The 56,479-nt window shown below is 70.7% G+C and carries 53 protein-coding genes and 1 pseudogene (1 of these 54 cut by a window edge); 8 read left to right on the forward strand and 46 right to left on the reverse strand.

Features of this window, described 5'->3' with window-relative positions; genetic code table 11:
* The 15 genes from AC3ENQ_RS00005 to AC3ENQ_RS00075 all read right to left on the reverse strand — a co-directional run.
* Positions 1-369: methionyl-tRNA formyltransferase (locus tag AC3ENQ_RS00005; protein WP_431800508.1), on the reverse strand; the 369-nt coding region annotated here is incomplete at its 3' end.
* Between the two features lie 82 nt (positions 370-451).
* Positions 452-2,497: a primosomal protein N' family DNA-binding protein gene (locus AC3ENQ_RS00010; protein WP_431800511.1), complete on the reverse strand. Its 2,046-nt coding sequence runs from the start codon at positions 2,495-2,497 to the stop codon at positions 452-454.
* A gap of 21 nt (positions 2,498-2,518) precedes the next feature.
* Positions 2,519-3,712: a methionine adenosyltransferase gene (gene metK / locus AC3ENQ_RS00015; RefSeq protein WP_431800512.1), complete on the reverse strand. Its 1,194-nt coding sequence runs from the start codon at positions 3,710-3,712 to the stop codon at positions 2,519-2,521.
* Positions 3,713-3,906: 194 nt separating this feature from the next.
* Positions 3,907-4,161, reverse strand: a complete 255-nt coding sequence (gene rpoZ / locus AC3ENQ_RS00020; RefSeq protein WP_431800514.1) for a DNA-directed RNA polymerase subunit omega — start codon at positions 4,159-4,161, stop codon at positions 3,907-3,909.
* A 129-nt stretch (positions 4,162-4,290) separates the two neighbouring features.
* Positions 4,291-5,106: an aspartyl protease family protein gene (locus AC3ENQ_RS00025; RefSeq protein ID WP_431800516.1), complete on the reverse strand. Its 816-nt coding sequence runs from the start codon at positions 5,104-5,106 to the stop codon at positions 4,291-4,293.
* Between the two features lie 167 nt (positions 5,107-5,273).
* Entirely contained in the window at positions 5,274-6,170 is an 897-nt protein-coding gene (gene gmk / locus AC3ENQ_RS00030) for a guanylate kinase (protein WP_431800518.1), read from the reverse strand.
* A gap of 4 nt (positions 6,171-6,174) precedes the next feature.
* A complete protein-coding gene (pyrF, locus tag AC3ENQ_RS00035) occupies positions 6,175-7,029 on the reverse strand; it encodes an orotidine-5'-phosphate decarboxylase (RefSeq protein ID WP_431800519.1) in 855 nt (284 codons plus the stop codon).
* On the reverse strand, positions 7,026-10,349 hold the full coding sequence (gene carB / locus AC3ENQ_RS00040) for a carbamoyl-phosphate synthase large subunit (RefSeq protein WP_431800521.1): 3,324 nt from the start codon (positions 10,347-10,349) through the stop codon (positions 7,026-7,028). The genes pyrF and carB overlap by 4 nt, the downstream gene beginning before the upstream one ends.
* A complete protein-coding gene (carA, locus tag AC3ENQ_RS00045) occupies positions 10,349-11,569 on the reverse strand; it encodes a glutamine-hydrolyzing carbamoyl-phosphate synthase small subunit (protein ID WP_431800523.1) in 1,221 nt (406 codons plus the stop codon). The genes carB and carA overlap by 1 nt, the downstream gene beginning before the upstream one ends.
* Entirely contained in the window at positions 11,566-12,141 is a 576-nt protein-coding gene (locus tag AC3ENQ_RS00050; protein ID WP_431800525.1) for a PH-like domain-containing protein, read from the reverse strand. Before AC3ENQ_RS00050 ends, carA begins: the two co-directional genes overlap by 4 nt.
* Positions 12,138-13,457, reverse strand: a complete 1,320-nt coding sequence (locus AC3ENQ_RS00055) for a dihydroorotase (protein WP_431800527.1) — start codon at positions 13,455-13,457, stop codon at positions 12,138-12,140. The genes AC3ENQ_RS00050 and AC3ENQ_RS00055 overlap by 4 nt, the downstream gene beginning before the upstream one ends.
* On the reverse strand, positions 13,454-14,422 hold the full coding sequence (locus tag AC3ENQ_RS00060) for an aspartate carbamoyltransferase catalytic subunit (protein ID WP_431800529.1): 969 nt from the start codon (positions 14,420-14,422) through the stop codon (positions 13,454-13,456). The genes AC3ENQ_RS00055 and AC3ENQ_RS00060 overlap by 4 nt, the downstream gene beginning before the upstream one ends.
* Entirely contained in the window at positions 14,419-14,961 is a 543-nt protein-coding gene (gene pyrR, locus AC3ENQ_RS00065) for a bifunctional pyr operon transcriptional regulator/uracil phosphoribosyltransferase PyrR (RefSeq protein WP_431800531.1), read from the reverse strand. The genes AC3ENQ_RS00060 and pyrR overlap by 4 nt, the downstream gene beginning before the upstream one ends.
* A gap of 402 nt (positions 14,962-15,363) precedes the next feature.
* Complete coding sequence (locus AC3ENQ_RS00070; RefSeq protein WP_431800533.1) at positions 15,364-16,929, reverse strand: Rieske 2Fe-2S domain-containing protein; 1,566 nt, start codon at positions 16,927-16,929, stop codon at positions 15,364-15,366.
* An 85-nt stretch (positions 16,930-17,014) separates the two neighbouring features.
* Positions 17,015-19,951 (reverse strand): DEAD/DEAH box helicase, encoded by a 2,937-nt coding sequence (locus AC3ENQ_RS00075; RefSeq protein WP_431800535.1) that lies wholly within the window; start codon positions 19,949-19,951, stop codon positions 17,015-17,017.
* Positions 19,952-20,023: 72 nt separating this feature from the next.
* On the opposite strand from AC3ENQ_RS00075, the gene AC3ENQ_RS00080 reads away from it, so the two are divergent.
* Entirely contained in the window at positions 20,024-21,091 is a 1,068-nt protein-coding gene (locus tag AC3ENQ_RS00080) for a DUF2207 family protein (RefSeq protein WP_431800537.1), read from the forward strand.
* An 82-nt stretch (positions 21,092-21,173) separates the two neighbouring features.
* Here AC3ENQ_RS00080 and nusB read toward each other — a convergent pair whose 3' ends face one another.
* The 19 genes and pseudogenes from nusB to AC3ENQ_RS00175 all read right to left on the reverse strand — a co-directional run.
* A complete protein-coding gene (gene nusB, locus AC3ENQ_RS00085) occupies positions 21,174-21,584 on the reverse strand; it encodes a transcription antitermination factor NusB (protein WP_431800539.1) in 411 nt (136 codons plus the stop codon).
* 3 nt (positions 21,585-21,587) lie between these two features.
* Complete coding sequence (efp, locus tag AC3ENQ_RS00090) at positions 21,588-22,148, reverse strand: elongation factor P (RefSeq protein ID WP_431800541.1); 561 nt, start codon at positions 22,146-22,148, stop codon at positions 21,588-21,590.
* A gap of 109 nt (positions 22,149-22,257) precedes the next feature.
* On the reverse strand, positions 22,258-23,109 hold the full coding sequence (locus tag AC3ENQ_RS00095; RefSeq protein ID WP_431800543.1) for a 3-hydroxyacyl-CoA dehydrogenase: 852 nt from the start codon (positions 23,107-23,109) through the stop codon (positions 22,258-22,260).
* Positions 23,102-23,743, reverse strand: coding sequence for a TetR/AcrR family transcriptional regulator (locus AC3ENQ_RS00100; RefSeq protein WP_431800545.1), 642 nt, complete (start codon positions 23,741-23,743; stop codon positions 23,102-23,104). Before AC3ENQ_RS00100 ends, AC3ENQ_RS00095 begins: the two co-directional genes overlap by 8 nt.
* A gap of 113 nt (positions 23,744-23,856) precedes the next feature.
* A complete protein-coding gene (locus tag AC3ENQ_RS00105) occupies positions 23,857-24,384 on the reverse strand; it encodes a hypothetical protein (RefSeq protein WP_431800546.1) in 528 nt (175 codons plus the stop codon).
* Between the two features lie 67 nt (positions 24,385-24,451).
* Entirely contained in the window at positions 24,452-24,910 is a 459-nt protein-coding gene (gene aroQ, locus AC3ENQ_RS00110; protein ID WP_431800548.1) for a type II 3-dehydroquinate dehydratase, read from the reverse strand.
* Positions 24,911-24,971: 61 nt separating this feature from the next.
* On the reverse strand, positions 24,972-25,565 hold the full coding sequence (locus AC3ENQ_RS00115; RefSeq protein ID WP_431800551.1) for a GNAT family N-acetyltransferase: 594 nt from the start codon (positions 25,563-25,565) through the stop codon (positions 24,972-24,974).
* Complete coding sequence (gene aroB / locus AC3ENQ_RS00120) at positions 25,562-26,644, reverse strand: 3-dehydroquinate synthase (protein WP_431800553.1); 1,083 nt, start codon at positions 26,642-26,644, stop codon at positions 25,562-25,564. The genes AC3ENQ_RS00115 and aroB overlap by 4 nt, the downstream gene beginning before the upstream one ends.
* Positions 26,641-27,192 (reverse strand): shikimate kinase, encoded by a 552-nt coding sequence (locus tag AC3ENQ_RS00125; protein ID WP_431800554.1) that lies wholly within the window; start codon positions 27,190-27,192, stop codon positions 26,641-26,643. The genes aroB and AC3ENQ_RS00125 overlap by 4 nt, the downstream gene beginning before the upstream one ends.
* Entirely contained in the window at positions 27,189-28,400 is a 1,212-nt protein-coding gene (gene aroC, locus AC3ENQ_RS00130) for a chorismate synthase (protein WP_431800556.1), read from the reverse strand. Before aroC ends, AC3ENQ_RS00125 begins: the two co-directional genes overlap by 4 nt.
* 4 nt (positions 28,401-28,404) lie before the next feature.
* Positions 28,405-29,286: a shikimate dehydrogenase family protein gene (locus AC3ENQ_RS00135; RefSeq protein WP_431800558.1), complete on the reverse strand. Its 882-nt coding sequence runs from the start codon at positions 29,284-29,286 to the stop codon at positions 28,405-28,407.
* Positions 29,276-30,712, reverse strand: a complete 1,437-nt coding sequence (gene mltG, locus AC3ENQ_RS00140) for an endolytic transglycosylase MltG (protein ID WP_431800560.1) — start codon at positions 30,710-30,712, stop codon at positions 29,276-29,278. Before mltG ends, AC3ENQ_RS00135 begins: the two co-directional genes overlap by 11 nt.
* Entirely contained in the window at positions 30,712-31,185 is a 474-nt protein-coding gene (gene ruvX / locus AC3ENQ_RS00145; protein ID WP_431800561.1) for a Holliday junction resolvase RuvX, read from the reverse strand. Before ruvX ends, mltG begins: the two co-directional genes overlap by 1 nt.
* The gene (alaS, locus tag AC3ENQ_RS00150; protein WP_431800563.1) at positions 31,182-33,845 is read right to left on the reverse strand and encodes an alanine--tRNA ligase; all 2,664 of its coding nucleotides are present in this window, start codon (positions 33,843-33,845) and stop codon (positions 31,182-31,184) included. The genes ruvX and alaS overlap by 4 nt, the downstream gene beginning before the upstream one ends.
* A gap of 59 nt (positions 33,846-33,904) precedes the next feature.
* The gene (locus AC3ENQ_RS00155) at positions 33,905-34,189 is read right to left on the reverse strand and encodes an ATPase (protein ID WP_431800565.1); all 285 of its coding nucleotides are present in this window, start codon (positions 34,187-34,189) and stop codon (positions 33,905-33,907) included.
* Positions 34,190-34,264: 75 nt separating this feature from the next.
* Positions 34,265-34,894, reverse strand: a complete 630-nt coding sequence (rpsD, locus tag AC3ENQ_RS00160) for a 30S ribosomal protein S4 (protein WP_431800567.1) — start codon at positions 34,892-34,894, stop codon at positions 34,265-34,267.
* Between the two features lie 167 nt (positions 34,895-35,061).
* Complete coding sequence (locus AC3ENQ_RS00165; RefSeq protein WP_431800569.1) at positions 35,062-35,799, reverse strand: DUF1361 domain-containing protein; 738 nt, start codon at positions 35,797-35,799, stop codon at positions 35,062-35,064.
* Positions 35,800-35,801: 2 nt separating this feature from the next.
* Positions 35,802-36,185: an NUDIX domain-containing protein gene (locus tag AC3ENQ_RS00170; RefSeq protein ID WP_431800571.1), complete on the reverse strand. Its 384-nt coding sequence runs from the start codon at positions 36,183-36,185 to the stop codon at positions 35,802-35,804.
* Between the two features lie 185 nt (positions 36,186-36,370).
* Positions 36,371-37,462: pseudogene (locus AC3ENQ_RS00175) on the reverse strand (tetratricopeptide repeat protein); the annotation flags it as partial.
* Here AC3ENQ_RS00175 and AC3ENQ_RS00180 point away from each other — a divergent pair.
* On the forward strand, positions 37,461-37,997 hold the full coding sequence (locus AC3ENQ_RS00180; protein WP_431800573.1) for a hypothetical protein: 537 nt from the start codon (positions 37,461-37,463) through the stop codon (positions 37,995-37,997). The pseudogene AC3ENQ_RS00175 and the gene AC3ENQ_RS00180 overlap by 2 nt on opposite strands.
* A 134-nt stretch (positions 37,998-38,131) precedes the next feature.
* Positions 38,132-38,782 carry a hypothetical protein gene (locus tag AC3ENQ_RS00185; protein ID WP_431800575.1) on the forward strand — a complete coding sequence of 217 codons (651 nt, stop codon included), beginning with the start codon at positions 38,132-38,134 and terminating at the stop codon, positions 38,780-38,782.
* Between the two features lie 76 nt (positions 38,783-38,858).
* On the opposite strand, the gene AC3ENQ_RS00190 is transcribed toward AC3ENQ_RS00185, so the two are convergent.
* A complete protein-coding gene (locus AC3ENQ_RS00190) occupies positions 38,859-40,121 on the reverse strand; it encodes a replication-associated recombination protein A (RefSeq protein ID WP_431801695.1) in 1,263 nt (420 codons plus the stop codon).
* A gap of 155 nt (positions 40,122-40,276) precedes the next feature.
* Between AC3ENQ_RS00190 and AC3ENQ_RS00195 the strand changes: the two genes are divergently transcribed.
* The 3 genes from AC3ENQ_RS00195 to AC3ENQ_RS00205 all read left to right on the forward strand — a co-directional run bounded on the left by AC3ENQ_RS00195 (position 40,277) and on the right by AC3ENQ_RS00205 (position 43,068).
* On the forward strand, positions 40,277-40,591 hold the full coding sequence (locus AC3ENQ_RS00195; RefSeq protein WP_431800576.1) for a dioxygenase: 315 nt from the start codon (positions 40,277-40,279) through the stop codon (positions 40,589-40,591).
* Between the two features lie 139 nt (positions 40,592-40,730).
* Entirely contained in the window at positions 40,731-42,398 is a 1,668-nt protein-coding gene (locus AC3ENQ_RS00200) for a DUF349 domain-containing protein (RefSeq protein ID WP_431800578.1), read from the forward strand.
* Between the two features lie 112 nt (positions 42,399-42,510).
* Positions 42,511-43,068 carry a type IV toxin-antitoxin system AbiEi family antitoxin gene (locus AC3ENQ_RS00205; protein ID WP_431800580.1) on the forward strand — a complete coding sequence of 186 codons (558 nt, stop codon included), beginning with the start codon at positions 42,511-42,513 and terminating at the stop codon, positions 43,066-43,068.
* 26 nt (positions 43,069-43,094) lie between these two features.
* Here the strand turns inward: AC3ENQ_RS00205 and AC3ENQ_RS00210 are convergent, their stop codons facing one another.
* The 10 genes from AC3ENQ_RS00210 to pdxS all read right to left on the reverse strand — a co-directional run bounded on the left by AC3ENQ_RS00210 (position 43,095) and on the right by pdxS (position 53,645).
* The gene (locus tag AC3ENQ_RS00210) at positions 43,095-45,380 is read right to left on the reverse strand and encodes a RelA/SpoT family protein (RefSeq protein ID WP_431800582.1); all 2,286 of its coding nucleotides are present in this window, start codon (positions 45,378-45,380) and stop codon (positions 43,095-43,097) included.
* Positions 45,381-45,439: 59 nt separating this feature from the next.
* A complete protein-coding gene (gene secF / locus AC3ENQ_RS00215; protein ID WP_431800584.1) occupies positions 45,440-46,444 on the reverse strand; it encodes a protein translocase subunit SecF in 1,005 nt (334 codons plus the stop codon).
* Entirely contained in the window at positions 46,444-48,231 is a 1,788-nt protein-coding gene (secD, locus tag AC3ENQ_RS00220) for a protein translocase subunit SecD (RefSeq protein WP_431800585.1), read from the reverse strand. The genes secF and secD overlap by 1 nt, the downstream gene beginning before the upstream one ends.
* Before the next feature lie 45 nt (positions 48,232-48,276).
* Positions 48,277-48,750: a preprotein translocase subunit YajC gene (locus AC3ENQ_RS00225; RefSeq protein ID WP_431800587.1), complete on the reverse strand. Its 474-nt coding sequence runs from the start codon at positions 48,748-48,750 to the stop codon at positions 48,277-48,279.
* A gap of 72 nt (positions 48,751-48,822) precedes the next feature.
* Positions 48,823-49,869: a Holliday junction branch migration DNA helicase RuvB gene (gene ruvB, locus AC3ENQ_RS00230; protein ID WP_431800589.1), complete on the reverse strand. Its 1,047-nt coding sequence runs from the start codon at positions 49,867-49,869 to the stop codon at positions 48,823-48,825.
* Entirely contained in the window at positions 49,862-50,491 is a 630-nt protein-coding gene (ruvA, locus tag AC3ENQ_RS00235; protein WP_431800591.1) for a Holliday junction branch migration protein RuvA, read from the reverse strand. The genes ruvB and ruvA overlap by 8 nt, the downstream gene beginning before the upstream one ends.
* Before the next feature lie 73 nt (positions 50,492-50,564).
* Positions 50,565-51,131 (reverse strand): crossover junction endodeoxyribonuclease RuvC, encoded by a 567-nt coding sequence (gene ruvC / locus AC3ENQ_RS00240; RefSeq protein WP_431800593.1) that lies wholly within the window; start codon positions 51,129-51,131, stop codon positions 50,565-50,567.
* Positions 51,132-51,217: 86 nt separating this feature from the next.
* Positions 51,218-51,976 (reverse strand): YebC/PmpR family DNA-binding transcriptional regulator, encoded by a 759-nt coding sequence (locus tag AC3ENQ_RS00245; RefSeq protein ID WP_431800595.1) that lies wholly within the window; start codon positions 51,974-51,976, stop codon positions 51,218-51,220.
* A 48-nt stretch (positions 51,977-52,024) separates the two neighbouring features.
* A complete protein-coding gene (gene pdxT, locus AC3ENQ_RS00250) occupies positions 52,025-52,618 on the reverse strand; it encodes a pyridoxal 5'-phosphate synthase glutaminase subunit PdxT (RefSeq protein ID WP_431800597.1) in 594 nt (197 codons plus the stop codon).
* 136 nt (positions 52,619-52,754) lie between these two features.
* Positions 52,755-53,645 (reverse strand): pyridoxal 5'-phosphate synthase lyase subunit PdxS, encoded by an 891-nt coding sequence (gene pdxS, locus AC3ENQ_RS00255; protein ID WP_431800599.1) that lies wholly within the window; start codon positions 53,643-53,645, stop codon positions 52,755-52,757.
* Positions 53,646-53,762: 117 nt separating this feature from the next.
* On the opposite strand from pdxS, the gene AC3ENQ_RS00260 reads away from it, so the two are divergent.
* Both AC3ENQ_RS00260 and pdxY read left to right on the forward strand, forming a co-directional pair.
* A complete protein-coding gene (locus AC3ENQ_RS00260; RefSeq protein ID WP_431800600.1) occupies positions 53,763-55,139 on the forward strand; it encodes an aminotransferase class I/II-fold pyridoxal phosphate-dependent enzyme in 1,377 nt (458 codons plus the stop codon).
* Between the two features lie 5 nt (positions 55,140-55,144).
* A complete protein-coding gene (pdxY, locus tag AC3ENQ_RS00265) occupies positions 55,145-56,011 on the forward strand; it encodes a pyridoxal kinase PdxY (protein WP_431800602.1) in 867 nt (288 codons plus the stop codon).
* A gap of 1 nt (position 56,012) precedes the next feature.
* Here pdxY and AC3ENQ_RS00270 read toward each other — a convergent pair whose 3' ends face one another.
* Positions 56,013-56,479, reverse strand: partial view of a hypothetical protein gene (locus tag AC3ENQ_RS00270; protein ID WP_431800604.1) — the 3' portion only. Its footprint extends 133 nt past the window's final position; only the last 467 of its 600 coding nucleotides appear in the window; the start codon falls outside the window, past its right edge; the stop codon is at positions 56,013-56,015.

Genomic DNA, 56,479 nt, shown 5'->3' on the forward strand with positions numbered 1-56,479 from the left:
CCCCCCCCCCCCCCCCCCCCCCCCGCCGCGCCAGCGCGGGAGCAGCGAGAAGTGCAGGTTGATCCAGCCGCGGCCCGGGAGAGACAGGAGCGGCTCCCGGACCAGGCCGCCATAGGCGACGATCACGCCGAGATCGGGCGCGAGGGCACCGATCGCGGCGGTGGCGTCGGCATCCAGCCGGTCGGCCTTGATGACGGGTAGCGCGAGTTCCTCCGCTGCCCGCGCGACCGGCGAGGGGGTGAGGACGCGCTTGCGTCCGAGCGGGGCGTCCGTGCGCGTCACGACGCCGACGATGGTGTGGCCGGAGGCGGCGAGGGCGTGGAGGGAAGGCACGGCGGGTTCGGGTGTTCCCGCGAAGACGATGCGCATGTGGCTCCTCGGTGGCGGTGCAGTGGCGGTGCAGTGGCGGTCCGGCGGCGGTGCAGAGATGCCGCTGGCGTGGGGTGGTCGGTCAGAGGTCGAGCTCGGGCACGTCGAACCGCACCCTGAGTGTAGTTCGCGGGGCGAAGCGGTCACCGGTCGTGCGGGTGCGGCGGCCGCGCAGCGCATCGGCGACGACCGAGGCGCGCAGGCTCTCGGCAACCGGTCTGCCGAGTCCGTAGTCGAAGCGGACGAGGGCGCGGACGCCCCCACCCTCCTGGGGTACCGGTCCGATGATCGCCTGTGCGGCGGGGTTCTGACCGTCGAGGCCCGGCACATCGGCGCGCAGTGTCGTCAGGGCCGTCGCGACGCTCGAAGCGGTGCCTTCGACGGCGGCGACGCGCACCGCCGGCGGCATGTGGAGCGGCACGCGGTCGGCGAGCTCGGCACGGGCGTAGGCGGGCTGCGTCCACGTCGCGAGCGCGCGCGCGACGGGACCGGCGACCCCGACGAGGTGCACGGGTGCACCGGGAGCGGCGAGGGCGGCGGCGTTCGACCACCAGCGGAGGCATGCCTCGCCGATCCGCAGCTGCTCGGCCATGAGCATCTTGTCGCCGTCGAGCAGGATGACCGCCCGATAACCGCCTTCCGCGTGGGGCTCGGCGCCGCGGGTCGCGACGACGAGGGCCGGGCGGGCGTCGACGGTCACGACGGGGTGATCGCCGTCGGCGAGGATGACACGGGTGTTCGGGAAGGCGCGGCCGAGCTCGTCGGCGGTGCGTTCGCTGCCCGACGAGGCCATGCGGAGGGTCGTCGCCTCACAGTGCGGGCAACGCCACGCCGAGATGGTCCGTCCGCACCACGCGCACTCCGGCGCGGCGCCCTTGCGCTTCGCGCGGAGCGGCCCCGTGCAGTGCGGGCAGCGCGCGGGCGTGCGGCACTGGGCGCAGACGAGCACCGGCGCGTAGCCGGGCCGCGCGACCTGCACGAGGACGGGCCCGTGCTCGAGCGCTGTGCGCGCCGCCGCGAACGCCGCCGAGGGCACGCGCTGACCGCGCGCCTCCCCCTCGCGCGTCGCCGACAGGATGACGTTCGGGCTCTCGCGTCGTCGGGCCGGGACCTCGCGCACCCAGCCGAGCTGGACGAGACGCTCGACGTCGGTCGTGCGGGTGTGGCCCGCGAAGACGAGCGAGGAACCCTCGAGCTCCTGCCGGACGAGCGCCGCGTCGCGCGCGTGCACGCCGGGAGTGAGCGGCTCGGCCAGCAGCGGATCGCCGTCGTCCCAGATGATGACCGCCCCGACGTCGGCCGCGGGTGCGTAGACCGTCGACCGGTTGCCGACCACGATCGCCGGCGCGCCGCCGAGGAGCCGCAGGTAGCTCGCGTACCGCTCCGGGCCGGACCGGCGCGCATCGTCGCGGACGACCGAGCCGTCGGGGGCGTGCGCGTCGAGGACGGCGAGCACCTGCTCCTGGTCGCGCTGATCCGGGACGATGACGAGGGTGCTCCGGCCGCGCGCGAGGGTGTCGATCGCGAGCGCGGCGACGAGCTCCGCCCAGGCGCCCGCCGCCCGTACGGCCGCGGGGCGGGGCGGCGCGTCGAGCGCGATGCGGGCTCCCTCGTCGACGGCGCCGCGCAGGTCGGGGTAGACGTCGAGGATGCCGTGCGCCCATCCGGTGGCGTCGTCCGACGGCGCGATCGGCCCAGCGGATCCCTCCGCGCCGTCGATCTCACCGGCGCCCTCGCCCGTGCTCTCGGCGTTCTCCCGGGCCGCGAGCCACGCCTTCTCGGCGCGCACCATGCGCTTGGGGATCGCGAGACGCAAGACGTCGCTCGCCGACCCCGCCGCGCGGTCGGCGACGCGCCGCGCCAGCGTGTACAGCGCCGGCGTGAGGACCGGTACCGGCGAGACGACGGCATCCAGCTCGGACAGCGGCTTCGCCGTGCGGACCGCGTCGGCGGCGTCGACGACCTCGACGAGATAGCCGTCGACGACGCGTCCCGCGGTGCGCAGCGGAACTTTGACCCGCACGCCCGGGACGGCGTCGTCCTCGAGCGACGCCGGAACGGCGTAGTCGAAGAGACGGTCGAGCTGCGGCAGCGGCGAGTCGATGAGGACGCGCGCGACGAGGGGCATGGTGAGACGGGTCGAACGGCGTCAGATCCCGGCGGCGGCGCGGAGGTCGTCGACGCGGTCGGTGCGCTCCCACGTGAAATCGGGCAGCTCGCGGCCGAAGTGCCCGTACGCGGCGGTCTGGGCGTAGATGGGGCGCAGGAGATCGAGGTGCTCGATGATCGCCTTGGGCCGCAGGTCGAACACGTCGCGGATCGCAGCGGTGATGACCTCATCGGCGACGTGCCCCGTGCCGAACGACTCGACGTAGAGGCCCACCGGCTTCGCCTTGCCGATGGCGTAGGCCACCTGCACCTCGAGCCGGTCGGCGAGGCCGGCAGCGACGGCGTTCTTCGCCACCCAGCGCATCGCGTACGCCGCAGAGCGGTCGACCTTGGACGGGTCCTTGCCGCTGAAGGCACCACCGCCGTGCCGGGATGCCCCGCCGTACGTATCGATGATGATCTTGCGTCCGGTGAGGCCCGCGTCGCCCTTGGGCCCGCCGATGACGAACGGCCCGGCGGGGTTGATGTAGTACTTCACGTCGGGAAGGGCGAGCCCGGTGCGTTCGAGGACCGGGTCGATGACTTCGGCCTTGACCGCCGCGCGGAGCGCCTTCTGCGAGATCTCCGGGTGGTGCTGCGTGGACAGGACGACCGATTCGATCGTCGTCGGCACGGCGCCGTCGTATCCGAGGGTGACCTGGGTCTTGCCGTCGGGGCGGAGGAACGGGAGCTCGCCCGAGCGGCGGACCTCGGCGAGCCGCTCGGCGATGCGGTGGGCCGTCCAGATCGCCATCGGCATGAGCTCGGGTGTCTCGTTGGTCGCGTAGCCGAACATGATGCCCTGGTCCCCCGCCCCCTGGAGGTCACGGGGATCTTCCGACCCGTCCTCACGGCGCTCGAAGGCCTTGTCGACGCCGGCGGCGATGTCGGAGGACTGCGCACCGATCGACACGCTGACGCCGCATGAGTCGCCGTCGAAGCCGGTGTCGGACGAAGTGTAGCCGATGCGGTTCACGACGTCGCGGACGATTGCGGGGATCTCGACGTATGCGCTCGTCGACACCTCGCCGGCGACGTGGACGAGTCCCGTCGTCACGAGGGTCTCGACCGCCACGCGGCCGTCGGGGTCGTCGGTGAGGATCGCGTCGAGGATCGCGTCGGAGATCTGGTCGCAGATCTTGTCGGGGTGTCCTTCGGTGACGGATTCGGAGGTGAACAGACGCAGGGTGCTCATGGTCTCGTGGTCTCTCCAAGAGGCGGCACGGTGTCGGAGCCGGGAGGCCGGTGACGGTGCCAAGGTTCGGTTGTCGGGGGTAGGTGGGGATGCTCTCGGCATCCCCTCACACCATCATGCCCGTGGCCCCCGACATCGCGGGGAACACGGGCATGGCGACGCCGTACGGCGTCATACGCGCGGTGGTGCGGCGCTCACTCGGCTTCGCGCAGGCGCAGCTTGTCCTCGTGGATCTCGTGGAGTGCGATCGTGAGCGGCTTGTCCTCGACGCTCGAGTCGACGAGCGGCCCGACGTTGTCGAAGAGGTTCCCCTCGTGCAGGTCGGAGTAGTAGTCGTTGATCTGACGCGCGCGCTTGGACGCGTAGATGACGAGCTGGTACTTCGAGTCGACCTTCTCGAGCAGTGCGTCGATGGGCGGGTCGATGATGCCCTTGTCGCGGTTGACCATGCGGGACCTCCTAGGTCTGCGGGATGTGCGGAGTCTGCGGACGAGCGGCCGGAAGCCGGTGGAAAGCGTGCGGGCGCGGCCCCGCGTCGCGGCATTCGATCATTCTGGCCGCGGCATCCGATCATTCTATCAGCGCGGGAGGAAGGACCAGGTCCCCTGCTGGAGGTCGATCCGCCAGTCCGCCTGCGCGAGCAGCGGGTAGCCGATGATGAGGTCGAATGCCGGCTCCCCCGGCGGCTGGATCCCGGCGATCGGCGCGAGGGCGGCGAGGCTCGGCGCGAAGCGCCGCTCGCCGACGACGCACGCGGCCATCGTCACCATCGCGGTGTCGGCGGTGATCCCGTGTGCGTCGTGTCCGCGGGAGTTCCGCAGTGGCGTGAAGAGCGTGGGATGCCGGGACGCGAACGCCGCGTCGACCACCGTGACCCCGGCGCCGCTGTCCCACACGGCGAGCGCGGTGACGGCGTCCCAGGTGACGTCGACATGCGGATGCCCGGCGCTCGAGAGGACGAGCGGGCGCTCGTCGGCGTCGGCGTCCTCGGCGTCGGCGTCGATCGTCAGTGTGCGCGTGGGGAAGCGGACGTCCCACCGATGCCCCGCGATGACCTCCTGTCCGAGGATGTCCGGCGGGCCGGGATCGGCGGCGGACGCGACCTCCATAACGACGTCGTCCGCGTGAAGTGCGGATGGGCCGGTGCCGATGCGCAGGAACGGGACACGCGTACGCCGCTGCGGCCGAGCGGCTCCGAGAGCCCCGCGTCCCGGCGTTGCCGACGGGGTCTGGTCGAAGGAGGCGGCGGCATCCATCGCAATGCGCCCACGGGCGGCCCCGGTGTCGAAGAGGAAGCGACGGGGAGTTCCGGTGACATCGACGTCGATGAACACGGAGGCGGCGCCCACCTCGTCCGGGTTCCCCTCGATGTGGAGGGGGACTGTGACGGTCACGGACTCAGCGTAGGCCCCGGCCATGCCCGGGCGAACCGAACTGCAAGGTTCTGTGCCCGACACGCCGTCGCGGGGGTGGGGTACACGGCGTGTCGGCGCGGGGGCCGTGTCGTTGGAAACGGTCCGGGAGGCCGGATGCCGGGAGGCCGGGCGCCGGGGGCGGCCGGTCAGCCGGCGAGGGCGGCGACCGCGGCGGCGGCGCGGGGCACGGTGTCGTTCACGACGAGGTAGTCGAACTCGCCCTGCGAGGCGAGCTCGCCCTTCGCGGTGCGCAGGCGCCGGGCGCGCTCTTCCTCGTCCTCGGTGCCGCGCCCGACGAGCCGGTGGACGAGTTCGTCCCAGCTGGGCGGCAGGAGGAAGACGAGGGTCGCGTCGGGGGCGGCGGCGCGCACCTGACGCGCACCCTGCAGGTCGATCTCGAGGAGCACGGTGCGACCCTCGGCGAGGGCCTTCTCGATCGGAGCCTTCGGGGTGCCGTACCGGTACTTGTTGTGCACCGTCGCCCATTCGAGCAGCTCGCCGTCGGCGATGAGGCGATCGAACTCGACGTCGTCGACGAAGTAGTAGTGCTCGCCGTCGACTTCGCCCGGCCGCGGCGGCCGCGTCGTCGCCGAGACCGACAGGAGGATCTCGGGGTGGTGCTCCTTGATGTGCGCGGCGACGGTTCCCTTGCCGACCGCGGTGGGGCCCGCGAGGACGATCAGACGGCTGCGACCGGCGCGCGGAGTGTGCGGCGGGAACCGCCCGTCGAGGAAGCGCGACAGCTCCTTGCGCTGACGCGGGCCGAGGCCGCCCAGGCGCTTGACCGGCGAGATCTCGAGCTCGGCGAGGATCCGGTCGCGCTTGCCCTCCCCGATCGCGGGGAGCGCCGTCAGGTACTCCGTGATCCGCATGGCGCCCGCGGGCGACTCAGGGTGGTCCCAGGCACGCTGCAGCAGCTCCTGCGGGGTGATGACGCGCATCGCGACATCCTGTTTCAGTGCCGCGCGCTCTCGGCGCGCGGCGACGGCCCGGCGGGATGCCGCTGCGCGATCGACCTCGGGTGGGCGGCGCGTCTCAGTCATCACCTCAACGATACCGGGCGACACGCTCCTCGATGCGCGCGGCGAGGCGTTCGGGCCCCGCGGAGAGGATGCTGCGGCTCTCGCTCGCGACCACCTGCGACGCGACGTAGCCGAAGAGGCGCTTCAGGTCCTCGGGCTCCGCACCTTGGGCGCCGAAGCCCGGCGCGAGGATCGGCATGCCCGCGAGGACGACGTCGGTGAGCCCGACCGCGCGCCGATCGGCGGTCGCGCCGACGACGAGGCCGAGCGGACCGAGTGATCCGGGTGCACCGATGTTCCGCGCCGCGACGTCGTGCGCGACGCCTTCGGCGACGGACTCGCCGTCGACGTCGGTGCGGGACTGGACGGTCGCCGCCTCGGGGTTGCTCGTCGCGGCGAGGACGAACGCTCCCTTGTCGTGGGCGAGGGCCGTGCGCAGCGCCGCGTCGAGCGCGTCGGTGCCGAGGTAGGGGCTGAGGGTCACGGCGTCGCTCTCAAGGGGCGCGTCGGGGCGCAGCCACGCGGCCGCGTAGCCCTCCATCGTCGAGCCGATGTCGCCCCGCTTCGCGTCGGCGATGACGAGGAGCCCCGCGGCGCGCGCCGTGGCGATGACCTCTTCCAGCGCCGCGAAGCCCGCCGCGCCGTGCGCCTCGAAGAACGCGACCTGCGGCTTGATCACGCCCACGCGCCCCGCGGCGGCCTCGACGGTGCGCAGACCGAAGTCGCGCACGCCGGATGCCGAGGCGTCGAGCCCCCAGGCGCGCAGGAGCGCCTCGTGCGGGTCGATGCCGACGCACAGCGGACCGTACGTGTCGAGCGCGACGCGCAGCCGCTGCCCGAAGGTGGGGGCCGCCGTCGGCGGGATCTCGGGCCCGGTCATCGGACTTCCACCGTCTCGCGCGCTTCGGCCGACGCGCGGTTGTCGGCGCGGTCCTTCGCGTATTCCTGCAGGCTCCGCACCTGGAAGCCTTCGCGCAGCACGGGAAGCGACGACACCGCCGCGCCGAGCACCGCCATGGTCGTGAAGAGCGCCTTGTCGGCAGCGACGGCCGCCGCGCGGATCTCGTAGCCGTCGGCGCGCGCGATGCCGCCCGAGGGCGTGTTCACGACGATGTCGATCTCGCCGGCATTGATGAGGTCGACGACGTTCTGCTCGCCGCTCTCCTGCGTTGCGGAGTACTTGTTCACGACGTCGACGCGGATGCCGTTGCGCGCGAGGATCTCCGCGGTGCCCTCGGTCGCGGTGAGGCGGAAGCCGAGCTCCTGCAGGCGGTGCGCCGGGAGGATCACGGCGCGCTTGTCGTCGTCGGCGACCGAGAGGAAGACCGTCCCGGAGGTGGGAAGCCCGCCGTAGGCGGCGGCCTGGCTCTTCGCGAACGCGGTCGGGAAGTCGCGGTCGATGCCCATGACTTCGCCCGTCGAGCGCATCTCGGGGCCGAGCACCGAGTCGACGGTGTGGCCGTCGGCGGTGCGGAACCGCTTGAAGGGCAGCACGGCCTCCTTCACCGAGACGGGAGCGTCGAGCGGCACGCGCGAGCCGTCCTGCGCGGGGAGGAGCCCCTCGGCCTTGAGCTCGGCGACGGTGGCGCCGGCCATGATCCGCGACGCCGCCTTCGCGAGCGGGATGCCGAGGGCCTTCGACACGAACGGGACCGTCCGCGACGCCCGGGGGTTCGCCTCGATCACGTAGAGGACACCCGCCGAGACGGCGAACTGCACGTTCAGGAGGCCCCGCACGCCCACGCCTTCGGCGATCGCGAGGGTCGCCGCGCGGACGCGGTCGATCTCGGTGCGGCCAAGGGAGATGGGAGGGAGGGTGCAGGACGAGTCGCCGGAGTGGATGCCGGCCTCTTCGAGGTGCTCCATGACACCGCCGATGTACAGCTCGTGACCGTCGTAGAGTGCGTCGACGTCGAGCTCCACCGCGTCGTCGAGGAAGCGGTCGACCAGGAGCGGCTTCCCCTCCTCGATGACGACCTCGCCGGCGGTGCGGACGAAGTAGTCGCGGAGGCTCTCGGTGTCGTAGACGATCTCCATGCCGCGTCCGCCGAGCACGAAGCTCGGACGCACGAGCACGGGGTAGCCGATCTCCTCGGCGATCGCGACGGCGCCCGCCTCGTCGGTGGCCGTGCCGTGACGCGGGGCGATGAGCCCCGCGCGGTCGAGGAGCTGCGAGAAGAGCTCGCGCTCCTCCGCGATATCGATCGCGGCGGGCGACGTGCCGAGGATCGTGTACCCCGCCTCCTCGATGCCCTTCGCGAGCCCGAGCGGGGTCTGTCCACCGAGCTGGCACACCACGCCGAGGATCTCCCCCGACGCGCTCTCGGCGTGCAGCACCTCGAGCACGTCCTCGAGGGTGAGCGGCTCGAAGTAGAGCCGGTCGCTCGTGTCGTAGTCGGTCGAGACCGTCTCGGGGTTGCAGTTGACCATGATGGTCTCGTAGCCGGCATCCGACAGCGCGAACGACGCGTGCACGCACGAGTAGTCGAACTCCACGCCCTGCCCGATGCGGTTCGGGCCCGAGCCGATGATGACGACCTTCGTGCGCTCCGACGGCGTCACCTCGGTCTCGCGGTCGTAGCTGGAGTAGTGGTACGGCGTCAGCGCGGGGAACTCCCCCGCGCACGTGTCGACGGTCTTGTAGACGGGCCGAAGGCCGTACGACCAGCGGATGCCGCGGATCTCGGCCTCGGAGACGCCGCGGAGCTCGGCGAGCTGCGCGTCGCTGAAGCCGTGCTCCTTGGCGATGCGGAGCACGTCGGCATCCAGCTCGGCGGCGGTCCGCACGAACTCGGCGACCTCGTTGATGAGGGCCATCTGGTCGAGGAACCACGGGTCGATCTTCGTCGCCTCGAAGGCCTCCTCGACCGTGGCGCCCTTGCGCATGGCCTGCTGCAGCACGACGATCCGGCCGTCGGTCGGGCGCTCGGCGATCGTGAGGAGCTCCTCCTTCGAGCGCGGCTCGGGCCCCCAGTGGAAGCTCGACCCCTTCTTCTCGAGCGAGCGGAGCGCCTTCTGGAGCGCCGTCGTGTAGTTGCGTCCGATGGCCATCGCCTCGCCGACCGACTTCATGGTCGTCGTCAGCGTCGTGTCGGCGTTGGGGAACTTCTCGAAGTTGAACCGCGGCACCTTCACGACGACGTAGTCCAGCGTCGGCTCGAAGCTCGCCGGCGTCGCCTGCGTGATGTCGTTCGGCACCTCGTCGAGGCGGTAGCCGATCGCGAGCTTCGCGGCGAGCTTCGCGATCGGGAACCCGGTCGCCTTCGAGGCGAGGGCCGACGAGCGCGAGACGCGTGGGTTCATCTCGATGACGATGATCCGGCCGTTGTCGGGGTTGACCGCGAACTGGATGTTGCAGCCGCCCGTGTCGACGCCGACGGCGCGGATGATGTCGATGCCGATGTCGCGCAGCTTCTGGTACTCGCGGTCGGTGAGGGTGAGGGCGGGCGCGACCGTAATCGAGTCGCCCGTGTGCACGCCGACCGGGTCGACGTTCTCGATCGAGCAGACGACCACCGTGTTGTCGGAGGTGTCGCGCATGAGCTCGAGCTCGTACTCCTTCCAGCCGAGGATCGACTCCTCCAGGAGCACCTCGGTGGTGGGCGAGTCGCGCAGGCCCGCGCCGCCGATGCGGCGGAGGTCCTCTTCGTCGTAGGCGAAGCCCGACCCGAGGCCGCCCATCGTGAAGGAGGGGCGGACGACGAGCGGGTAGCCGAGCTCGGCGGCGCCGGCGAGGAGGTCGTCCATCGTGTGCGCGATCACCGAGCGGGCGACGTCGGCCCCGGCATCCAGGACGAGCTGCTTGAAGATCTGCCGGTCCTCGCCCTTGCGGATCGCGTCGACCTTCGCGCCGATGAGCTCGACGTCGTACTTCTCGAGGATGCCGCGGTCGTGCAGCGCCATCGCGGCGTTCAGCGCCGTCTGGCCGCCGAGGGTCGGGAGGATCGCGTCGGGCTTCTCCTTCGCGATGATCGTCTCGATGACCTCGGGGGTGATCGGCTCGATGTAGGTCGCGTCGGCGAAGTCGGGGTCGGTCATGATCGTCGCCGGGTTGGAGTTGACGAGGATGACGCGGACGCCCTCCTCCCGCAGCACGCGGCAGGCCTGCGTGCCCGAGTAGTCGAACTCGCACGCCTGGCCGATGACGATCGGCCCCGACCCGATGACGAGGACGCTCTGGATGTCGTCGCGCTTGGGCATCAGTTGCCACCCTTTCGGTGATCGAGTGCGCGCGCAGCGCGGGTATCGAGATCCGCACGGACCAGGTCCGCGAACCGGTCGAAGAGGTAGTTCGCGTCATGGGGACCGGCGGCCGCCTCGGGGTGGTACTGCACGCTGAAGGCGGGCAGGTCGAGGGCGCGCAGTCCCTCCACGACGTTGTCGTTGAGCCCGATGTGCGAGACCTCGACGCGGCCGTAGCCGTTCGGCGACTCGACGGTTCCCTCGAGCGGCGCGTCGACGGCGAAGCCGTGGTTGTGCGCCGTGATCTCGACGCGCCCGGTCTGCTTGTCGAGCACGGGCTGGTTGATGCCGCGGTGCCCGAACGGCAGCTTGTAGGTGCCGAATCCGAGCGCGCGGCCGAGCAGCTGGTTGCCGAAGCAGATCCCGAAGAAGGGCAGGCGGTCATCCAGCACGGAGCGCAGCAACGCGACGTGGTCGCCGGATGCCGCGGGGTCGCCCGGACCGTTGGAGTAGAACACCGCGACGGGGTCGATCGCGCGGATGTCGTCGATCGTCGCCGACTGGGGCAGCACGTGCACGTCGAAGCCGCGGGCGGCGAGGTTGAGGATCGTCGCCTGCTTGACGCCGAGGTCGAGGACGGCGAGGTTGCCGATCCGCTCGGTGCCCTCGGCGGCCGGAGTCACCTGCTCGGTGGCGACCGAGACCTCGGCGGAGAGGTTCTGGCCGGTCATCTCGGGGGCTGCGCGGACGAGGCGCAGCTGCTCCTCGGCATCCAGCGCCGCGGCCTCACCCGAGAAGACGCCGCCGCGCATCGAGCCCGCCGAGCGGAGAATCCGCGTGAGCGCGCGCGTGTCGACACCGGAGATGCCGACGATGCCGCCCTGAACGAGCGCGTCGTCGAGCGATTCGTCGGCGCGCCAGTTCGACACGACGCGCGAGGGGTCGCGGACGATGTAGCCCGACACCCAGATGCGGCGGGACTCGGGGTCTTCGTCGTTCATGCCGGTGTTGCCGATGTGCGGCGCCGTCTGCAGGACGATCTGCCCGGCGTAGGACGGGTCGGTGAGGGTCTCCTGGTAGCCGGTCATGCCGGTTGCGAACACGACTTCGCCGATCGTCGTGCCGTGCGCGCCGTAGGCGCGACCGGGGTGGCGCGAGCCGTCTTCGAGGACGAGCACGGCGGGGTCGGTGTGGAGGGAGAACCGCGGCGGCGAAGCGGCGGAGGTCGGAGTGGTCATGAGTCGGCTCCCGTCGGGGTGCTGGAGGAGGGAGAGGAGGATGCCGGAAGCGTCGCGGCGATCTGGTTAGCGAGGGTGCGAGCCGAGCCGTCCTGCGGGCGCAGGTAGCTGTCCACGGCGACCTGCGCCGCGGACGCGTCGCCCGATGCGTCGGCGGATGCCTCGCCCGATGTGTCGGCGCGCCAGGTGAGACGCACGAGCCCGCCGGGCTCGACGACGCGGTCGATCGCGACGTTCGCGAGGGCGACGTCGTCGATGCGCTCGCGCGGCACGAAGAGGTCGGGCGCGCCCGGGAGGTCGAGCGCGACGCCCGCGTCGGTCACGGTCACCGCAACGCGCGAGCGGAACCCGAGGTGACGGATCGCGAGGCGTTCGAGTGGCTCGCCGTGACGGGTCGTCGCGACGTAGAACCCGTCGGCGGACCCTGTCGTCGTCGCCCCCGCGGGGATGGCGCCGACGGGGGCGGTGAGTCCCGCGTCGCGCCGCGTGCGCCGGCGCCACGCGACGACGCCGAGTGCGAGCAGCAGCACGGCGGCGCCGACCATGACGAGCAGGGCTCCCTCGCGGGTCATCGGATCGCTCCCGCCGTCGGCATCCGTTCGGCCAACACGGCATCGGCGACCGTGGCGGCGCCCCGGAAGAACGTCCAGCGGATCTCGCCCGGAAGCTCGCGACCCAGGTAGGGCGAGTTGACGCTCCGCCCGCGCAGGTCATCCATGCCGAAGCGGCGGACCGGTGCCGGGTCGTACAGCGTCAGCGAGGCGGGGGCGCCGACGACGAGCGGCGTGCCCGCGTCGTCGAGGCGGCCGATCCGCGCGGGGTTCGCCGACATGACGCGAGCGACGTCCTCCCAGTCGAGCAGCCCGGTCTCGACCATCGCCTGGTGGACGACCCGGAGGGCCGACTCGAGGCCGACCATGCCGTTCGCCGCTGCTGGCCACTCGCAGGACTTCGCCTCGGTGGGGTGCGGGGCGTGGTCGGTCGCGACGGTGTCGATCGTGCCGTCCGCGAGACCCGCACGGACCGCCTGGACGTCCTCGTCGCGCCGGAGCGGCGGGTTGACCTTGAAGCGGGCGTCGTAGCCGCGGACGAGCTCTTCGGTGAGGAGCAGGTGGTGCGGCGTGACCTCGGCGGTGACGTTCACACCGCGCTTCTTGGCCCAGCGGATGATGTCGACCGACCCGGCCGTGGAGAGATGGCAGACGTGCAGGCGCGAGCCGACGTGCTCGGCGAGGAGCACGTCGCGCGCGATGATCGACTCCTCGGCGACCGCCGGCCACCCGGCGAGGCCGAGCTCGGCCGAGACCGCGCCCTCGTTCATCTGGGCGCCCTCGGTCAGGCGCGGGTCCTGCGCGTGCTGCGCGACGACGCCGTCGAACGCCTTCACGTACTCGAGCGCGCGGCGCATGATGAGCGGATCGAAGACGCAGAAGCCGTCGTCGCTGAAGACGCGCACGCGCGCCCGGCTCGATGCCATCGCTCCGAGTTCGGCGAGCCGCTCCCCCTTCTGGCCGACGGTGACCGCGCCGATCGGCTGCACGCGCACGTACCCGGCGGCCTCGCCGAGGGCGAGTTCCTGCTCGACGACGCCGGCCGTGTCGGCCACGGGCGAGGTGTTCGGCATTGTGAAGACGGTCGTGAACCCGCCGGCCGCGGCGGCGCGCGATCCCGTGAGGATCGTCTCGGATGCCTCGTAGCCGGGCTCGCGGAAGTGCACGTGCAGGTCGACGAGGCCCGGGAGGGCGATCAGGCCGTCGGCATCCACCACCGTCGCGCCGGCGCGGCTGAGCCCCGTGCCGACCTCGGCGATGACGCCGTCCTCGATCACGAGGTCCGCAGCGTCGCCGCCGACCTGTGCCGCTCCGCGGATCAGGTACGTCTCGGTCATCGGGCGTCCTCCTGTGCTGTCGTCCCCCGCTCGCCCGCCAGAAGCAGGTACAGCGCGGCCATGCGCACCGACACGCCGTTCGCGACCTGGTCGAGCACGGTCGATCGGGGGGAATCGGCGGCGGCGGAGGAGATCTCCAACCCCCGGTTCATGGGTCCGGGGTGCATGACGATGCTACCTTCCGGCAGGGCGTGAAGGCGCGTCGCGTCGAGGCCCCAGCGCCGCGAATACTCCCGCTCCGTGGGGAAATACGCGGCGTTCATGCGCTCGAGCTGGATGCGGAGCATCATGATCGCGTCGGGGCCGGCGGCGATCGCCTCGTCGAGGTCGTACGCGACGGTCACCGGCCACGCCGAGACGTCCTGCGGGATCAGGGTCGGCGGAGCGACGATCGTGACCTCAGCGCCGAGCGTCGTCAGCAGCCACACGTTCGAGCGTGCGACGCGCGAGTGCAGGATGTCACCGACGATCGCGACGCGCAGGCCCGCGAGGTCACGTCCGCGGCTGCCGTCGCCGAAGAAGCGCTTGCGGATCGTGAAGGCGTCCAGGAGCGCCTGCGTCGGGTGTTCGTGCGTGCCGTCGCCGGCGTTGATGACGCCGGCGGAGATCCAGCCGCTCTCGGCGAGGGTCTGCGGGGCGCCGGACGCCCCGTGGCGGATGACGACGGCATCCGCGCCCATCGCCTGAAGGGTCTGCGCGGTGTCCTGCAGCGACTCCCCCTTGCTGACCGACGACCCCTTGGCGGAGAAGTTGATGACGTCGGCGGACAGGCGCTTCGCGGCGGCCTCGAACGAGATGCGGGTGCGGGTGGAGTCCTCGAAGAAGAGGTTGACCACCGTCTTGCCGCGGAGGGTCGGCAGCTTCTTGACCTCGCGCGACTGGGTGTCGCGCATGTCTTCGGCGACGTCGAGGATCTGGAGCGCATCGGCGCGGGAGAGTGACTTCGTGTCGAGCAGGTTCCTCATGAGGCGATCGTCACCTCGTCGACACCGTCGTTCTCGACCAGGTGCACGTTGACGCGCTCGGTGCGCGCGCTGGGCAGGTTCTTCCCGACGAAGTCGGGGCGGATGGGGAGCTCGCGGTGGCCGCGGTCGATGAGGATCGCGAGGCGCACCGCGGCGGGCCGGCCGATGTCGTTCACGGCATCCAGCGCCGCGCGGATCGAGCGGCCCGAGAAGAGCACGTCGTCGACGAGGACGACGGTCTTGCCGTCGATGCCGCCCGCGGGGATCGACGTCGGGTGCGGGGTGCGGGTGGGGTTCCGGTGCAGGTCGTCGCGGTACATCGTCACGTCGAGTGCGCCGACGGGGACGTCCGCTCCGGAGATGTCGCGCAGCTGCGCGGCGACGCGTTCGGCGAGGGTGACGCCGCGGGTCGGGATGCCGAGGATCACGAGATCGTCGGGGCCCTTGTTGGACTCGAGGATCTCGTGGGAGATCCGAGTCAAAGCACGCGTGATGTCGGCCGACTGCAGCACGGTCCGAGAAGACTCGGTCGTGGTCATCCGCCGCTCCCTTCTCCGCCTCACGGGACGGTGTTAAAGGTTGCTGGGTTTCCGGCATCCACCCTACCGCGTTTCGCCTCCCCGCCGATCCCCCCCCCCGCGTCCCTCGACCGTCGAACCTCTCGCCGATCCCCCCCGTCGATCCGCGCCGACCCCCGCCGATCCCCCGCCGAATCCTCCGAGACCGCGCGTTCTCGACGAGACCGCGACTCTTGTGCGGGGGTCTCGTCGAGAACGGGCGGTCTCGCGGGAGGAGACGCCGAGGTCGGCCGGCGCAGGCCGAGGCCGGGCGATGCGAGCCGGGGGGCCCGGCGATCCGAGGCCGGGCGATGCGAGGCCGGGCGATGCGAGGCCGGGTGATCCGAGGCCGGGCGACCCGGGCCGGGGCCGGGCGGGGCGCGGTCAGGATGCCGAGGCGGACGCGGTCTCGATGATGCGCGACGCGCGGATCGGGTGACCGGGGGTCGTCAGGCACTGTCCCGACGCGAGATCCCACTTCCAGTCGTGGAGGGCGCAGGTCAGGACGCCGTCCTCGATCTTGCCGGTCTTCGTGAGATCCGCGCGCAGGTGCGGGCAGCGGCGCTGCACGGTCCAGTCGCCGATCTCGGCATCCTCGGTCTGATCCGTCTGTTCGGCGTACCAGTTCTCGACGTACTCGATGCGGTCGCGGGAGAGGCACTTCAGGAACGTCGTCAGGAACTCGTTGAACTTGCCCGAGCGGCCCACGTCGAACTGCATCGACAGGAAGATCGAGTTCGACCAGTCGATCTCGTGGTCGCGGAGGTTCGTCGAGACGAGGTCGGCGGGGATCGTGTACCAGTACAGGCACTCCTCCCCCGCATACTCGCGGACCTTCGCCTTCGGGAAGTCGACGACCATGTCGAGCTCGCCGATCCGGAAGCGCACGTTGCCACCGACGCCCATGCGGATGGTCCGGGCGCGGCGGAGCAGCGGCTCCCACCACTCCTTGATCGCCGCGAGCATCTCGGCGGGGGGGACGATCTCCGCGCGCGTCGCGATCTCCGCCGTGATCTCGTCCTGACGGGCGTCGCGCTGGGATGCCAGGTAGTCCCACTTCTCGTCGAAGACCCGGTCGATCTCCTCGGCGGTGTAGAGCGTCTGCGTCACCGAGATGTCGCCGTGGTCGAGGTCGACCTGCGTGCCGGGGACGAACTCGTACCCCTTCTGGTCGGGCCGCTCCTCGCGCATGTGGGCGAGGAACTGGCGCTGGTCGGTGAAGATCGAGTCGTTCTCGAGCCCGTACCCGTTGTAGCGGAAGAGGTCGTGGCGGAGGAACATCGGCGGCCCGGCCATCGGGAAGACGTGCTCGGCGTCCACCTTCTCGATGTAGTACATGGCGCGTTTGTTCTGCGCGTCGCGCTTGAGCTGGGCGAAGTTCTGCTTCGCCTCCTGGGGCAGGTCGTAGACCATGGGCCACCAGATCGCGCCCGAGACCTGGGTGAAGTAGGCATCCGGCTTCGAGAACGACAGCAGCTTCTCGAGATCGAGGGGATGTGAGTCGTTCTGATTGAGGATGGATGCCGTGCCGTCGTCGACCGAGAGCGACGAGTCGCCGATGGGGCCGTCGCTCGGAGCGCGCAACGGCGTCACCATGATCTTCAGGCCGCCCTCGTACTCGAGGACCTCGCCCGACTGCGTGTAGACGAGGTTGTCGTACCCGAGGGCGCGGAGGTCGACCTCGAGGTCGTCGGTCGGGTACGCCGGGAGCAGCACGCGGATGTCCTTCGGTACGTACCGCTCGAGGAGAGCCGGGTCGAAGTGGTCGCGGTGGCGGTGCGAGATGTAGAGGAAGTCGGCCCGCCCGAACCGCTCCCAATCGAGCCCCCGGTTGTCGGGGAACGGGAACCACGAGCCGAAGAAGCTCGGCCCGATGACCGGGTCGCAGAGGATCGATCCCCCGGTCGTCTCGATGAACATGCCGGCGTGGCCGAGACCTGTGATGCGCATGCGGATCCTTCCCGTTCTCGGGCGTCGAGTCTACGCGGGGCAGGTCTGTGCCCCCGCCCGACCGGCCGGGAAAAGGCCGAGCGCCTCAGGCGGAGAGGAGGCCGAGGATGTCGTCCGCGGTGAGACTCCGTGCGAGGAGGTCGTCGTCGCCCATCACCGAGGCGAACAGCCTCGCCTTGCGGCGCTGCAGAGCGAGGACCTTCTCTTCGATCGTCCCCGTCGCGATGAGACGGTAGACGTTCACGGGACGGGTCTGCCCGATGCGGTGTGTGCGGTCGATCGCCTGCGCCTCGGCGGCGGGGTTCCACCACGGGTCGAGCAGGAACACGTAGTCGGCCTCGGTGAGGGTCAGCCCGAAGCCGCCCGCCTTGAGGCTGATGAGGAAGACGGGAGCGTCCCCGGCACGGAAGGCCGACACGACCTCCTCGCGGCGGCGAGTGGATCCGTCGAGCCGCTCTGCGGCGATCCCGTGGGCGGCCAGGTCGGCGTGCACGAGGTCGAGGTAGGACGTGAACTGGCTGAACACGAGCGCGCGGTGACCCTCCGCGATGAGTTCGCGCAGGCGCTCGCGGAGCGCGGCGAGCTTCGCCGAGGGGATGCCGGGGGCACCGGCCGGCACGGCATCCACCAGCGCCGGGGCGAGCGCGAGACGGCGAAGGAGTGTCAGCGAGCGGAAGACCGCGAACCGCTGCCGGTCGAGATCGGGCAGGAGCCCGAGGATCTTCTGCCGCTCGCGCTGCAGCACCCGGTCGTAGATCGCGCGGTGGGCGGGAGAGAGATCGACGAACACCTCCTGCTCCTGGCGCTCGGGGAGCTCGGGCGTCACCAGCTCTTTCGTGCGCCGCAGCACGAAGGGGCGCAGGCGCGAGCGCAGGCGGGCGATCCGCCGTTCACGGGAGGGAGCGCCCTCCTCGTTCTCGGGGACCTTCCCTCGCTCGATCGGCTTGACGTACTCCTCGCGGAACCTCCGCGCGGACGGGAAGAGACCGGGGCACGTCAGCGAGAGGATCGCCCAGAGCTCCGTGAGGGAGTTCTCGAGCGGCGTGCCGGTGACCGCGAGCATCATGTCGGCGCGCAGGCCCGAAAGAGCGCGGTGCAGGCGCGTGCGCGGGTTCTTCGCGAATTGCGCTTCGTCGAGCACGACGATCGCCCAATCGGCGGCGGCGTACCAGTCCTCGTCGAGGCGCAGCACGGCGTAGGAGGTGATGACGACATCGGCATCCCGCGCGCCGTCCCCGCCCAGGGACGCGTCGCGCCGTGTCGCCCGGGTCGTGTCGTGGACGGCGAGCCGGAGACTCGGGGCGAACCGTTCGGCCTCGGTGCGCCAGGTGTGCACGACCGACGTCGGGGCGACCACGAGGAACGGGCGGCGCTCGCCGCCCTCGCGGGCGTGCGCGAGGAGCGCGAGCACCTGCAGCGTCTTGCCGAGCCCCATGTCGTCGGCGAGGATGCCGCCGAGCCGGTGCCGCCACCACAGGGCGAGGCGGTCGAGCCCTTCCCGCTGGTACGAGCGCAGGTCGGCGTGGATCGTCGCCGGGACGGAGACCGTCGTCGGTGTCGCGTCTGCGCGCAGCTCCGCGGTGGCCTCGCGCCACGCGCGCGCCGGCAGCGCCTCGTCGGCGAGGTCTTCGAAGTCCTCCCAGAACGGCAGCTGGTAGCGGCTGATCGTGGGGGCGTTGTCCCACTCGGCGATCTCCGCAGCGTCGGCCAGCAGGTCCTTCAGCCGGTCGAGCGCGGGATGGGCGAGCGAGAAGTAGCTGCCGTCGACCATCAGGAGCTTCTTCTGCCGCAGGGCCAGCGCGGTGAACAACGGCCGGAACGGGATCGCCCGCCCGTCGATCTGGACGATCACGCCGAGGTCGAACCAGTCGGGGTCGTCGGTCTCGACGGTGCGGAGCGTGATGCGCGGGTCGCCGCGGAGTTCGCGGTACTCGCGGCGGCGGCCGCGCGTCTCGAGTCGGACACCGTCGACCTCTTCGAGTGCGGCGAGGATCGCGCCCGCGAACTCCGCCGCGTCGAGTCCTTCCAGCCGCGCTTCCGCGGCGAACGGGACGTCGGGCGCGCGCCGCCACGCCTCGGCCACGGCGACCCGGAGCGACGCCTCGGCGCCGTCACCCGCCGAGATCACGGGCCACGGTTCGCGGACGGTCCCCTCGCGCAGCCATTCGAGCTGGTAATCGAGCGTGTCGCCGCCGCCGAAGACCACGCTCACGATCAGCGTCGTCGGCTCGGCCTCGGGGAGGATGACGGCAGGATCCAGCACGACGTCGTTCTCTCGCTGCAGGCGCGGGAGCGCCTCGCGGACGAAGTCGCGCAGCTCGCCCGCCGGCACGACGACCGGTTCACCGGCGCGGAGCAGCGCGAGAAGCTCCGCGCTGAGGGGTGCGGGGGTGAGAGAGATCCGGATGCCGTCGGCATCCGCCTCGACGGTGTACAAGCCGCCGCGGCCGATCGGGCGGACCTCTGCCGGCACCAGGCTCACCCCTCCGCGGACGATGTCGGCGCGCAGAGCGGCTCCGCCCGCGAGATCGTCGACGCGCAGCGCTGCGGATGCCGGCGCGGTGAGGGCGACGGACTGGCCGGACGAGGCGCCGACGAGCGGGATGCCGAGAGCCGCGGCGCTTTCGAGGTGCGGAAAGAGGAGCGCAGAGGTGACGTCGTCGAGGGTGAGCCACCCTGACTCGTCACGGAGTCCCGCGAGCACGCGGACATCGTGCGCGATGCCGTAGAGCTCCGTGAACCATCCTCGCTGGGTGTGATCGAATCCGCTCGCGCCACGGCGCAGGGTCTCCCACGACACGCCTGACCGCACCCACCCGTCCCCCCGCTCGTTCCGGGCGAGAGGGCGCAGGCCCACGGTGATGTCGAGCCTTCCGTCGTCGAGGTCGGCGGTGGTCGCGGTGCGCACCCGACGAGGGCCCCAGTGCGCCGCCGCGCTCGACTCACGGGCACGCAGTTCGGCGCCGAGGGCGAGCGGCCTGCCCGCCTCGCCTACGCCGACGAGCGCGCGCCATGATTCCATGCCATCCATCCTGCCCGCCGTCTCCGACGTCATCGGACGGGGCCGGTGCGCCGGTGCTCATAGACTCCGAGGGTGCCCTTCCTCGTCCTCCTCGCGGTCGTCGTCGTCGCGTCGATCGCGCTTCTCGCGTGCGCCGTGGTGGCGCGCAGCCGCGCGACACGTCTGCCTCGCTCGCTCGTCGTCGAGTACACGCCCCGGCAGTCGAAGCGTGCGCCCGATGTCGTCGACGACGCGATCCTGCTCGGGCGGGAGCGACGCGCGGTCGCGGCGGGGCTCCTCCAGCTGGCGACCGCCGGCGCCGTGCGCCTCGTCGCGGAGGAGAGCGAGCGGGGGCGGACGGCGATCGGCGTGGAACTCGCCGACGGGGGCAGAATCGGTCGCCGTGACACCGCGCTGCTCGCGGCGCTGTTCGGCCCGGACCACCCCCGCGACCGTGTGCGACGCTTCTCCCGTGACCGTCGGCAGGTGGGGCGAGAGGTGCGGGCGTTCGTCGATGAGCGCGCGGAAGCACTGGTCGAGCGCGGGCTGCTGCGGGCGCCGCGCTTCCGTGCGCGCTACGCGATCCGGGTCTGGTCCTGGATTCTCCTCCCGATCGCGGTGCTCTTCGCCGTCGTGCTGCTCCTGGCCCAGGTGTGGGAACTCGGCGCAGCGGCGGTCGTCGCGACCGTCGCTCTGATCGCGACCCTCGTCGTCGTCCCGCGCGGGGAGCGCCGGGTGCCGACCGACGCAGCCCTCCCCCGTCTCACGCACCTCGAGGGTCTCCGCCAGTACATGACGCTCGCCGAGGCCGACCGCATCCGGTTCCTCCAGTCACCGCGAGGAGCGGAGCTGCGGCCCGTGCACCCGGACGGCGCGGCGGCGTTCGCGTTGAACGAGCGCCTGCTGCCCTATGCCGTGGTCTTCGGGATCGAGGCGGCGTGGCTCGCGCACCTGAAGATCTCCTACGCCGAGCTCGACGGCACGAGCCTCGCGGCCCTCGGAGATGTCGCGGCCGGTGCGACCGACCTCCTGCAGGTCGCCGACGTGCTCGGGGGCCTCGTCGACATCGGGTTCGCCGTCGGCGACCTCGTGGCGTCGTCCGGGGAGGTGCTCGAGGTCGTCGGCGGCGTCTTCGAGACGATCGGAGACCTGACGCCCTGAGATCCCCCGTGCACCGGTTACCCGTGCACCGGTTCCCCGTGCACCGGCAGGGGTCCCCCGCACCGGCAGGCCGTCGGCGGCCTCAGGCGGCGCGGCCGATGCGCGCGAGCACGCCGTGCACGAAGGCGCCGGAGTCGTCGGTGGAGAACTCCTTCGCGAGCTCGACCGCCTCGTCGATCGCGACAGCGGCGGGCACCTCGTCGTTGAACAGCAGCTCCCAGACGCCGATCCGCAGGATGGCGCGGTCGACGGCAGGCATCCGCTCGAGCTTCCAGTCGCGCGCGTGCGTGACGATCTGCTCGTCGATCGCGTCGCCGTTGTCGATGACGCCGTCGACGATGTCGCGGGCGTACAGCCAGGATGCCTCGCGGGCGGGCTCGCTGGCGGCTCGCTTCGCCTCGGCGGCGAGGGTCACCGCGAGGTCGTCTCCTCGGACGTCGGACTGGTACAGGATGTCGAGGGCGCGCTTGCGCGCCTTGGAGCGTGCGCTCACGCCTTACTTCTCGCGGCCGAGGTAGTCGCCCGTACGGGTGTCGACCTTGACCTTCGTGCCGGTCTCGAGGAAGAGCGGCACCTGGATCTCGTACCCGGTCTCCACGGTCGCCGGCTTCGTGCCGGCCGACGAGCGGTCGCCCTGCAGGCCCGGCTCCGTGTAGGTGATCTCGAGGATGACCGAGGCGGGCAGCTCGATGTAGAGCGGGTTGCCGTTGTTGAGTGCGATCTGCACCTGCTGGTTCTCGAGCAGGAAGTTGGCGGCATCCCCCACGATGGCGGCAGGGACGTTCAGCTGGTCGTAGTCGGCGACGTCCATGAAGACGAAGCTGTCGCCGTCGTTGTAGAGGTAGGTGAAGTCGCGGCGGTCGACGTTCTCCAGTTCGATTTTCGCGCCAGCGTTGAACGTCTTGTCGACGACCTTGCCGCTCAGGACGTTCTTGAGCTTCGTGCGGACGAACGCGCCGCCCTTGCCGGGCTTGACGTGCTGGAACTCCACGACGCTCCAGAGCTGTCCGTCGATGTTGAGGACGACGCCGTTCTTGATGTCTGCGGTGGATGCCATGAGTGTGGAGTTTCCGTTTCGTTGGAGAAGCGGCCGAGTGGCCGACACCCGATTCTACGGGATGCCGTCCACCCGGCCGCTGTGCGGGAGTCTTCCGGATGCCGGAGGCTCAGGCGTACTTGTAGAAGCCTTCGCCGGTCGCGACGCCCATCTTGCCCTTGTCGATGTAGTTCTCCTTCAGCCATGCGGCGATCTTCGGGTCGCCCGAGGGGCCGTGCGTCAGGATGTTGTACGGGGTCGTGAGCCCGATCATGTCGAGGATCTGGAACGGGCCCATCGGGGCGCCGGTCGCGATCCGCCAGGTCCAGTCGATGTCCTCGACTTCGGCGTAGCCGCCGCCGGCGAGTCCCATGGCCGCGTTCAGGAGCGGCACGAGGAGGGTGTTGAGCACGTAGCCCGCCTTCTCCTTGTGGATCGGGATCGGCACCATGCCGATGTCGCCCGCGAAGCGCACGATCTGGTCGAACACAGCCGGATCGGTCTCGGGCGTGCCCATGACCTCGCCCGTGTTGAACTTCCACACGCGGTTCGCGAAGTGGAGGGCGAGGAAGCGGTCGGGGCGTCCTGTCGAGGCCGCGAGGTCGCTCGGGAGCAGCGTCGACGAGTTCGTCGCGAAGATGGTCTCGGCCGGGGCGAGGGTTGCGAGCTTCTCGTAGGTCTCCTGCTTCACCGTCAGGATCTCGGGGATCGCCTCGATGATGAGGTCGGCCTGTGCCGCTTCGGCGAGGTCGGTCGTCAGGGTCAGGCGCGAAAGCGTCTCGTCGGCCTTGCCGCGGGCGGCACCGGGGACCTCGGCCTTGTAGGTCGCGACGAGTCGCTGGAAACGGTCCTTCGCGGCGTCGAGGGCCTTGTCGTCGATGTCGTAGGCGATCACGTCGAAACCGCTGTACGCGGTCTGGAACGCGATCTGCGAGCCGAGTACGCCCGTGCCGAGAACGGCGACGGTCTTGATGTCACTCATGGTTGTCTCTTTCCGGCGGGGTGCCGCCTTCGTGGGTGCGGGAGGGTGTCCCCGCGGGGTGGCCGCCGGTCGTCTGTGCGCCGGCGACGATCTGGGCGATCTGGGCGTGCAGCAGCGCGCGTGCGGCCATCGCCGACGCGTCGAGCCCGAGGCTGGGCTGCACGAGGTGGAAGTGGGTGGCGGCGAAGATCGATCGCGAGGCGAGCTGCGCTCCGCCGTCGACACCGGCCGGGTCGATCAGCCGGGCGATGCGCTCTTCGAGATCGGTGATGATCGCGATCCCTTCGCGGCGGTAGCGGCCGTCGCGGTCGCCGAACATCAGCTCCCGCTGGTAGACCGCTGTGTCGCGGGGGCGGAGCGCGGCGGCATCCAGCACCGGATCCAGCTGCGCCGCGATCTGCTCGACGGGCCCGCTGACGGATGCCGCCGCAGCGCTCCCCCGCTCGATCGCGTCCGCCAGGAGCGTGTTGAAGACGGCGATCAGGAGCTCCGCTTTGGAGTCCGCGTACCGGAAGACGGTTCCGGCAGCGACGTCGGCGCGTTCGGCGATCTGCTGCGTGGTCACCGCCGCGTAGCCATTGCGCATGAACAGGTCGGAGGCAGCGCTCAGGATCCGGCGGTTCTTCTCCGCCATGCCCCGCTCTCTGCGCGGAGCCCGCTCCGATGCTATCTGCGATGCGCTCACGTAATGAGTCTACTCAATATTGAGCGCACTCATTCCCGTGTTCGCCATCAGAGGACGAACTCTCATCCGGTGGTCGCGGCGGAGAGGTCGTCCTGTCGATACCAGGTCTGCACGGACGGCGGCGCCTGCGTCGCGAACAGGCGATCGTAGCCCTGGTTGTTCAGGTCGAGTGTGCTTTCCTCCTCGGTCGTGACCGGGGTGGTGGGCGTCATGCCGGCGGGGCAGTAGAACACCACGAATCCGCCGTCGCCGTCGCTGACCGATGCCGACAGGCAGGGAGCGCCCTCGTCGTCGTCGCGGGGCTCCACCGTCGCGCCGGCGTCGGTCATCCCGTCGGTGATCGTCATGCAGGTCGCCGCGTCGGTCGCCTCGCACCACGTGCCGTCGAGGTCGGCGAGAGTCGGCGCGGTGGGCGTCGGCGATGCCGGCGTCGGCGTCGCGGTGGGTGCTGCGCTCCTCGCGGGCGCAGGCGCGTCCGTCGTCGGAGGCGGGGACGCCGCCTCCCCCGCGCCGCTCGCGCACGCGCTCAGTCCGAGCGTGAGCGCCGTGATCGCTGTCACGGCACCGAGAACAATCCGTTGCTGTCGCATGGGGTGACGCTACGAGCGAGCGTGCGCGCGCAGCCACCCCCTTGCGGCGGCGCAGAGATGTGCGAAATCATCCGTCCGCCGCGCCCGAGATCACGGCGACGAGGAGCTCGACGGCGTGGGCGTACCCGCCGACGCCCTCGCCCGTCACGTGCACCGCCGCGACGTCGTGCACGTAGGAGTGGCGGCGGAACTCCTCGCGTGCGGACACATCGGAGATGTGGACCTCTGCGACGGGAAGTGCGACGGCGGACAGCGCATCGCGGAGGACGACCGAGGTATGGGTGAGGCCTCCCGGATTGATGACGATTCCCGCGCACGTCGTCCGCGCGTCGTGGATCGCGTCGATCAGCACGCCTTCGTGGTTGCTCTGGACGGCGGTCACCTCGAGGCCATGGCGCGCTGCGGCATCCCTCGTTATCCGCTCGACATCGGCGAGCGTGGCCGTGCCGTAGATCTCCGGCTCACGGGTACCGAGAAGGTTGAGGTTCGGCCCGTTGACGAGGAGGAGGCGGTGCGGCAGGCTCATGCGCCGACCTTACCGCGCAGTGCGGCGTGCTCTCATCCGTCCCGACGCGCCGTCACCCGCGTCACCGCAGCGCGCGGCGCAGCTCGCGCTCGTCACCGATCGGACCCGTCATCTCGACTCCGGTGCGGGCGAATCCGGCGCGGACGTAGGCGGCTTCGGCACGCGCATTGTCGACGTGGACGTCGAGGGTCAGCGCGTCGTCGCCGAGGCCCCGCGCCCACTCCGCGCAGGCGTCCAACAGTGCGTCGATCGCCCCGCCGCCGCGCGCCGACGGGGCGACGTACACGCCCACGACATCGGAACGCGATGCGTCGAGCACGCGGTCCAGGTGGTCGATGTCACCGGCGAGGCGCCGGAGGACCGTCGCGGTCCCGATCCACTCGCGATCGGCATCCCCCGTGGCATCTTCCGGGGTATCTTCCGGGGCGGCCTCCGCCACGAACTGCGCGACGGCATCTCCCGACGCGGCCGTCGTCGTCCGATCCATCCAGAAACCGTCCGGCTGACGCTCGGCGCTCTCCGCGCTGCCGAGGAAGGCGATGTCGGCTACGGGGTCACGCAGCGCTTCGATGCGCAGCACCCGAACGCGCGCCCACTCGTCGACACGGATGCGTCGAACGATCCACCGGGCCGCATCCCGCCCTGCATCCGTCACGCGCCGACTTCCTGGTACGCGGCGAACAGCAAAGACTCGTCGGGCGCCTGCAGCACCGTGGGCTTGGCGATGTCGTCGAGGACGATGAAGCGGAGCATGCCGCCGCGCGACTTCTTGTCGCGCTGCATCGTCGCGAGCAGTTGCGGGAACGCGCCCGCGCGGTAGGTGGTCGGCAGGCCCAGCAGTTCCAGGATGCCGCGATGGCGCTCGACCGCGGCGTCCGACAGCCGCCCCGCCAAGCGCGACAGCTCGGCGGCGAACATCATGCCGACCGAGATCGCGGCGCCGTGGCGCCACTGGTAGCGCTCGGCGTGCTCGATCGCGTGGCCGAGGGTGTGCCCGTAGTTGAGGATCTCGCGGAGGCCCGCTTCGCGGAGGTCCTCGCCGACGACGCGCGCCTTCATCCCGATCGCGAGCTCGATGGTGCGGCGGAAGGCGGGGGTCGCAGGGTCGACAGCCGCCTCGGGGTCGGCCTCGATGAGGTCGAGGATCTCGGGGTACCAGATGAACCCGGCCTTCACGACCTCGGCGTAGCCGGCGACGCGCTCGTTGCGGCTGAGCGTGTCGAGCAGCTCCAGGTCGCAGATGACGGCGGAGGGCGGCCAGAACGCGCCGACGAGGTTCTTTCCCTCCGCCGTGTTGATGCCGGTCTTGCCGCCGACGGCCGCGTCGACCATGCCGAGCACCGTCGTCGGCACCTGCACGAGCGCGACGCCGCGCAGCCACGTGGCGGCGACGAAGCCGGCGAGGTCGGTGACCGCTCCCCCGCCGAAGCCGACGACGGCATCCGTGCGGGTGAAGTCGGCCTGGCCCATGACCTGCCAGCAGAACGCGGCCACCTCGACGCGCTTGCCGGACTCGGCGTCGGGGATCTCGGCGAGGAGCACCTGACGATCGCCCGAGGCGGCGAGCGTCTCGCGCAGCTCAGCGGCCTTCGCGGCGAGGGTCGGCGGGTGGACGATGAGGACCTTCCGCGCGGCTTCAGGGAGAGCCTCCCCCACGAGCGGCAGGATGCCGCGGCCGATGGTGATGTCGTACGGCTGGTCGCCGGCGACGGAGATGACGGTGGTGTCGGTCATGCGGATGCCTCGGACTGCGGGTTCTGGTCGGATGGACGGTCGCGGATGTCGTCGCTCTGCGCCCACGCGGTGATCGCGTCGACGATCGCTTGGAGCGGGCCCGACGACGTGTCGAAGACGACGTCGGCGAGGTCTTCGTAGACGGGGCGGCGGGCCGCGTAGATCTCGATCCAGCGCGCGACGGGGTCGTCGTGCTCGAGGAGCGGGCGCTTCCCGCCGCGGATGCGCGAGGCGACGGTGTCGGGCGACACCGTCAGGAGCACCACGCGGTGCGCGCGCAGTGCGGCACGGGTGTCGGGGTGGAGCACCGCCCCGCCGCCGAGCGAGACGACGCCCCCCTGGGCGAGGCCGGCGGCGACGGCGTCGCGCTCGAGCGCGCGGAAGTGCTCCTCGCCGTGGGTCGCGAAGAGATCGTCGATGGCGCCGTGCTCGCGCGCGACGGCGATGTCACTGTCGTAGAAGGTCACGCCGAGCGCCTTGGCGACGCGCCGCCCGACGCTCGTCTTGCCGGCCCCCATCGGGCCGACGATCACGATCGCGCGGCTCATCCGAGCGCGAGGTCGCTCTGGGCCGCCGTCGCGAGGTTCTCGGGGATCGCCGCCAGGTACGCCTCGAGGTTCCGGCGGGTTTCGGCGATCGCATCGCCGCCGAACTTCTCGAGCACGACGTCGGCGAGGACGATGGCGACCATCGCTTCGGCGACGACTCCCGCCGCCGGCACGGCGCAGACGTCGGAGCGCTGGTGATGGGCGGTCGCGGCGTCGCCCGTGGCGACGTCGATCGTGCGGAGGGCGTGCGGCACGGTCGCGATGGGCTTCATGCCGGCGCGGACGCGCAGGACGGTGCCCGTCGACATGCCGCCCTCCGTGCCGCCGGCCTTGTCGGAGGCGCGCGTGATGCCGGCATCCGCGGCGAAGAGCTCGTCGTGGGCGGCGGAACCGCGGCGGCGAGTCGTCTCGAAGCCATCGCCGACTTCGACGCCCTTGATCGCCTGGATCGACATGAGCGCCTGCGCGAGCTTGCCGTCGAGGCGCCGGTCCCACTGCACGTGCGAGCCGAGCCCGGGGGGCACGCCGTAGGCGAGCACCTCGACGATGCCGCCGAGGGTGTCGCCGTCCTTGCGCGCGTCGTCGACCTCCGCGACCATCGCTGCGGAGGTGGCGGGGTCGAAGCAGCGCAGCGGATCGGCGTCGAGCAGATCGACGTCGTCGGGCGTCGGCAGGGGCGACCCCTCCGGCACGCGCACCGGGCCGATCGAGAGGGTGTGGCTCACGAGCCGGATGCCGAGTTCGCCGAGGAACGAGCGGGCGACCGCGCCGAGGGCGACGCGGGCGGCCGTCTCGCGGGCGCTCGCCCGCTCGAGGATCGGGCGTGCCTCGTCGAAGCCGTACTTCTGCATGCCGACGAGGTCGGCGTGCCCGGGGCGGGGGCGCGTGAGCGCTGCGCCGCGTCCGCGCGAGCGGTCGGTGAGTTCGACCGGCTCGGCGCTCATGACCTCGGTCCACTTCGGCCATTCGGTGTTGCCGACGCGCAGCGCGATGGGGCTGCCGATCGTGTAGCCGTGGATGACACCCGACGAGATCGTCAGCTCGTCCTCTTCGAACTTCATGCGCGACCCGCGCCCGTAGCCGAGCTTGCGGCGGGCGAGGTCGGCCTGGATGGCCGCACGTGAAACGGGGATGCCGGAGGGCAGGCCCTCGAGGAAGGCGACGAGTTCGGGGCCGTGCGATTCGCCGGCCGTGAGCACGCGGAGCATTCGCCTAGTCTCCCACGAGCGCCGAGACCATCGACGCCACCACGTCATCCTCGCGCGGAAGCGGCGCGGCGGGGTCGCCGGTCGAGAAGATGCGGATCTGTCGCACCGCCTGCTGGACGAGCATGCCGCGGCCGTCGACGGCGGCGCCGCCCGCCTCGTGCCAGGCGGTCGCGAAAGCGGTCGGCCAGTGGCCGTAGACGACGTCGTAGAGCAGGCCCCCGCCGTCAGCCAGGGCGCGCGCCGCGTCGGGGTCGGGGATCGCGCCGCCCGGCAGCGTCGAGACCGTGACCGGGACGGATGCCGGCGCTCCGGCATCCCCGCGCATGTCCCCCATCGCCCGCAGCGCGACCCGCACCCCGCCCGCCGCACCGATGTCGACGAGCGCGGCGGCGGCTTCGGGGCGGCGGGCGATGACCTCGACATCGTGGGCGCCGAGTTCGCCGAGCGCCACCATCGCCGATGCCGCCGTCGCCCCGGCGCCGATGATGCGCGCACGGTCGATGCCGTCGACGCCGTGGGAGCGCAGGTCGGCGACGATCCCGCCGACATCGGTGTTGAAGCCGTGCGGTCCATCATCGGTGAGCACGAGGGTGTTGACCGCCCCGGTCCGCTCCGCGTACTCGTCGCGGGTCGCCGCCGCCCGCCACGCGACGCCCTTCAGGGGGAAGGTCAGCGACAGTCCGCGGTAGGTGGGGTCGAGGCTCGCGAGCTCGCCGGTGAAGGATGCCTCATCCACCCGTCGCCGCCCGTACGCCCAGTCCCAGCCGAGCGTCCGGTAGGCGGCGGCGTGCAGCAGCGGAGAGAGACTGTGCTCGATCGGGGCGCCCCACACCTCCAGCCGCGCCGCCTCTCCGCGTGGGGTGCTCGGAAAGGTCTCAGCAGCCACGGTTGTCGTTCGCGGCGCACCAGTCGTGCCACTTCTCGATGGCCTGCTCGTGCTCGGCGTAGGTCGTGGAGAAGATCGTCTCGCCCGTATCCATGTTCCAGGTCACGAAGTACAACCAGGTGCCGTCGGCCGGGTGCATGGCGGCGTCGATCGCCGCGTCGCCGGGGTTAGCGATCGGCCCCTTCGGCAGCCCCGGGTGCTTGTACGTGTTCCAGGCGTTGTCGTCTTCGAGGGCTTCCTTCGAGCTCGACGCGGTGCCGTCGTGCATCTCGCCGTAGCCGTACTGCACGGTCGAGTCCATCTGGAGGTACCCGTTGGTCTCGGGGTTGCTCGGGTTCAGCCGGTTCTGGATGACACGCGACACCTTGTCGAAGTCGTCGGTGCGCCCCTCGCGCTGGATGATCGACGCGATCGTCAGGATCTCCTGGCGCCGCTCGACGGGCACTCCGGCGGCATCCAGTGAAGACACGGCACGGTCGACGAGGGTCTGGATCACCTGCTGCGCGGTGACGCCCGGATCGAAGGTGTACGTCGCGGGGAAGAGCCATCCTTCGAGGGATTCGGCGGGCACGCCGTACACCGAAGGGTCGGCGACGGCGGCCTGGAAGTCTTCGAGCGGGATGCCGATGCCCTCCGACAGCCGCGGAAGGATCTGCTCCTCGGTGAGCCCCTCCGGCAGCTGCGCGGTGTATTCCCGGCGGTTCGCCGGATCTTCGAGCGCGGTGAGGGCCGCGGCGGAGGTCATCTTCTTCTGCAGCGAATAGACGCCGGGTTGGAACGTGGGGTTCTGCGCCGTCGCGATCAGGTAGTCGTAGAACGCCGACGAGGTCTTCGTGACGCCCGCCTCGTGCAACGTGCGGGAGATGGTCGAGCCGTTGTCGCCCGAGACGATCGTGATCGACACCTCCCCCTCGGCGATGCCCTCCTCGTAGTCCCGGGGCTCCTCCCAGCCCATGAACGCGCGGATCTTGTCCTCGTATGTGTTCCAGACGTAGAACCCGCCGGCCGCGATGGCGCCGAGGATCCCGAGGATCACGAAGAACACGACCCATCCGGCGATGCGGCTCTTGCGCCGGTCGCGGCGGTGACGGTCGACGCGGTGCCGCTCCTCCTCGTGACTCTCCGCCGCGAAGAGCGCGTCGAGCGAGGGCGGTGCGAGGGTCTGCGTCGTCGCACGCGCGGCAGACGACTCCGCGGCGGAGGCGGCGGGGGTGGAGCCGGACGCGCCCGGGGTCGACACCGTCGCCGCGGGGGTAGCGGGGGTTGCTGCGGCGGGGGATGCCTGCTCCTGCGCGGCACGCGCCGCGCGCCGTGATCCGGGAGGCGGGGCGGAGGCAGCTGCGCCGTCGCTCCCCCGCGACGCCGCCGTCGGAAGGCTCGAGAAGAGGTCCGCGAACTGGTCGTCGTTCGGCGGGGTTTCGGGCATCAGGGGTTCTCCTGCGATTCGGGAAGCAGGGCGCCGGCCGGGGTACCGGTGCTCTTCTCGACGTCGAGGGCCTGCTGGAGCAGGACGACTGCGGCGACTTGGTCGACAATCCTACGAGACGATCGCTGCGACCGGCCAGCATCCCGGAGCGCGGCGTGTGCGCTCACCGTGCTGAGACGCTCGTCGACCAGTCGCACGGGGAGCCCGGATGCCGCGGCCACCTCCGCCGCGAACGCGCGCGCGTCCTCCGTCGACGCCGTCTCGGTGCCCGACAGGCTCACCGGCAGCCCGACGAGGAGCTCGAACGCGTCGTACTCGGCGGCCAGGTCGGTGATGCGCGCAGCGGCGGCATCCGTCCGCGGCACCGTCTCCACGGGCACGGCGAGCAGTCCGTCGCGGTTGCACCGCGCGACGCCGACACGAGCCTTGCCCACGTCGATGCCGAGCCGCACGCCGCGGCGGAAGCCGCTCACGCGGTCGTCGCCTCCAGCGTCGCGCCGACGGCGGCGAGGGCCGCCGGAAGAGCCGAGACGTCGGCGCCGCCGCCCTGGGCGACGTCGTCACGGCCACCGCCGCCTCCGCCGAGCGCAGACGCGGCGGCCTTCGCGAGGACACCGGCCTTCGCACCGGCGCCGCGGGCGGTCTCGTCGGTCGCGACGATCACGACGGGGCGACCCGACACCTCGGCGCCGAGGGCGACGACGGCGCCCGCGCCGACGCGCTCCCGCACCTGCAGGGCGAGGCTGCGGACGTCATCGCCGGATGCCGCGGTGCCGATCGACTCCGCCACGAGGCGGTACGGTCCGGTCGCCGTCGCGGACGCGGCAAGGGCGGGGAGGCGGCCTTCGAGGGCCTTCGCCTCGAACTGGGCGATCTTCTTCTCGGCGGCCTTGAGGCTCGCCGAGAGCTCCGCGATGCGGTTCGCGAGCTGATCCTTCGGCGTCTTCAGCGAGGTCGACAGCTGCGCCACGATCGCGCGCTCGGTGGCGAGCTCGCGGAACGCGTCGGCGCCGACCAGCGCCTCGACGCGCCGGTTCGACGCACCGACCGACGACTCCCCGATGAGGCTGATGAGACCGATCTCGGACGAAGAGGTCACGTGGGTGCCGGCGCAGAGTTCGCGCGACCACGGGCCTCCGATGTCGACCATGCGCACGGTCTCGCCGTACTTCTCGCCGAACAGCGCCATCGCTCCTGCGGCCTTCGCCTCGTCGAGCGACAGGACGCGGGTCGTGACCTCGAGGTTCCCCTGCACCGCGTTGTTGGCGATCTCCTCGATCTCGCTCTTCGTCGCGTCGGAGAGCGCCTGGCCCCACGAGAAGTCGAAGCGCAGGTAGCCGGCGCGGTTGAGCGACCCGGCCTGTGTCGCGGTCTTGCCGAGGGTGTCGCGGAGGGCCGCGTGCACGAGGTGGGTCGCGGAATGGGCCTGCTGCGCGGCGCGGCGGTTCACGGCATCCACCACCGTCGTCGCCGGCTGGTCGACGCCCACCTCGCCGGTCGTCACCAGGGCCGTGTGGCTGATGAGGCCGGGGACGGGCTTCTGCACGTCGATGACCTCGAGCTCGTACCCGGGTCCGACGATGACGCCCTTGTCGGCGACCTGGCCGCCGCTCTCGGCGTAGAGCGCCGTCTCGGCGAGGATGACCTCGACGATCTGCCCCTCGGTCGCGCGCGTGACGGGAACGCCGTCGTGCAGGATGCCGAGGACCGTCGACGCCGTCTCGAGGTCGGTGTACCCGGTGAAGACCGTCTCTCCGCGGCCGCGGAGGTCACGGTAGACGCTCGTGTCGGCGAGCTGACGCTTGCGCGAGCGCGCGTCGGCCTTGGCGCGGGCACGCTGCTCGGCCATGAGGGTGTCGAAGGCGCCGCGGTCGACCGTGAGTCCCGCCTCTTCGACGATCTCCATCGTGAGGTCGATCGGGAAGCCGTACGTGTCGTGCAGGAGGAACGCCTCGGCGCCGGAGAGCTCCGATCCGCCCGACGACTTCGCCTGCGCGATCGACGCGTCGAGGTTCTCCGAGCCTGCCGCGAGAGTTCGGAGGAACGTGGCCTCCTCGGCGAGGGCGTACTGCGAGATGCGCGGCCAGTCTGCGGCGACCTCGGGGTAGGCCTCCTTCATCGCATCGCGCGACGCGGAGAACAGCACCGCGAAGGTCGGTCCCTCGACGCCGAGCAGGCGCATCGCGCGGATCGCGCGGCGCATGAGCCGGCGGAGGATGTAGCCGCGGCCCTCGTTCGAGGGCGTGACCCCGTCGGCGAGCAGCATGAGCGAGGACCGCACGTGGTCGGCGACGACGCGGAAGCGCACGTCGTCCGCGTGGTCGGCGCCGTACGTCTTCCCGGAGAGGGCGACAGCGGCATCCAGCACCGGGCGCACCTGATCGATCTCGTACATGTTGTCGACGCCCTGCTTGAGGAACGCGATGCGCTCGAGGCCCATGCCGGTGTCGACGTTCTTCGCGGGAAGTTCCCCCACGATCTGGAAGTCGTACTTGGAGCGGACGTCGGTGATCTCGTACTGCATGAACACGAGGTTCCAGATCTCGACGTACCGGTCGTCGTCGGTCGCCGGTCCCCCGTCGATGCCGTACGCGGGGCCGCGGTCGAAGAAGATCTCCGAGCAGGGGCCGGCGGGGCCGGGAAGTCCGGTCGACCAGTAGTTCGTGTCCTTGCCGAGGCGCTGGATGCGCTCTTCGGGGAGCCCGGCGATCTCGCGCCACAGATCGTGCGCCTCGTCGTCCTCTTCGTAGACGGTGACCCAGAGGTCCTTCGGGTCGAAGCCGAGACCGCCGTCCTGCTCGGGAGTCGTCAGCAGCTCCCAGGCGTAGCGGATCGCGCCCTCCTTGAAGTAGTCGCCGAACGACCAGTTGCCGAGCATCTGGAAGAACGTGCCGTGGCGCGGCGTCTTGCCGACCTCTTCGATGTCGTTCGTGCGGATGCACTTCTGGTTGTCGGCCGCGCGCGGGAAGGGGGCGGGGACGTCGCCGGAGAGGTACGGGATGAACGGGACCATGCCCGCGATCACGAACAGCAGCGCGGGGTCGTCGCTGACGAGCGACGTCGAGGGCACGATGGTGTGCCCGTTCTTCTCGAAGTAGTCCAGGTAGCGCTGGGCGATCTCGGCGGTCTTCATGCGTGGGGATCCTCGGGCAGGGGTCGCCCTCGCGCCCGGCGGCGGGCGGAGGAGGAAGGTCAGTCGGTGAGCGTTGCGGCGGTCTTCTTCGCGGCGTCCGCGGCGTCGGATGCCGCGGTCTTCGTCGCTTCGACAGCGTTCGCGGCGGCGCCCTTGACGTCGGCGGCGATGCCGTCGATCTTCGCCTCCTGGGCGCGGTAGGCCTCGCCGATGCGGTCGGTGAACTCGGTGATGCGCGCGTCGACCTCGGCCAGAGCCTCGTGACCGCGCGGGTCCTTATCGACCAGGTGCGCGAGGACGAAGCCTCCGAACAGGCCCAGCACGAACCACAGCACGCTCTTCATGTGCTCCATGCTAGTTGTTAACGAGAGAAGGGCGCCGGGGGTGACCCCGACGCCCTTCCTGTCGGCGACGGAACGTCAGCGCGCGGCGTAGTACTCGACGACGAGCTGCACGTCACACGTGACGGGCACCTCGGCGCGCTTGGGACGACGCACGAGCTTGGCCTGGAGCTTGTCGAGCTCGACCTCGAGGTAGCCCGGAACGGGGGGCAGGACCTCGGCGTGGCCACCGGCTGCGGCGACCTGGAAGGGCTCGAGACCCTCGCTCTTCTCCTTGACGTGGATGAGCTGGCCCGGCTTCACGCGGAACGAGGGGCGGTCGACGAGCTGGCCGTCGACGAGGATGTGACGGTGCACGACGAGCTGGCGGGCCTGCGCGGTGGTGCGGGCGATGCCGGCGCGGAGCACGAGCGCGTCGAGACGCATCTCGAGCAGCTCGACGAGGTTCTCACCGGTCAGGCCGTCCTTGCGACGGGCCTCGTTGAACGTGTTGCGCAGCTGCTTCTCGCGGATGCCGTACTGCTCGCGCAGACGCTGCTTCTCACGCAGACGGACGGCGTAGTCGCTGTCCTGCTTGCGCTTGGAACGGCCGTGCTCGCCCGGAGCGTAGGGACGCTTCTCGAGGTAGCGGGCGGCCTTGGGGGTGAGGGCGACGCCGAGCGCGCGCGAGAGGCGCACCTTGCGGCGGTCCTGGGACTTCGTTGCCACGAAGCTCTCCTTCTGGTGACGCGGCCGTGTCTGTCACGGCTCGCGGACGTATCTCCCGCTCTTCTCCCTGCTCGGACTGCACGCCGGGGCACGCCGAGAGGTCTTGATCAGAAGAGGGGGATGCCCGAAAACTGGGTTTCGAGCCGATCAAGTCTATCAGAGACCCGTCAGCGGCTCGGAGCCGCCAGCGCCGACCACGCCAGGGCGTACAGCGGCACGTACAGCAGGGCGATGAGGAGCGCGTGGGTCAGCACGAAACCGCCCGCCTCGAGGGCTTTGCCGCGCTGCCCCAGATGCGCGCCGAGCTTGCGTGCCATCGAGGCCGGGTGGCGCACGTCCCAACTGTTGAAGCGCAGGTAGCGGCCGAGATACACGCCGATCGCCCCGAGGACGATGACGATGCCGGCGAACATCCAGCTGCTCGGGGTGATGACGTCGGCATCCGGATCGTTCAGGATCACGATGAACACCGTCTGCATGCCGCCGAGGCTGAGGACCGCGTTCGCGATGCCCGACAGCGTCAGCGCGAGGGTCTGCACGATGTCGTACCAGAGCGGGACGGGCGTCGTCTCGGCCCGATGGCTGAAGTTCAGTTCGGTGATGAGGTAGACGGAGTTCGGGAAGAACAGCAGCCACACGCCGGTCGCGGCGATGAGGTACAGCCACAGGAGAGCCGCGGCGATGTTCGTGTGGAGCTCCGCGGTCACGTCGAGGAGCGGAGTGAGCAGCGCGAGCCCCAGCCCGAACACCACGACCACCAACACCGGCGCGAACGACAGGCCGATGTTCGTGATCATGGGCCGGTAGAGCGTCACCCCGTACACACGCGAGCGCAGGAGGACGAGCGTGGCGGCGTAGAGGTTCAGGAGGACGACGCAGACCGCGCCGAGGACGATGGCCGACACGCTCAGTCCGCTCCGTCGACGCCGGAGACGAGGTCGACGATCCCCGGCGGGTAGACCGGCAGACCGGCGTTCTCGAGCGTCGAGACGGGGTACCAGGCGACCGTCGTGACGCTGTCGCGGACGGCGAGGCGCGCGCCGACGGGCAGGGAGAACGCGGGCGCCTCGACGCGGAATGTGTGCACGATCTCGTGCCCGCGTGTGCCGTGCGCGTCGAAGATGTTCTCCGAGGTGCGCAGGGGCACGGCATCCGTCACGACCGCGTCAAGCTCTTCGCGCCACTCGCGACGCACGGCCTCGGACGCGGTCTCGCCGAACTCGATGCCGCCGCCGGGCGCGCGCAGGAACGGGCCGTGCACCTCGTCGCCCGCGTACTCCTCGAGCAGCACGTGACCGTCGCGGACGAGGATGCCGACCGAGATGGCCCGGACCCGGCCCGGCTTCTCGAGCTCGCCCGCGTACGCGTCGACCGCGCGTCGGTAGCGCGGCAGGTGCGGCGCGAGGGCACCCGCGCGATCTCGAGCGCGCGGGTGCCCTTGTCGTCGGAATGCAGGGCGAGGGCGAGGAAGCCCGCGGCCGCGTCGGCGAGAGGGTCGTCCGTCGGGATGCCGCGCAGCAACGCGATCGCCCCGGAGGCGTCGCCGACGTTCCGGAGCGAGCTGGCGAGCTGGATCGTGGCTTGAGTGCGGAGCGGCGCGGGCAGCTCGTCCGCGAGGGCGGCGCGGTAGAGCGGGATGGCCGCATCCTCTTCGCCGAGTGAGTCGTGGAGCGACCCGCGCTCGTACGCGGCGCGTGACGGCGACACCGGGTGCGTGACGAGGACGTCCTCGAGGTCGCGACGTCCGGCCGCCCCATCGGAGAGGTCGACCAACTCCCAGAACGCGTCGAACGCGGCGTCCGCGGGGTCTTCCGGTTGCGGCGCACGGGCCGCGGGCGTCGCACTGAGCACCTCGGCGAGGATCGCACCGAGGCGCTTCTGCGCCCGCGCGAGCGCGGGGTGGTCGACGTCGGCGCGCAGGAACAGCAGCAGGGCACGCAGTGCTTCCCCCGCGTCGCTCAGATCGCCCGCGAACAGGTGGGCGATGAGGCGCTCGAGGCCGACCTCGTGGACGCGGCCCGTCTCTCCGCTTTCCCAGGTGGGTTCGGCCACTCTCGCGCAGTCGACGGCGATCACGATGGTCTTCCGGCGCGTCGAGTTCGCGCCGGCCCATTCGCCCGGCGCGACGTAGTCCACTGCGGGCGCGAAACCGGTCTCTTCGCGCAGCTCCCGCAGCGCGGCCTCGCGCGGTGATTCCCCCGCGTCGACGAGTCCGCCGGGAAGCTCGCTCAGTACGCGCTCGGGCCCGACGCGATACTGATCGAACAGCAGCGCCTTCCCCGTCGTGGTCAGCGCCAGGACGGCGACGGTGTCGGGCTGGACGAGCACGTCCCAGTCGCTCTCCGAGCCGTCCGGCAGGCGGTACCGGTCGCGGCGCACGCGCGTGTACCCGTCGTAGGCGACGGCCTCGTCGAGCTTCGTCCAGGGGGCGGCGTTCTCCGGCATCCGTCGATCATCCCACCCCGGCTCTGGACTGCTCTCCTGTGCCGCGCCCCTCCCGCATGCCCGAGGACTCCCTGTGGATAATCCGGCGGGATGTCGGATGCCTCTGGCTACGGTATGGACCATGCGACGACAGCACCGATGGGCGATGACGGGTGGAGCGCTGCTCCTCGCCGCGGCGCTGACCACCGCCTGCTCCCCCGAGCCCGCACCCACGCCGACCCCGACGGGGTTCGCGTCCGAGGAGGAGGCGTTCGAGGCGGCAGAGGCGACCTATCGGGCTTATGTCGATGCACTTAACGAGGTCGACCTCAGCGATCCCGTTACGTTCGAACCGGTGTTCGCGACGCTAGCCGGGGACGCGTTGGCTTCAGAGAAGAAGTCTCTGTCAACGATGCACGCTGATGGATTCACTGTAGAAGGCGATACAACGGTCGCCCGGGTTGAGCCCGCTGCTGTTGACAGCTCCACTGGGCAGGTGTCTGTTCGCCTATGCCTAGATGTGACGAACGTGAGAGTGAAAGACGCATCGGGGGAAGTGGTCAGGTCAGAGGGCCGCCCGGACCAACAACCGCTCAATGTGACCTTTGTGCGGGCGCAAACGGATACCGGCCTGCTGATTGCGTCAAGCCAAGTGTCGGCGGACATCGCATGTGGTTGACCATCGTGCTCGTTGCCTCATTCATGGGCTTGACGGAGGCGGCACCCAACTGCGACGGCTCTGCCAGTTGGGTGGGTTGTCCCACGATCAGCAGCGACGGGTCGACCGTCGAAATCGGGGCCACGAGCCCAGGGGTGGGTACCGGCGGTTCGGGGGGCGGTGGCCAGGGCGGCCTCATCGCAGACCCGTACGTCCCCTACGTCCCGCGCCCCGGCGACCCGGTGCCGGTCGCGTGCCCCGCGAACGACGCGAACCTCTGCGAAGAGTTCGTCGCCTCACCCTCCGACCCCACTCCCGCCACGATCACCCCGACCCTGTCCGACGTCGCCTCCTTCGCCCCGGCATCCCTTCCGCTCGTCGACGAACCCGACGGGGTCGGGATCGTCGGGATGCCCGTGAACTTCGTCGTCGACGCCGCAACCCACCAGCAGGACGGCACCCTCCTCGGCTCCCCCCTCACCGTCCGCTTCACCCCCACCGCGGTGATCTTCCACCACGGCGATGGCACCACCCGCACCGCCCCCGACGGGGGCGCGACCTGGACCGACCTCGCCGTCCCCCAGTTCAGCGCGACGCCCACCAGCCACGCCTACGGGACCCGCGGCACCTACACCGCCCACGCCGTGGTGCAGTACAGCGCCGAATACACCTTCGGGACCGGCTGGTACCCCATCGCCGGGGTCCTCGAGATCCCGACCCCCGCCATGGACATCCAGATCGTCGAAGCCCGCACCGCCCTCGTCGACAAGACCTGCACCGAAAACCCCCGCGCACCCGGATGCTGACCGCCGCCCGAGGTGCCCGGACGCCACGCGGCCGACACTCGAACCGGCGCGCGAAGGGCGCCAGGCGGCGACGGAGCTAATCGCCGAGGATCTTGCGGATCTTCTCGACGCGCGCGCCGATGTCGCGCTCGAGGCCGCGTCCCGTCGGCTCGTAGTAGTGCGTGCCGCGTAGTTCATCGGGGAGATACTGCTGGGTCGCGACCCCCACCTCGAGATCATGCGGGTAGATGTAGCCCTTGCCATGGCCGAGCCGCTTCGCGCCTGGATAGTGGGCATCGCGCAGGTGTGTCGGCACGCGGCCGAATCCACCCGCGCGGACATCGGCGATCGCCTTGTCGATCGCGAGGTAGGCGGCGTTCGACTTCGCGGTCGTCGCGAGGTAGGCCGTCGCCTCGGCGAGCGGGATACGGCCTTCGGGCATGCCGATGAAGGCGACGGCGTCGGCCGCGGCGGTCGCGATGACGAGAGCCTGCGGGTCGGCGAGGCCGATGTCCTCGGCGGCGGCGATGACGAGGCGCCGGGCGATGAAGCGCGGATCCTCGCCCGCCTCGATCATGCGGGCGAGATAGTGGATCGCGGCGTCGACGTCGGACCCCCGGATCGACTTGATGAAGGCGCTGATGACGTCGTAATGCTCGTCGCCCTGCTTGTCATAGCGCAGGAGCGCCCGATCGACGGCCTGTGCGACCTGCTCGGCGGTGATCGTGCCGCCCTCCTCGCCGACCATCGAGGCCGCCGCTTCGAGCGAGGTGAGCGCACGCCGTGCATCGCCGGAGGCGAGCTGGACGAGCGCCGCGCGCGCCGCCGGATCGAGGGTGACGGCGCCGGCGAGCCCACGCGGATCACCGACGGCGCGATCGATCAGCAGGCCGAGGTCATCGTCGGTCAGCGGCTGCAGCGTCAGCAGGAGCGAACGCGACATCAGCGGCGAGATCACCGAGAACGACGGGTTCTCCGTCGTCGCCGCGATGAGGATGACCCATCCGTTCTCGACGCCGGGGAGCAGGGCATCCTGCTGGGCCTTGGTGAAACGATGGATCTCGTCGAGGAAGAGGATCGTCGAGAGTCCATAGAGGTCGCGCTGCGTCATGGCGTCCTGCATGACCTCGCGCACATCTTTGACGCCTGCCGTCACGGCGGACAGCTCCACGAACCTGCGCCCGGAGGTGCGGGCGATCGCCTGTGCGAGTGTCGTCTTGCCGGTTCCCGGCGGACCCCACAGGATCACCGAGACGGCGTTCTTCGCGCTCCCCTCGGGGTCGGCGAGGGCGACGAGCGGCGACCCCGGGCGGAGCAGATGGCCCTGGCCCGCAACCTCGTCGAGCGAGGTGGGACGCATCCGCACGGCCAGCGGAGTCTGACCTTGGAAGAGCGCGGATGCCTGTGCCACCCCTCCAGGCTAATCGCGACGTCGGACATCGGCGCCGGGGCGGGGCTCCCTTCTCGCGTTAGGATTCATGCGGCCCGGACGACCGGGAACCGGAGGAGGTCCCTGTGGCGTCGGGTTCAGGAAAGAAGCAGTCCCGCGAGGAGAAGGAGCGCGCGCGGCTGTACCACGCGCGTCAGGAGTTCCACGACGGACTCATCACCCGTCGGCGCCGCGACAACCTCATCGCCGGGATCGGCGGCGGCATCCTGCTCCTCGCGATCATCGGCGGCCAGATCGCGTACTTCAGCGCAGGCCCGGGCGCGCCGGTGCCCTCCCCGACGCCGTCGCCGTCGGGTTCGACCGCCCCGGCTGTCGAGCCGACGCCGATCGAGCCGACACCTGCCGAGACTCCCCCACCCACCGAGACGCCCGCACCCTGACGCGCCGCACCAGGGTGCCGGACGCCGGTGACGTATAGGCTGTTGGCCGACCGAAATCCCCGTGCCGACCGGCCGGTGCATGCCTGCCCCGCCGAGTCGTCCGACCCCAGGCGGCGCGAGCCGCGACGAGGTGCTACCTGTGACTGACGCCACTGCTCCCACGAACGACGAGACGGCCGCCTCCGAGCCCGTCGCGCCCGAGAGTGCGGACGCCGCCGAGACGGCGCCCGAGGCCGTGTCGGAGGATGCCTCATCGACGGCCGTCATCGACATCGTCCGCATCGAGGTCGTCGAGGGCGAGCCCGAGGCAGCCGAGGCCGCCGCACAGGACGTCGTCGAGGGAGAGGTCATCGAGGCCGCCGCCGAGCTCGAGGCCGCCCGCGCCGTCGCGGATGCCGAGGACGCCGAGGCCGCCGACGCCGAACTCGACGCCACCGTCGCAGGGCTCATCGCCTCGGATGTCGCCCCCGCCGCCCCGACGTCCGACGCCCCGACGCCCGGACCCGCGCCGAGCCCGGCGCGCGTTCCCGTGCCGCGCCCGCCCGCGCGCCGGTCACCGGTCACCCCCGTGGCCACGGCGCCCGCCGAGTCCTTCGGCCGCGTCGACGACGACGGCACCGTCTCGGTTCGCGAGGGCGACGAGTGGCGTGTCGTCGGTCAGTACCCCGACGGCACCCCCGAAGAGGCCCTCGCCTACTTCGAGCGCAAGTACGCCGACCTCGCGGGCGAAGTGACCCTCCTCGAGACGCGCCACCGCGGCGGCGGTGCCTCGGCATCCGACCTCCGCTCCACGTCGCGCACCGTGCGCGAGCGCGTCGTCGGCGCCGCGGCCGTCGGCGACCTCGCGGCGCTCGTGAGCCGTCTCGATGCGCTCGACGCGACCCTCTCCGAGGCATCTGCCGAAGAGGCGCAGGCCCAGCGGGCCGCCGTCGACGCCGCAATCGCCGAGCGGACCGCCCTCGTAGAGAAGATCGAGGCGATCGCCGCGCGCGACCCGAAGTCGATCCAGTGGAAGCAGACCTCGGCGGAGGTGACGGCCCTTTTCGAGCAGTGGCAGGCGCATCAGGCGACCGCCGCGCGGCTGCCCAAGTCGACCGGACAGCAGCTCTGGAAGCGTTTCCGTGACGCCCGCGCGACACTCGACAAGGCGCGCCGCGAGTTCTACGCGGGCCTCGACGAGCAGCACAAGGCCGCGCGCGACAGCAAGGCCCGCCTCGTCGAGCGGGCGGAGGCGTTGATCGCGAAGGGCGAGGACGGCATCCCCGCCTATCGCACCCTCCTCGACGAGTGGAAGACCTCGGGTCGCGCCGGCAAGAAGGCCGACGACGCGCTCTGGGCGCGCTTCAAGGCCGCCGGCGACGCTCTGTATGCCGCCCGCGCCGGGCGCGAGCTCGCCGACGCCGAGGAGTCGAAGGAGAAGATCGAGGCCAAGCGCGCGCTCCTCGTCGAGGCGGCCGCCGTCTCGAAGGAGAAGGACAACGCGAAGGCGCGCACGCTCCTGACTGGCATCCAGCGCCGGTGGGATGAGATCGGCCGCATCTTCCCCCGCGACGCCGAGCGCGCGCTCGACGACGACCTCCGCAAGATCGAGCAGGCTCTCAAGGCCCGCGAGGACGCCGCGTGGAAGAACGACAACCCCGAGACCAAGGCGCGTCAGAACGACATGACGCAGCAGCTGCGCGACGCGATCGCCGGCCTCGAGGACGACCTCGCGAAGGCGACGGCGGCGAAGGATGCCGCGGCGATCGCCCGCGCGACCGAGGCGCTCGAGGCGCGGAAGGCGTGGCTCACCGCCCTCGGCGGCTGACGCGGCGCGGGGCTGACCACCGGCTCCTCCACAGGAGCGCGTTTCGCGCGTTCATCCACAGATCGCCCGAACGGCGCGCGCACGTGGGTGCGGGCCTGGCACACTGCCAGTCATGTCCTCGCCGTTCCTCTACTTCGCCGGAGACCGTCTGTCGGCCGCAGAGCTCGCGAGCGCGCGCCTGGACGGCGACGTGGTCGAAGTCGGTGAGGCGTACATGCCGGCCGACGCGGTCGAGACCCGTGACCTCCGCGCCGGTTCGCTGCGCCGACGGATGCCGGAGGGCCTCGCCCTCATCCGCGAGAGCGCGGCGTGGGTGCACGGCGCCGTCCCCGACGCCCCGGAGCGGCACACCGTCCAGCGTCGCACGGTGGCCCGCGTGCACCACGTCGTCGATGCCCGCCTGCTCTACCGAGACCAGCTCCTCGGCGCAGGTGACGACGAGCTGATCGGCGGCGTCTGGGTCACGACGCCCGCGCGGACCCTGGCGGACCTCGTCCGCGGGCTCCAGCGCGGGGAGGACCTCGGCGCGTATGTCGAAGCGATGCTGCGGTGGGACGCGCGTGTGCGCGACGCCGCCATCGAGGTGCTGGCGCGCGGTTCGCGACCGCACAAGCGCCCCGCGGTCGCGTTCCTCCGGGCATGGCATGGGCTGCCCGTGACGGCCGGATGACGTGACGCGCCTGACGGACCTGACGGTCAGGAGGAGGTGACGCGGTAGACGTCGTAGACCGCGTCGATGCGCCGGACGGCGTTGAGGACACGGTCGAGATGGACGATATCGCCCATCTCGAACACGTAGCGGCTGAGGGCGAGCCGGTCGTTGTTCGTCTGCACCGACGCCGACAGGATGTTGACGTGGTGCTCGCTGAGGACCCGAGTGATGTCGCTCAGCAGACCCGAGCGGTCGAGCGCCTCGACCTGGATGTGCACGAGGAAGACACTCTTGGTGGTCGGCGCCCACGAGACGTCGATCATGCGCTCGGGGTCGTCGAGGAGCGACTTCACGTTCGTGCAGTCCGCGCGGTGCACCGAGACGCCGCTGCCCCGCGTGACGAATCCCACGATCTCGTCGCCGGGAACAGGCGTGCAGCATTTCGCGAGCTTCACCAGGATGTCGGGGGCGCCGCGGACGAGCACACCCGAGTCGCCGCCGCGCGGCGCCTTCGAGCGTCCCACGTGCGGGATCTCGATGGGCCCGGTGGACGTGTCCTCTTCGGAGCTGACGAGCGCCGTCACCTTCTCGATCACCGACTGCGTCGACACGTGCCCCTCGCCGACGGCGGCGTAGAGGGCGGTGACGTCCTCGTAGCGCAGCTGGTGCGCGACCTCGGTGAACGAGTCCTGGTTCATGAGGCGCTGAAGGGGCAGGTTCTGCCGGCGCATGGCGCGCGCGATGGCATCCTTGCCCTGCTCGACCGCCTCCTCGCGGCGCTCCTTCGTGAACCAGCCGCGGATCTTGTTGCGCGCACGCGTCGACTTGACGAAGGTCAGCCAGTCCTGGCTGGGCCCGGCATCCGGATTCTTCGAGGTGAACACCTCGACGACATCGCCGGAGTTGAGCGGCGTCTCCAGCGGCACGAGCCGTCCGTTGACCTTCGCGCCCATCGTGCGGTGACCGACCTCGGTGTGGACGGCGTAGGCGAAGTCGACGGGGGTGCCGCCGGCGGGGAGCCCGATCACCCGCCCCTTCGGGGTGAAGACGTAGACCTCCTTCGCGCCGATCTCGAACCTCAGCGAGTCGAGGAACTCTCCCGGGTCGGCCGTCTCGGCCTGCCAGTCGGAGATGTGCGCGAGCCATGCCATGTCGGCGTCCACCGACTTCGTGTCGGTGTGCCGGCCCGACATCCGCTCCTTGTACTTCCAGTGCGCCGCCACGCCGTACTCGGCCTGCTGGTGCATCTCGTTGGTGCGTATCTGGATCTCGACCGTGCGCCCTCCGGGGCCGATCACGGTCGTGTGCAGCGACTGGTAGAGGTTGAACTTCGGAGTGGCGATGTAGTCCTTGAAGCGTCCTGGAATCGGCGTCCAGCGCGCATGAATCGCCCCCAGCACTGCGTAGCAGTCGCGGACGGTGTTCACGAGCACGCGGATGCCGATGAGGTCGTAGATGTCGTCGAACTCGCGGCCGCGGACGACCATCTTCTGGTACACGGAGTACAACTGCTTCGGGCGCCCCATGACCCGGCCCCGGATGCGGAGGTCGCGGAGATCCGACTCGACGGCGTCGATGACGGTGTGCACGTACTCTTCGCGCTGCGGGGTGCGCTGCTTCACGAGGCTGTCGATCTCGGCGTAGAGCTTCGGGTGCAAGACCGCGAAGGAGAGGTCCTCGAGCTCGCTCTTGACGGCCTGGATGCCGAGACGGTGCGCCAGCGGGGCGTAGATCTCGAGTGTCTCGGTCGCCTTCTTCGCGGCCTTCTCCGGCGGGACGAATCCCCACGTGCGGGCATTGTGCAGGCGGTCGGCGAGCTTGATGAGCAGCACACGGATGTCCTTGGACATCGCGACGATCATCTTTCGGACGGTCTCGGCCTGCGCGGCGTCGCCGTACTTGACCTTGTCGAGCTTCGTGACGCCGTCGACGAGCATCGCGACCTCGTCGCCGAACTCGGCGGTGAGCTGTTCGAGTGAGTAGTCGGTGTCCTCGACGGTGTCGTGCAGGAGCGCGGCGGCGACCGCGCGCGGCCCGAGGCCGAGATCTGCGAGGATCTGCGCGACGGCGAGCGGATGCGTGATGTACGGCTCGCCGCTCTGACGCTTCTGCGACGCGTGGGCGCGCGCGGCGACCTGGTAGGCGCGCTCGATGACGGCGACGTCGCCCTTGGGGTGATGGGTGCGGACGGTGCGGACGAGCTGCTCCACGCCGTTGCGGGTCGGCGTCCGCGAGAAGATCCGCGGAACGAGACGGCGCAGCGACGAGGTCTGCTGCGGCGCGGCTGAGTTGCCGCCGCCCTGGGCAGACGTGCGCGCCGTCTCGGTCATGCGCTCACCTCCGCCTGGAACAGTCTCACCATGCTACGCCCGGCCGACAGGTGCGGCGTTCAGGCGGTCTCGAGCGCTGCGCGCTCCCGCGCGGCGAGCACGCGCTGATCGCGGGCCTTGATCTCCGGCTCGTTCTCGCGGAAGAGCGAGTACAGCGGGGCGGCCACGAACAGCGTGGAGTACGCCGCGACGATCGTTCCGACGAAGATCGACAGCGAGATGTCCGTCAGCGTCTGCGCTCCCAGCCACAGGGCGCCGATGAACAGGATCGCTCCGGTCGGGAGCGCGGCGACCACCGTCGTGTTGATCGATCGGATCAGCGTCTGGTTCACCGCGAGGTTCACCGACTCGCCGAACGTGCGACTGGATTGCTCCCCGTCGTCTCGGGTGTTCTCGCGGATCTTGTCGAACACCACGGTGGTGTCGTACAGCGAGTAGGAGAGGATCGTGAGGAACCCGATCACGGCAGCCGGGGAGATCTCGAAGCCGAAGAGCGCGTAGATGCCGACCGTGACGATGAGGACGTCGAGGAGGCCGATGATCGCAGCGACCGACATCTTCCACGTGCGGAAGTACACGGCGAGGATGATGAACGTCAACGCGAGGAAGATCGCGAGGCCCCACAGCGACTGGCGCGTGACGTCCTGACCCCAGCTCGGGCCGATGAACGACGAGCTCACCTCGTCGGCCGGCACCTGGTAGGCCTCGGACAGCGCCGCCGAGACCGCACGGGTCTCGGCATCCGTCATCTGATCGGTCTGCACCCGGATCGACTGCTCGCCATCGGCTCCGCCGATCGTGGTCACCTTCGTGGTCGCGTCGGGAACGACCGACTGCACGGCCTCGGTGGCGAGGGACTGGTCCGCCTCGCTGACGCCGCTCACGGTGAACTGCGATCCGCCGGTGAACTCGATGGAGAACTGGATCGGACGGATGAGCGGCACGAGCGCCGCGCCGATCACGAGGAGCGCCGCGATGATGAACCAGGTGCGCCGCTTGCCGACGAACGGGAAGGAGGTCTTGCCGGTGTAGAGGTCGTTGCCGAGCTCGTTCATGGAGCGCATCAGTCGTCCCCCTCCGTCGTGGTCGTGCTGCCCTTGCCTGCGGCTGCGCCCTTGGCCGGCGCGGAGGCACCGGCGGCGAGTTCGGCCTGCTTGCGTTCGGCGATCGTCTGGCGCTTCTCCGCCTCACCGCGCGAGCGGCCTGCGCGGCGCGCCGCCGAGCCCTTCGCCGAGGTCGCGGCGACGGGGGTGCGGAACTGCGCGCGACCGCGGTACACGGCGCCGAGGGCTTCGGGGTCGAGCCCCGACAGCGTGTGCCCCCCACCGAAGAACCGGGTGCGGGCGAGAAGCTGCATCACCGGGTGGGTGAAGAGGATGAAGATCAGGATGTCGATGAGCGTCGTGAGGCCCAGCGTGAACGCGAAGCCCTTCACCGTCGCGTCGGCGAGGATGTAGAGCACCACTGCGGCGAGGATGTTGATCGACTTCGAGATGTAGATCGTGCGCTTCGCTCTGCCCCAGCCGTCCTCGACGGCGCTCGTGATCGACTTTCCGTCGCGCAGTTCGTCTCTGATGCGTTCGAAGTACACGATGAACGAGTCGGCCGTGAACCCGATCGTGACGATCAGGCCCGCGACGCCGGCGAGCGACAGGCGGAATCCCATGCGCCAGCCGAGGATGCACAGCGTGATGTAGGTGAGCACACCCATCACGACGAGTGAGGCGATGATCACCGAGCCGAGTGCGCGGTAGACGATCAGCGAGTACAGGGCGACGAGGGCGAGGCCGATGAGGCCCGCGATGAGGCCGATCTGGAGCTGCTGGGAGCCGAGCGTCGCGGAGATCGAGTTGGTGCTCTGCACTTCGAAGCTGAGCGGCAGCGCGCCGTACTTCAGCTGATCGGCGAGGACCTTCGAGGAATCCTGATCGAAGGAGCCGGAGATCTGCGGCTTGCCGTCGGTGATCACGCCGTTCATGGACGGGGCGGAGATGACCGACCCGTCGAGGACGAAGGCGAACTGGTTGCGCGGCGTCTCCCCCGCCTGGGTGAAGGCGTACAGGCGCTTGCTGACACCTGCGAAGATCTCCGTGCCCTCACCGTCGAAGACGATGTTGACGACCCACTGTCCGGTCTGGCTGTTGATGCCTGCGGTGGCGTCGGAGATCGCCGAGCCGTCGAGCTCGACCGGACCGAGCAGGTACTTCGCGGTGCCCTGCGGGTCGCAGGCGATGAGCGGCTGGTCTTTGGGCTGGTTCGACGGGTCGTTCGTCTCGTCGGCGCAGTCGTACGCGAGGAACTTCGCCTGCAGCGCGGGAGTGACCCAGTTCATGTCGCTGCCGTCGGTGGGCGCCGCGGTGGGGGACGACTCGAGCGAGGGATCGGGCGTCGGGTACGGGGTCTGGTTGCCGTCCTCGCCGACGTAGGTGGTGCTCGCGGCGGTCGTGTAGAGCACGGCGCGCAGCTGCATCTGGGCGGATGCCGCGATGCGGTCGCGCGTCTCCTCGTCGGCGGGGCCGGGGATCTGCACGACGATCTGGTTGCCGGCCTGCGTCGTGATGTCGGTCTCGCCGACGCCGGACGCGTCGACGCGCTGGCGGATGATGGCCGCCGCCTGGTTCATCTGCTCGGGCGTCGGCGTCGTCCCGTCGGGCGTCTTCGCCTCGAGGACGATCTGCGTGCCGCCCTGGAGGTCGAGGGCGAGTTCGGGCAGCCAGGAGCTCGCGGGGTTGCCCTCGGCATCCTTGAACACGTAGACGCCGAGCGCGTTGATGCCGAACAGCACCACGGTGATGGCGAGCAGGGCTGTCAGTGCGCGCCAGGCATGACGCACAGGGGTGGGTGTGGCCACGGAGGGTCAGCTTTCTTCGAGACGCCGCGAAATGCGGGCGGTGTGTCAGGCCTGGGGCTTGTCCTGCGGCGTGTCGCCGAGGTCGGCCGGCTCGGACGATGCGGACGCGTCCGCGGTCTTCGCGGCCTCGGCACGGGCGCGCGCCTGGTCGTCGCTAAGGGAGCTGACCTGACCGTCGGCGACATCGGCGAGGTACTCGGCCTCGTCGGACTCCGCCTCGGCGAACTCGTCCTCTGTGACGGTGCCTTCCTCCTCGTCGACGACACGGAGGATCGCCTGGGTGTGCACCTCCACCTCGACGCCGGGCGCGAGCTCGACGTGCGCGGGCTTGGACAGATCGTCGTTGTCGTAGGAGATGAGCGTGCCGTAGAGGCCGCCCTGCAGCAGGACCTTGACGCCGGGCACCATCGCGCGCGTCTTCGCCTCCTGCTCGGCCTTCATCCGCTGCGCGCGGCGGCGCGAGCTCCAGAACATGAAGACGAGCAACGCCGCCATGACGACGAGCAGAAGGATATCCATGGGGTCGAACCTTTCGGGGCGTGCGTGCCAGAGGACGGCGGCGCGAAGAAGGCGGCGAGGAGCCTTCAGCGATTATAGGTCATCGAGTCTCAGCGCCTCCCCCGGCTGCGCGACGCGCAGGTGGGCGTACCCCTCCGGAGTCGCGACGCGCCCGCGCGGAGTGCGCCCGAGCAAGCCGATGCGGACGAGGTACGGCTCGACGACCGACTCGATCGTCTCCGCCTCCTCGCCGACCGTGACGGCGAGCGTCGAGAGTCCGACCGGGCCGCCGCGGAAGCGGCGGACGACGGCATCCAGCACTGCCCGGTCGAGGCGATCGAGGCCGATCTCGTCGACGTCGTACAGATCGAGAGCTGCGGCGACGTCGGACTCGGTCGCGGCGCCCGAGGCACCACCGTGGACGATGACATAGTCGCGGACGCGTCGCAGAAGCCGGTTCGCGATGCGCGGTGTACCGCGTGAGCGGCGCGCGATCTCCTCGCGTGCGGTCGGCGGCACGTCGACGCCGAGGACGGTCGCGGAGCGCGCGATGACCCGCTCGAGCTCTTCGGGTTCGTAGTACTCGAGGTGCGCCGTGAAACCGAAACGGTCGCGGAGCGGGTTCGGCAGCAGACCCGACCTGGTCGTCGCCCCGACGAGCGTGAAGGGGGCGAGGTCGAGCGGGATGCTGGTCGCGCCCGCGCCTTTGCCCACCATGATGTCGATGCGGAAGTCCTCCATCGCGAGGTACAGCATCTCCTCGGCCGAGCGCGCCATGCGGTGGATCTCGTCGATGAAGAGCACCTCGCCGGGCACGAGGCTCGACAGCAGCGCGGCCAGGTCTCCGGCGTGCTGGATCGCCGGGCCGCTCGAGAGGCGCAACGGGCGTCCGCTCTCGTGGGCGACGATCATGGCGAGGGTCGTCTTGCCCAGACCGGGCGGGCCGGAGAGCAGGATGTGGTCGGGAGCGCGCTCCTGGATGCGGGCCGCGTCGAGCAGAAGCTGCAGCTGCCCGCGCACCTTCTGCTGACCGACGAACTCCGCCAGCGACGTCGGGCGGAGCGCCCCCTCGACGGCGAGCTCGCTGTCGTCCTCGGCGAGCCCCGGGTCGCGAGTGGGATCGATCGGCGACTCAGACACGTGAGCGCTCCGTCCGGCTCGGTCCCAGCTGCGCGAGCGCGAGCTTCAGGAGCGCGGGAACGGAGGCGAGGTCGGACGCCGCGGCATCCTGCGTGATCTCGTGCACCGTCTCGGTGCTCACCCGCTCGTTCCACCCGAGGGCGACGAGCGCTGCGACGACCTGGCCGGCGATCGCGGTCGTCGCAGCGCCCGTGGCGGCGGATGCCGTCGCGCCCGGGGCCGGGGTGTGCAGCTTGCCGGCGAGCTGCACGACGATGAGCTTCGCGGTCTTGGGGCCGATGCCCGAGACGCGGCGGAACGGTGCGTCGTCCTCCGCGGCGACGGCCTCGGCGATCTGCGCGACGCTCAAGGCGGAGAGGACGCCGAGCGCCGACTTCGGACCGACGCCGGAGACGCTGAGCAGCAGGGTGAACGTCTCGAGCTCGTCGCGCTCGGCGAACCCGAAGAGCGAGAGAGCATCGTCGCGCACGACGAGGCTCGTGTGGAGGAACGCGTCCTCGCCGACGCGCAACGTCCGGGCCAGGGGTGCGGGAACGGCTACCCCGAAGCCGACGCCGCCCACTTCGACGATCGCCGACTCGGCATCCGAATGCAGCACGCGGCCGCGCAGCGAGGAGATCATCGCCCCAGCCTAAAGCCGGGTTCGGACGTTTGTTCGACCGACACGCAGGGGCTCGTGGCGAGGTCGGATGCGGTCAGCGTCGCGTGGCGCGCTCCGCGTCGGCCCACGCACGCTGCGCGGGAGTCAGGGTGGTCCCGTCGACCGCGGTGCCGGGCGCGCCGCGCCGCCACGCGTGGCAGAGGGCGATCGCCAGGGCATCCGCCGCGTCGGCCGGTTGCGGCAGGGCGTCGAGGCGCAGCACCCGGGCGACCATCGTCTGCACCTGACGCTTGTCGGCGGTGCCGTACCCGGTGATCGCTGCCTTGACCTCGGAGGGCGTGTGCGTCGCCGCGGGAAGGCCATGCTCGGCGGCGACGAGGAGCGCGACACCGCTCGCCTGGGCCGTTCCCATCACGGTGTTCCGGTTCTGCTGCGCGAACACGCGCTCGACCGCGACGACGTCGGGGCGATGCTCGCCGACGATCGCGCGCAGGCCCCCCGCGATGAGGGCGAGGCGCTCCCCGATCGGTAGGTCGGTGCCCGAGCGCACCACACCGACGTGCACGAGCGACGCCGACCGGTCGGCGCGCACGTCGACGACGCCGACGCCGCAGCGGGTGAGGCCGGGGTCGATGCCGAGGACGCGAAGAGCGGATGCCACTCCCCCACGCTAGGCGTGGTGTCGTCGGCATCCGCTCTGCGAAACGCGCGCGAGGCGAACTGCGTCCGGGCGAGCCCCGGCGGCGATCACTCGTCCTCTTCGAGCTCCGCCTGCACCTCGGGCGTGAGGTCGAAGTTGCTGTAGACGTTCTGCACGTCGTCGCTGTCTTCGAGCGCATCGATGAGACGGAAGATCTTGCGCGCCGTGTCGGCGTCGATCTCGACCTTGAGGTTCGGGACGAACTCGACGTCGGCCGACTCGTACTCGATCCCGGCATCCTGGAGCGCCGAGCGCACGGGGACGAGGTCGGTGGCCTCCGTGATCACTTCGAACCCGTCGGCGTGCGGCTCGACCTCTTCGGCGCCGGCCTCGAGAACCGCCAGCATGACGTCATCCTCGGTCGTGCCCTCGCCCGAGACGACGATGACGCCCTTGCGGGAGAAGTTGTACGCAACCGAACCCGGGTCGGCCAGCGTGCCGCCGTTGCGGGTCAGGGCCGTGCGCACCTCGGCGGCGGCGCGGTTCTTGTTGTCGGTCAGACACTCGATCATGAGGGCGACGCCATTCGGGCCGTACCCCTCGTACATGATCGAGGTGTACTCGACCGACTCGCCGCCGATACCCGCACCGCGCTTGACGGCGCGGTCGATGTTGTCCTTCGGGACGGAGGTCTTCTTCGCCTTGAGGACGGCGTCGTACAGAGTCGGGTTGCCGGCGAGATCGGGGCCGCCGAGCTTCGCCGCGACCTCGATGTTCTTGATGAGCTTCGCCCACGACTTGGCACGGCGTGCGTCGATGACGGCCTTCTTGTGCTTGGTCGTGGCCCATTTGGAGTGTCCGGACATGGATGCCAGTTTACGGTGCGCGACGGACGTCCATGCGAGACGTCGCGCTCACGCGGCGCGCACGAGGTCCAGGAACAGTTCGTGGAAGCGCGTCTCGCCCGAGACCTCGGGGTGGAACGCCGTCGCGAGCAGCGGCCCCTGCCGGACGGCGACGATGCCGCCGCCGAGGTCGCCGGGTAGCGTCGCGAGCACCTCGGCATCCGATCCGGCCGCCGTGACGAGCGGGGCACGGATGAAGGCGGCGTGGAGGGGCGCGTCGAACCCGGCCACGGTGAGGTCGGTCTCGAATGACTCGACCTGCCCCCCGAACGCGTTCCGCCGCACCGTGACGTCGAGACCGCCGAAGCTCTCCTGACCGGTGATCGGGTTCTCGATGCGGTCGGCGAGGAGGATCATCCCGGCGCACGTGCCGTAGACGGGGAGGCCGCCCGCGATCGCCTCCCGGATCGGCCCCTGCATGCCGAACGAACGGGCAAGTTTGTCGATGACGCTCGACTCACCCCCCGGGAGGACCAGCCCGTCGACCGATCCGAGCTCGTCGGGGCGCCGGACGAGCATCACCTCGGCGCCGAGCGCCGTGAGCACGCGGGCGTGCTCTCGGACGTCGCCCTGCAGGGCGAGCACGCCGACCCGCGGCGTCATCGCCGGCCACCGAAGCGGTTGAGTCGTACGGAGCGAGACGGCCGTGACGTCTCAGAGGTCACAGCAAGTATCACCCGTCCCACGCTCCATACGACAGGGACACCCACACCGCCACCACGGACCGCGGACGTGCGCATCACCAGCCGCGCTCGGCGAGGCGGTGCGGTGCGGGGAGGTCGGTGACATTGATGCCGACCATCGCCTCGCCGAGACCGCGCGAGACCTCGGCGATGACCTTCGGGTCGTCGAAGAAGGTCGTCGCCTTGACGATCGCCGCGGCGCGCGCCGCCGGGTCGCCGCTTTTAAAGATGCCCGACCCGACGAACACGCCGTCGGCTCCGAGCTGCATCATCATCGCGGCGTCCGCCGGGGTCGCGACGCCGCCCGCGACGAACATGACGACCGGGAGCGTGGCGGTCTCGGCGACCTCGACGACGAGGTCGTAGGGCGCCTGCAGCTCCTTCGCCGCGACGTAGAGCTCGTCCTTCGACAGTGATGAGAGAGCGGCGACCTCGCTGCGGATCTTCCGGATGTGCTTCATCGCCTCGGAGACGTCGCCTGTCCCCGCCTCGCCCTTGGAACGGATCATCGCCGCGCCCTCGGTGATGCGGCGAAGCGCCTCGCCGAGGTTCGTCGCACCGCACACGAACGGCACGGTGAAGCCCCACTTGTCGATGTGGTTCACATAGTCGGCGGGCGAGAGCACCTCGGACTCGTCGATGTAGTCGACGCCGAGCTCCTGCAGCACCTGGGCCTCGACGAAGTGGCCGATGCGGGCCTTCGCCATGACCGGGATCGAGACCGCCTCGATGATCCCGTCGATCATGTCGGGGTCGCTCATCCGCGACACCCCGCCCTGGGCGCGGATGTCGGCCGGCACGCGCTCGAGCGCCATGACGGCGACGGCGCCGGCGTCCTCCGCGATGCGGGCCTGCTCGGGGGTGACGACGTCCATGATGACGCCGCCCTTCAGCATGTCGGCGAGACCGCGCTTGACACGCGAAGATCCGGTGGTGGCGGTGGACATCGGGCATGCTCCTCGGAGAGATGAGAGTGTCGTCGCCGACACGATTGTTTGACCTAGGCCAAAACGTAGCATGGCCTGTCACATAGACTGCACGCAGGACGCGAGAGGAGACGGAGTGTGACGACGACGACGTCTGCGCACGGCGTGCCCGTGCACCGCGCGATCTCCGGCGCTTCGGCCACGGACATCGCCGACAGCGTCCGCGAGCGCGTCGAGCGCGGCGTGTTCGCGCCCGGAGATGCGCTGCCGCCGGTGCGCGCCCTCGCCGACGAACTCGGCGTGAACCGGAACACCGTCGTCGCCGCGTACCGCCTCCTCACCCAGGCCGGTCTCGTCGAAGCGCGCGGGCGCGCCGGCACCCGCGTCGCCGCGCAGACCCCCATCGCGCAGGAGGGGTTCGCGGCCGGCACGGTTCTGCGCGACCTCGGCACCGGGAACCCCGACCCCACCCGCATCCCCGACCCGACTGCCGCCCTCGGGCGCATCGTCGGGCGTCCTGTCCTTTACGGCGAGCCGGTCATCGACCCCGACCTCGACGCGTGGGCCACCGACTGGATGCGCGCGGCGGTCGGCCCGGAGCGCGGTTTCCGCCTCACGATCACCTCGGGCGCGTCCGACGCGATCGAGCGGCTCCTCGCCCAGACCCTCACGCGCGACGACGCCGTCGCCCTCGAGGACCCGTGCTTTCTCGCGAGCCTCAACACGGTCCGCCTCGGCGGCTATCGCCCCGTCCCCGTGCCGATGGATGCCGAGGGGATGACCGTGGACGGGCTCCGCGCGGCGCTGGATGCCGGGGCCCGCGCCGTCGTCGCGACTCCCCGCGCCCAAAATCCGACCGGAGCGAGCCTCTCCGCCGCCCGCGCCGCGGAGCTGCGCGCGGTGCTGGCCGATCACCCCTATGTCCTCGTGATCGAGGACGACCACTTCTCGCTCCTGTCCGCCCGCCCCTACCAGTCGCTCATTCCGGAAGGGCATCAGCGGTGGGCACTCATCCGGTCGGTGTCGAAGTTCCTCGGTCCCGACATGGGGCTCGCGATTACGGCATCCGACCCGGACACCGCCGAGCGACTGGCCCGCCGGCTGAACCCGGGCTCGACCTGGGTCAGCCATCTGCTCCAGCGACTCGGCCACGCGCTCCTCACCGAGCCGAAGGCGATCGCGGCGGTCGAAGAGGCGTCGGCGCACTATGCCGCGCGCAACGCCTTCGCCGCCGAGAAGCTGACCGCGGCGGGCGTCGCCGTCTCCCCCGGCGACGGTCTCAGTCTCTGGGTGCCGCTGCCGGCGCCGGCGCGGGATGTGTCGGAGCAGCTCATGCGTCGCGGCTGGTTGGCCCGCCCTGGTGACGCGTTCGCGCTCGAAGACGATGCCGCCGCGCGGCACCTGCGCCTCACCGTCCACGACCTGTCCGACGCCGACCTCGAGCGTCTGGCATCCGACCTCGCCGCGGCGATCGCGGCGACCGGCTCCCCGCCACCGCCCCCGAAAGCAGGATGACACCCATGCGTATCCTCTCCATCCAGTCAGCCGTCGCGTACGGCCACGTCGGCAACTCTGCGGCGGTCTTCCCGCTGCAGCGCATCGGCGTCGAGGTCATGCCGGTCTACACGGTGAACTTCTCCAACCACACCGGTTACGGTGCCTGGCGTGGCCCGCTGATCTCGCCCGACGACGTCCGCGACGTGATCACCGGCGTCGAAGAGCGGGGCGCCTTCGCGAGCACCGACGTCGTCCTCAGCGGCTATCAGGGCAGCGAGGGCATCGGGGACGTGATCCTCGACGCCGTCGCGCGCGTGAAGGCCGCGAATCCGGATGCCGTGTACTCCTGCGACCCCGTGATGGGCAACGCCAAGAGCGGCTGCTTCGTCGCGCCCGCGATCCCCATCCTCCTCCGCGAGAAGGTCGTGCCCGCCGCCGACATCATCACGCCCAACCAGTTCGAGCTGGGCTTTCTCACCGAGACCGAGCCCTCCGACCTCGACTCGACCCTCGCGTCGGTCGACGCGGCGCGGGCGATGGGCCCCTCGACGGTGCTGGTGACGAGCGTCGAGCGCCCCGAGCGACCGGTGCTCGAAGACGGGCGGGACACGATCGAGATGCTCGCCGTCGACGACGCGGGGGCGTGGATCGTGCGGACCCCGCACATTCCGATGAAGGCGAACGGCTCAGGCGACGTCACCGCGGCCCTCTTCACGGCCCACTACCGCGCCTCCGGCAATGCGGCTGACGCACTCGCGAAGACCGTCTCGAGCGTGTACGACCTCCTGCAGACGACCTACGATTCCGGGCAGCGCGAACTCCAGCTCGTCGAGGCGCAGGAGTTCTACGCCCATCCGCGGCTGCAGTTCGCGGTCTCGCAGGTGCGCTGACTCAGCGGTACGTCTCGTCGTAGGCGGCCTGCCACTGCGGAGCGTCAGCGGGACACATGTAGCCCATGCCGTAGACCATGATGCTCGCGAGATTCGCTTCGCCGGCTGTCCGCTTCTCGCCCTCGAGGCCCGAGAGCACCGCCGCGAACAGGGGCGAGCTGCCGACATGCGCCTGGAAGTCCGCCGTGTCGATCTCGTGACCGTTGAGGATCGCCGTCTCGCACCCGTCCGCGGCGGCGGCGAGGTAGATCGACTCGGCTTCCGCGCTCCACTCGATGCCGTTCGACTCCATGTACGCGCGCTGGTTCGCGATGAACTCCTTCTGCTCGGGCGTCGTCGCCGTCAGGAGTGAGCCGTCGAGTGGCAGCTGCTGCGCGGCCATGAACGCGTCACGCTCGGCGAACCGGTCGGCCATGTCGCCGGTGTCCCCGTCTGCGCCGGCGTCGGGGCTGGGCGTCTCGACCGGCA

The sequence above is a fragment of the Microbacterium sp. bgisy203 genome (assembly GCF_057706945.1).

What these genes read in the sequence shown, in the direction of transcription:
- pyrF (WP_431800519.1), bottom strand. Translation starts at nt 7,029, where the DNA reads ATGACCGGGCCCGAGATCCCGCCGACGGCGGCCCCCACCTTCGGGCAG.
- AC3ENQ_RS00190 (WP_431801695.1), bottom strand. Translation starts at nt 40,121, where the DNA reads ATGCGTCCCACCTCGCTCGACGAGGTTGCGGGCCAGGGCCATCTGCTC.
- AC3ENQ_RS00245 (WP_431800595.1), bottom strand. Translation starts at nt 51,976, where the DNA reads ATGTCCGGACACTCCAAATGGGCCACGACCAAGCACAAGAAGGCCGTC.
- aroB (WP_431800553.1), bottom strand. Translation starts at nt 26,644, where the DNA reads ATGACCGACACCACCGTCATCTCCGTCGCCGGCGACCAGCCGTACGAC.
- pyrR (WP_431800531.1), bottom strand. Translation starts at nt 14,961, where the DNA reads ATGACCACGACCGAGTCTTCTCGGACCGTGCTGCAGTCGGCCGACATC.
- AC3ENQ_RS00125 (WP_431800554.1), bottom strand. Translation starts at nt 27,192, where the DNA reads ATGAGCCGCGCGATCGTGATCGTCGGCCCGATGGGGGCCGGCAAGACG.
- gmk (WP_431800518.1), bottom strand. Translation starts at nt 6,170, where the DNA reads ATGACTGAGACGCGCCGCCCACCCGAGGTCGATCGCGCAGCGGCATCC.
- AC3ENQ_RS00105 (WP_431800546.1), bottom strand. Translation starts at nt 24,384, where the DNA reads ATGCGACAGCAACGGATTGTTCTCGGTGCCGTGACAGCGATCACGGCG.
- AC3ENQ_RS00055 (WP_431800527.1), bottom strand. Translation starts at nt 13,457, where the DNA reads ATGACCGAGACGTACCTGATCCGCGGAGCGGCACAGGTCGGCGGCGAC.
- AC3ENQ_RS00180 (WP_431800573.1), top strand. Translation starts at nt 37,461, where the DNA reads ATGCGACGACAGCACCGATGGGCGATGACGGGTGGAGCGCTGCTCCTC.
- efp (WP_431800541.1), bottom strand. Translation starts at nt 22,148, where the DNA reads ATGGCATCCACCGCAGACATCAAGAACGGCGTCGTCCTCAACATCGAC.
- alaS (WP_431800563.1), bottom strand. Translation starts at nt 33,845, where the DNA reads ATGAAGACCGCCGAGATCGCCCAGCGCTACCTGGACTACTTCGAGAAG.
- AC3ENQ_RS00060 (WP_431800529.1), bottom strand. Translation starts at nt 14,422, where the DNA reads ATGAGGAACCTGCTCGACACGAAGTCACTCTCCCGCGCCGATGCGCTC.
- carB (WP_431800521.1), bottom strand. Translation starts at nt 10,349, where the DNA reads ATGCCCAAGCGCGACGACATCCAGAGCGTCCTCGTCATCGGGTCGGGG.
- AC3ENQ_RS00155 (WP_431800565.1), bottom strand. Translation starts at nt 34,189, where the DNA reads ATGAAGAGCGTGCTGTGGTTCGTGCTGGGCCTGTTCGGAGGCTTCGTC.
- rpoZ (WP_431800514.1), bottom strand. Translation starts at nt 4,161, where the DNA reads ATGGTCAACCGCGACAAGGGCATCATCGACCCGCCCATCGACGCACTG.
- AC3ENQ_RS00070 (WP_431800533.1), bottom strand. Translation starts at nt 16,929, where the DNA reads ATGCGCATCACAGGTCTCGGCCACGCCGGCATGTTCATCGAGACGACC.
- AC3ENQ_RS00205 (WP_431800580.1), top strand. Translation starts at nt 42,511, where the DNA reads ATGTCCTCGCCGTTCCTCTACTTCGCCGGAGACCGTCTGTCGGCCGCA.
- AC3ENQ_RS00225 (WP_431800587.1), bottom strand. Translation starts at nt 48,750, where the DNA reads ATGGATATCCTTCTGCTCGTCGTCATGGCGGCGTTGCTCGTCTTCATG.
- carA (WP_431800523.1), bottom strand. Translation starts at nt 11,569, where the DNA reads ATGACCACTCCGACCTCCGCCGCTTCGCCGCCGCGGTTCTCCCTCCAC.
- pdxT (WP_431800597.1), bottom strand. Translation starts at nt 52,618, where the DNA reads ATGACGCCGCGGGTCGGCGTGCTCGCCCTGCAGGGCGACGTCCGAGAG.
- pdxY (WP_431800602.1), top strand. Translation starts at nt 55,145, where the DNA reads ATGCGTATCCTCTCCATCCAGTCAGCCGTCGCGTACGGCCACGTCGGC.
- AC3ENQ_RS00095 (WP_431800543.1), bottom strand. Translation starts at nt 23,109, where the DNA reads ATGAGTGACATCAAGACCGTCGCCGTTCTCGGCACGGGCGTACTCGGC.
- AC3ENQ_RS00050 (WP_431800525.1), bottom strand. Translation starts at nt 12,141, where the DNA reads ATGACCCGCGAGGGAGCCCTGCTCGTCATGGTCGGCGCCGCCGTGCTG.
- ruvA (WP_431800591.1), bottom strand. Translation starts at nt 50,491, where the DNA reads ATGATCTCCTCGCTGCGCGGCCGCGTGCTGCATTCGGATGCCGAGTCG.
- aroC (WP_431800556.1), bottom strand. Translation starts at nt 28,400, where the DNA reads ATGCTCCGCGTGCTCACGGCCGGCGAATCGCACGGCCCCGAACTCGTC.
- AC3ENQ_RS00210 (WP_431800582.1), bottom strand. Translation starts at nt 45,380, where the DNA reads ATGACCGAGACGGCGCGCACGTCTGCCCAGGGCGGCGGCAACTCAGCC.
- secF (WP_431800584.1), bottom strand. Translation starts at nt 46,444, where the DNA reads ATGCGCTCCATGAACGAGCTCGGCAACGACCTCTACACCGGCAAGACC.
- AC3ENQ_RS00010 (WP_431800511.1), bottom strand. Translation starts at nt 2,497, where the DNA reads ATGCCCCTCGTCGCGCGCGTCCTCATCGACTCGCCGCTGCCGCAGCTC.
- AC3ENQ_RS00075 (WP_431800535.1), bottom strand. Translation starts at nt 19,951, where the DNA reads ATGGAATCATGGCGCGCGCTCGTCGGCGTAGGCGAGGCGGGCAGGCCG.
- AC3ENQ_RS00100 (WP_431800545.1), bottom strand. Translation starts at nt 23,743, where the DNA reads ATGGCGGAGAAGAACCGCCGGATCCTGAGCGCTGCCTCCGACCTGTTC.
- metK (WP_431800512.1), bottom strand. Translation starts at nt 3,712, where the DNA reads ATGAGCACCCTGCGTCTGTTCACCTCCGAATCCGTCACCGAAGGACAC.
- pdxS (WP_431800599.1), bottom strand. Translation starts at nt 53,645, where the DNA reads ATGTCCACCGCCACCACCGGATCTTCGCGTGTCAAGCGCGGTCTCGCC.
- aroQ (WP_431800548.1), bottom strand. Translation starts at nt 24,910, where the DNA reads ATGAGCCTGCCGCACCGCCTCCTCCTCGTCAACGGGCCGAACCTCAAC.
- mltG (WP_431800560.1), bottom strand. Translation starts at nt 30,712, where the DNA reads ATGCCCGAAACCCCGCCGAACGACGACCAGTTCGCGGACCTCTTCTCG.